General features: G+C 66.1%; 49 protein-coding genes and 1 pseudogene (1 of these 50 running past the window's edge). 30 read left to right on the plus strand and 20 right to left on the minus strand.

Going from position 1 to position 57671, the window contains the following annotated elements; all coding sequences use genetic code 11:
- Positions 1-466 precede the first annotated feature (466 nt).
- The 6 genes from HGI30_RS04260 to HGI30_RS04285 all read left to right on the plus strand — a co-directional run bounded on the left by HGI30_RS04260 (position 467) and on the right by HGI30_RS04285 (position 7394).
- Positions 467-1474, plus strand: a complete 1008-nt coding sequence (locus tag HGI30_RS04260) for an ABC transporter permease (protein WP_407945030.1) — start codon at positions 467-469, stop codon at positions 1472-1474.
- A 13-nt stretch (positions 1475-1487) separates the two neighbouring features.
- A complete protein-coding gene (locus tag HGI30_RS04265) occupies positions 1488-2369 on the plus strand; it encodes a carbohydrate ABC transporter permease (RefSeq protein WP_168906509.1) in 882 nt (293 codons plus the stop codon).
- Positions 2370-2406: 37 nt separating this feature from the next.
- Positions 2407-4071, plus strand: coding sequence for an extracellular solute-binding protein (locus HGI30_RS04270; protein WP_235680320.1), 1665 nt, complete (start codon positions 2407-2409; stop codon positions 4069-4071).
- Positions 4072-4122: 51 nt separating this feature from the next.
- Positions 4123-5409 carry a Gfo/Idh/MocA family protein gene (locus HGI30_RS04275; RefSeq protein WP_168906511.1) on the plus strand — a complete coding sequence of 429 codons (1287 nt, stop codon included), beginning with the start codon at positions 4123-4125 and terminating at the stop codon, positions 5407-5409.
- A 196-nt stretch (positions 5410-5605) separates the two neighbouring features.
- The gene (locus tag HGI30_RS04280) at positions 5606-6163 is read left to right on the plus strand and encodes a hypothetical protein (protein ID WP_235680321.1); all 558 of its coding nucleotides are present in this window, start codon (positions 5606-5608) and stop codon (positions 6161-6163) included.
- A 490-nt stretch (positions 6164-6653) separates the two neighbouring features.
- A complete protein-coding gene (locus HGI30_RS04285; protein ID WP_168906512.1) occupies positions 6654-7394 on the plus strand; it encodes an SDR family NAD(P)-dependent oxidoreductase in 741 nt (246 codons plus the stop codon).
- Positions 7395-7569: 175 nt separating this feature from the next.
- Here the strand turns inward: HGI30_RS04285 and HGI30_RS04290 are convergent, their stop codons facing one another.
- Entirely contained in the window at positions 7570-8208 is a 639-nt protein-coding gene (locus HGI30_RS04290) for a pyroglutamyl-peptidase I (protein ID WP_168906513.1), read from the minus strand.
- A gap of 192 nt (positions 8209-8400) precedes the next feature.
- On the opposite strand from HGI30_RS04290, the gene HGI30_RS04295 reads away from it, so the two are divergent.
- From HGI30_RS04295 to HGI30_RS23175, 4 genes are all read left to right on the plus strand, one after another.
- Positions 8401-9234 carry an alpha/beta hydrolase gene (locus HGI30_RS04295; RefSeq protein WP_168906514.1) on the plus strand — a complete coding sequence of 278 codons (834 nt, stop codon included), beginning with the start codon at positions 8401-8403 and terminating at the stop codon, positions 9232-9234.
- A gap of 61 nt (positions 9235-9295) precedes the next feature.
- Positions 9296-10132, plus strand: coding sequence for an alpha/beta fold hydrolase (locus HGI30_RS04300; protein WP_168906515.1), 837 nt, complete (start codon positions 9296-9298; stop codon positions 10130-10132).
- Positions 10133-10190: 58 nt separating this feature from the next.
- On the plus strand, positions 10191-11426 hold the full coding sequence (locus HGI30_RS04305) for a glycosyltransferase family 2 protein (protein WP_168906516.1): 1236 nt from the start codon (positions 10191-10193) through the stop codon (positions 11424-11426).
- A complete protein-coding gene (locus HGI30_RS23175; protein WP_235680322.1) occupies positions 11423-13111 on the plus strand; it encodes a glycosyltransferase in 1689 nt (562 codons plus the stop codon). Before HGI30_RS04305 ends, HGI30_RS23175 begins: the two co-directional genes overlap by 4 nt.
- Positions 13112-13137: 26 nt before the next feature.
- On the opposite strand, the gene HGI30_RS04315 is transcribed toward HGI30_RS23175, so the two are convergent.
- Positions 13138-13815, minus strand: coding sequence for a class I SAM-dependent methyltransferase (locus HGI30_RS04315; protein WP_168906517.1), 678 nt, complete (start codon positions 13813-13815; stop codon positions 13138-13140).
- A gap of 197 nt (positions 13816-14012) precedes the next feature.
- On the opposite strand from HGI30_RS04315, the gene gpmA reads away from it, so the two are divergent.
- The 6 genes from gpmA (at position 14013) to wsfD (ending at position 20710) form a co-directional block, all read left to right on the plus strand.
- Complete coding sequence (gene gpmA / locus HGI30_RS04320; protein WP_168906518.1) at positions 14013-14765, plus strand: 2,3-diphosphoglycerate-dependent phosphoglycerate mutase; 753 nt, start codon at positions 14013-14015, stop codon at positions 14763-14765.
- A 373-nt stretch (positions 14766-15138) separates the two neighbouring features.
- On the plus strand, positions 15139-16182 hold the full coding sequence (locus HGI30_RS04325) for an ABC transporter substrate-binding protein (RefSeq protein WP_168906519.1): 1044 nt from the start codon (positions 15139-15141) through the stop codon (positions 16180-16182).
- Positions 16183-16205: 23 nt separating this feature from the next.
- Complete coding sequence (locus HGI30_RS04330; protein WP_168909721.1) at positions 16206-17156, plus strand: ABC transporter permease; 951 nt, start codon at positions 16206-16208, stop codon at positions 17154-17156.
- Between the two features lies 1 nt (position 17157).
- Positions 17158-17952 carry an ABC transporter ATP-binding protein gene (locus HGI30_RS04335; RefSeq protein WP_168906520.1) on the plus strand — a complete coding sequence of 265 codons (795 nt, stop codon included), beginning with the start codon at positions 17158-17160 and terminating at the stop codon, positions 17950-17952.
- Between the two features lie 256 nt (positions 17953-18208).
- Complete coding sequence (locus HGI30_RS04340) at positions 18209-19249, plus strand: glycosyltransferase family 2 protein (RefSeq protein ID WP_168906521.1); 1041 nt, start codon at positions 18209-18211, stop codon at positions 19247-19249.
- A 12-nt stretch (positions 19250-19261) separates the two neighbouring features.
- Positions 19262-20710, plus strand: a complete 1449-nt coding sequence (gene wsfD / locus HGI30_RS04345; protein ID WP_168906522.1) for a glycan biosynthesis hexose transferase WsfD — start codon at positions 19262-19264, stop codon at positions 20708-20710.
- A 1121-nt stretch (positions 20711-21831) separates the two neighbouring features.
- Here the strand turns inward: wsfD and HGI30_RS04350 are convergent.
- Positions 21832-23511 (minus strand): PucR family transcriptional regulator, encoded by a 1680-nt coding sequence (locus HGI30_RS04350; RefSeq protein WP_168906523.1) that lies wholly within the window; start codon positions 23509-23511, stop codon positions 21832-21834.
- Positions 23512-23698: 187 nt separating this feature from the next.
- Here HGI30_RS04350 and ald point away from each other — a divergent pair, with 187 nt between their 5' ends.
- A complete protein-coding gene (gene ald / locus HGI30_RS04355; protein ID WP_168906524.1) occupies positions 23699-24811 on the plus strand; it encodes an alanine dehydrogenase in 1113 nt (370 codons plus the stop codon).
- A 342-nt stretch (positions 24812-25153) separates the two neighbouring features.
- Here the strand turns inward: ald and HGI30_RS04360 are convergent, their stop codons facing one another.
- The 4 genes from HGI30_RS04360 to HGI30_RS04375 all read right to left on the minus strand — a co-directional run bounded on the left by HGI30_RS04360 (position 25154) and on the right by HGI30_RS04375 (position 29482).
- Positions 25154-25576 (minus strand): DUF948 domain-containing protein, encoded by a 423-nt coding sequence (locus tag HGI30_RS04360; protein ID WP_168906525.1) that lies wholly within the window; start codon positions 25574-25576, stop codon positions 25154-25156.
- Positions 25577-25579: 3 nt separating this feature from the next.
- The gene (locus tag HGI30_RS04365) at positions 25580-26326 is read right to left on the minus strand and encodes a general stress protein (protein ID WP_168906526.1); all 747 of its coding nucleotides are present in this window, start codon (positions 26324-26326) and stop codon (positions 25580-25582) included.
- Between the two features lie 129 nt (positions 26327-26455).
- On the minus strand, positions 26456-27874 hold the full coding sequence (aspA, locus tag HGI30_RS04370) for an aspartate ammonia-lyase (protein ID WP_168906527.1): 1419 nt from the start codon (positions 27872-27874) through the stop codon (positions 26456-26458).
- Positions 27875-28081: 207 nt separating this feature from the next.
- A complete protein-coding gene (locus HGI30_RS04375) occupies positions 28082-29482 on the minus strand; it encodes a GNAT family N-acetyltransferase (protein WP_168906528.1) in 1401 nt (466 codons plus the stop codon).
- 126 nt (positions 29483-29608) lie between these two features.
- Between HGI30_RS04375 and HGI30_RS04380 the strand changes: the two genes are divergently transcribed.
- Positions 29609-30040, plus strand: coding sequence for a hypothetical protein (locus HGI30_RS04380; protein WP_168906529.1), 432 nt, complete (start codon positions 29609-29611; stop codon positions 30038-30040).
- 86 nt (positions 30041-30126) lie between these two features.
- On the opposite strand, the gene HGI30_RS04385 is transcribed toward HGI30_RS04380, so the two are convergent.
- The 4 genes from HGI30_RS04385 to HGI30_RS04400 form a co-directional block, all read right to left on the minus strand.
- Complete coding sequence (locus HGI30_RS04385) at positions 30127-31359, minus strand: cation:proton antiporter (protein WP_168909722.1); 1233 nt, start codon at positions 31357-31359, stop codon at positions 30127-30129.
- A gap of 2 nt (positions 31360-31361) precedes the next feature.
- Positions 31362-31856 carry a cation:proton antiporter regulatory subunit gene (locus HGI30_RS04390; protein ID WP_168906530.1) on the minus strand — a complete coding sequence of 165 codons (495 nt, stop codon included), beginning with the start codon at positions 31854-31856 and terminating at the stop codon, positions 31362-31364.
- A 143-nt stretch (positions 31857-31999) separates the two neighbouring features.
- Positions 32000-32401, minus strand: coding sequence for a hypothetical protein (locus HGI30_RS04395; protein WP_168906531.1), 402 nt, complete (start codon positions 32399-32401; stop codon positions 32000-32002).
- A gap of 117 nt (positions 32402-32518) precedes the next feature.
- Entirely contained in the window at positions 32519-34216 is a 1698-nt protein-coding gene (locus HGI30_RS04400; protein WP_407945009.1) for a M3 family oligoendopeptidase, read from the minus strand.
- A 210-nt stretch (positions 34217-34426) separates the two neighbouring features.
- Between HGI30_RS04400 and rbsK the strand changes: the two genes are divergently transcribed.
- A complete protein-coding gene (gene rbsK, locus HGI30_RS04405) occupies positions 34427-35449 on the plus strand; it encodes a ribokinase (protein ID WP_168906532.1) in 1023 nt (340 codons plus the stop codon).
- 233 nt (positions 35450-35682) lie between these two features.
- On the opposite strand, the gene HGI30_RS04410 is transcribed toward rbsK, so the two are convergent.
- Both HGI30_RS04410 and HGI30_RS04415 read right to left on the minus strand, forming a co-directional pair.
- Positions 35683-36141, minus strand: a complete 459-nt coding sequence (locus HGI30_RS04410) for a DoxX family protein (RefSeq protein WP_235680323.1) — start codon at positions 36139-36141, stop codon at positions 35683-35685.
- Positions 36142-36178: 37 nt separating this feature from the next.
- Entirely contained in the window at positions 36179-37150 is a 972-nt protein-coding gene (locus tag HGI30_RS04415) for an aldo/keto reductase (RefSeq protein ID WP_168909725.1), read from the minus strand.
- Positions 37151-37241: 91 nt separating this feature from the next.
- On the opposite strand from HGI30_RS04415, the gene HGI30_RS04420 reads away from it, so the two are divergent.
- Entirely contained in the window at positions 37242-37889 is a 648-nt protein-coding gene (locus HGI30_RS04420; protein WP_168906533.1) for a hypothetical protein, read from the plus strand.
- Positions 37890-37956: 67 nt separating this feature from the next.
- On the opposite strand, the gene HGI30_RS04425 is transcribed toward HGI30_RS04420, so the two are convergent.
- Positions 37957-39474 carry a hypothetical protein gene (locus HGI30_RS04425; RefSeq protein ID WP_168906534.1) on the minus strand — a complete coding sequence of 506 codons (1518 nt, stop codon included), beginning with the start codon at positions 39472-39474 and terminating at the stop codon, positions 37957-37959.
- Between the two features lie 832 nt (positions 39475-40306).
- A complete protein-coding gene (locus tag HGI30_RS04430; protein WP_168906535.1) occupies positions 40307-42058 on the minus strand; it encodes a C40 family peptidase in 1752 nt (583 codons plus the stop codon).
- 452 nt (positions 42059-42510) lie between these two features.
- Here HGI30_RS04430 and HGI30_RS04435 point away from each other — a divergent pair.
- The 4 genes and pseudogenes from HGI30_RS04435 to HGI30_RS04450 all read left to right on the plus strand — a co-directional run.
- Positions 42511-43605: pseudogene (locus HGI30_RS04435) on the plus strand (ABC transporter ATP-binding protein); the annotation flags it as partial.
- 281 nt (positions 43606-43886) lie between these two features.
- Complete coding sequence (locus HGI30_RS04440; RefSeq protein WP_168906536.1) at positions 43887-44690, plus strand: ABC transporter permease; 804 nt, start codon at positions 43887-43889, stop codon at positions 44688-44690.
- Positions 44687-45535 carry an ABC transporter permease gene (locus HGI30_RS04445; protein WP_168906537.1) on the plus strand — a complete coding sequence of 283 codons (849 nt, stop codon included), beginning with the start codon at positions 44687-44689 and terminating at the stop codon, positions 45533-45535. Before HGI30_RS04440 ends, HGI30_RS04445 begins: the two co-directional genes overlap by 4 nt.
- On the plus strand, positions 45532-46608 hold the full coding sequence (locus tag HGI30_RS04450) for an ABC transporter substrate-binding protein (protein WP_168906538.1): 1077 nt from the start codon (positions 45532-45534) through the stop codon (positions 46606-46608). The genes HGI30_RS04445 and HGI30_RS04450 overlap by 4 nt, the downstream gene beginning before the upstream one ends.
- 175 nt (positions 46609-46783) lie before the next feature.
- On the opposite strand, the gene HGI30_RS04455 is transcribed toward HGI30_RS04450, so the two are convergent.
- Together HGI30_RS04455 and HGI30_RS04460 are read right to left on the minus strand one after the other, a co-directional pair.
- Positions 46784-47503 carry a GH12 family glycosyl hydrolase domain-containing protein gene (locus HGI30_RS04455; protein WP_168906539.1) on the minus strand — a complete coding sequence of 240 codons (720 nt, stop codon included), beginning with the start codon at positions 47501-47503 and terminating at the stop codon, positions 46784-46786.
- A gap of 322 nt (positions 47504-47825) precedes the next feature.
- Complete coding sequence (locus HGI30_RS04460; protein ID WP_168906540.1) at positions 47826-48401, minus strand: GbsR/MarR family transcriptional regulator; 576 nt, start codon at positions 48399-48401, stop codon at positions 47826-47828.
- Positions 48402-48649: 248 nt separating this feature from the next.
- On the opposite strand from HGI30_RS04460, the gene HGI30_RS04465 reads away from it, so the two are divergent.
- From HGI30_RS04465 to HGI30_RS04475, 3 genes are read left to right on the plus strand one after another with little or no spacing between them, the layout of a single operon-like run.
- On the plus strand, positions 48650-49870 hold the full coding sequence (locus tag HGI30_RS04465; protein ID WP_168906541.1) for a quaternary amine ABC transporter ATP-binding protein: 1221 nt from the start codon (positions 48650-48652) through the stop codon (positions 49868-49870).
- Positions 49839-50690 (plus strand): ABC transporter permease, encoded by an 852-nt coding sequence (locus HGI30_RS04470; protein WP_168906542.1) that lies wholly within the window; start codon positions 49839-49841, stop codon positions 50688-50690. The genes HGI30_RS04465 and HGI30_RS04470 overlap by 32 nt, the downstream gene beginning before the upstream one ends.
- Before the next feature lie 18 nt (positions 50691-50708).
- Positions 50709-51608: a glycine betaine ABC transporter substrate-binding protein gene (locus HGI30_RS04475; protein ID WP_168909726.1), complete on the plus strand. Its 900-nt coding sequence runs from the start codon at positions 50709-50711 to the stop codon at positions 51606-51608.
- 114 nt (positions 51609-51722) lie between these two features.
- Here the strand turns inward: HGI30_RS04475 and HGI30_RS04480 are convergent, their stop codons facing one another.
- Positions 51723-52619, minus strand: coding sequence for a LysR family transcriptional regulator (locus tag HGI30_RS04480; protein WP_168906543.1), 897 nt, complete (start codon positions 52617-52619; stop codon positions 51723-51725).
- Positions 52620-52749: 130 nt separating this feature from the next.
- Between HGI30_RS04480 and HGI30_RS04485 the strand changes: the two genes are divergently transcribed.
- The gene (locus tag HGI30_RS04485) at positions 52750-53835 is read left to right on the plus strand and encodes a polysaccharide deacetylase family protein (protein WP_168906544.1); all 1086 of its coding nucleotides are present in this window, start codon (positions 52750-52752) and stop codon (positions 53833-53835) included.
- Positions 53832-55076, plus strand: a complete 1245-nt coding sequence (locus HGI30_RS04490; RefSeq protein ID WP_168906545.1) for a YbfB/YjiJ family MFS transporter — start codon at positions 53832-53834, stop codon at positions 55074-55076. Before HGI30_RS04485 ends, HGI30_RS04490 begins: the two co-directional genes overlap by 4 nt.
- Here the strand turns inward: HGI30_RS04490 and HGI30_RS04495 are convergent.
- Positions 55073-55777 (minus strand): hypothetical protein, encoded by a 705-nt coding sequence (locus HGI30_RS04495; RefSeq protein WP_168906546.1) that lies wholly within the window; start codon positions 55775-55777, stop codon positions 55073-55075. The genes HGI30_RS04490 and HGI30_RS04495 overlap by 4 nt on opposite strands.
- A gap of 181 nt (positions 55778-55958) precedes the next feature.
- Between HGI30_RS04495 and HGI30_RS04500 the strand changes: the two genes are divergently transcribed.
- Positions 55959-57284 carry an outer membrane protein assembly factor BamB family protein gene (locus tag HGI30_RS04500; RefSeq protein WP_168906547.1) on the plus strand — a complete coding sequence of 442 codons (1326 nt, stop codon included), beginning with the start codon at positions 55959-55961 and terminating at the stop codon, positions 57282-57284.
- 93 nt (positions 57285-57377) lie between these two features.
- Here the strand turns inward: HGI30_RS04500 and HGI30_RS04505 are convergent, their stop codons facing one another.
- On the minus strand, positions 57378-57671 hold the 3' end of the coding sequence (locus HGI30_RS04505; RefSeq protein ID WP_206110016.1) for a copper amine oxidase N-terminal domain-containing protein. Its footprint extends 855 nt past the window's final position; the window shows 294 of its 1149 coding nt (coding positions 856-1149); the start codon falls outside the window, past its right edge; it ends in the stop codon at positions 57378-57380.

The following is a 57671-nucleotide window of genomic DNA, read 5'->3' on the forward strand; positions in this document are numbered from 1 at the left end:
AATCTGCTAATCTAAGCTCCGAATCGATGAAAGCGTTATTTTTATCGCATAAATGAGATTTGCAAAACGAAAAGGGTGCTTCAGAGGGAGCGAACAGCTCGGATTTGATCCAAAATTGATTAGATATTTGGATTTTTGATTGACGTTTTGGATTGAGGCCTGCTAAGATCGAGCTGTGTTAGAAAAGCTGACAATTCCTTCGCCAAACCAATGTGCAAGGGGGAGAAGAGTCGTGCCCAAGCTTCAGAAGCAGAACAAAGTCGGCGCGAAGCCCGCATCGCCCGTCGGCGCCCCCGCCCTGCTCGCGGCGTCCGCCTCATCGCCCTCACCGACGCCGCCCGCAGGCGGCGGGGCGTCCGCATCGCCCGTCGGCGCCTCCGCCCTGCTCGCGGCGTCCGCCTCATCGCCCTCGCCGACGCCGCCCGCAGGCGGTGGGGCGCCCGCATCGCCCGTCGGCGCCCCCGCCCTGCTCGCGGAGTCCGCCTCATCGCCTTCGCCGACGCCGCCCGCAGGCGGCGGGGCGTCTGCGCCGCTCCGGCCTCTCGCCAAGCGAGGCCGCCCTGCCGGCGGATCGCCGCTCGCGCGCCGGATCGCCCGCAACTGGCAGCTGTACGCGATGATCGCGCCGGTCCTCGCCTATTACTTCGTGTTCCACTACGCCCCGATGTACGGCATCCAGATCGCGTTCAAGGACTTCCGCATCAACAAGGGCATCTGGGACAGCCCATGGGCCGGCTTCAAGCATTTCGAGCGCTTTTTCGACAGCTACTTCTTCGAGCGGCTGCTGACGAACACGCTCGAGCTCGGCGCCTATCTGCTGGCGGTCGGCTTTCCGATCCCGATCCTGCTCGCCCTGCTGCTGAACGAAGCCGGCTCCGAGAGGTTCAAGAAGTTCGTGCAGACGGTCACGTACGCGCCGCACTTCCTCTCGACGGTCGTCGTCGTCGGCATGCTCATGATCTTCCTCAACCCCCGCTACGGCCTCGTCAATACGATGCTCGTCTCGCTGGGAGGCGAAGCCGTCAACTTCATGGCCGACCCGGCCTGGTTCAAGACGCTGTACGTGCTCTCCGACGTCTGGCAGACGATGGGCTGGAGCTCGATCATCTACCTCGCCGCGCTCGGCGGCATCGATCCCGCGCTGCACGAAGCGGCCCGCGTCGACGGGGCGAGCCGGCTGCGGCGCATCTGGCACATCAACCTGCCGGGCATCCGCCCGACGATCCTCATCCTGCTCATCCTGAACGTCGGCAGCATCATGTCGATCGGCTTCGAAAAGGTGCTGCTCATGCAGAACAACCTGAACCTCGCCAGCTCGGACATCATCGACACCTACGTGTACCGCAGCGGCATCCTGGACGCGAACTACAGCTTCTCGGCGGCGATCGGTCTGTTCAGCGCCGTCATCAACTTCGTCCTGCTCGTGACGGTCAATTCCATCGCCCGCCGCGCCGGCGGCAGCAGCCTGTGGTAAGGAGGAGACGACCATGCCCGCTACCCGCGAAGACAAAGCGTTCGGAATCGCCGTTTATGCCGTGCTCGGCCTCGTGACGCTCGCCGTCCTGTACCCGTTGTACTACGTGCTCATCGCTTCGTTCAGCGATCCGCTCGCGATCATGAACGGCGAGGTCTGGCTCTGGCCCAAGGGCCTCACCGGCGATTCGTATCTGAACATTCTGGAGAACGACGCGATCCTGCGCGGCTTCCTCAACACGGTGCTCTACACCGTGGCCGGAACCGCCCTCAACCTGACGATGACGGTGCTCGGCGCCTATCCGCTGTCGCGCTCCGACTTCGTCGGCCGCAACCTGTTCATGGGCCTGATGGTGTTCACGATGTTTTTCGGCGGCGGCCTCATCCCGTCGTATCTGCTCATCAAGAACCTCGGCCTGCTCGACACGTTCTGGGTCATGATCCTGCCGGGAGCGGTGTCGATCTGGAACATCATCATCATGCGCACCTACTTCCAGCAGTCGATCCCGCCGGAGATGCAGGAGGCGGCCGTCATCGACGGCTGCTCGAACTTCGGCACGCTGCTGCGCGTCGTGCTGCCGCTGTCGCTGCCGATCCTCGCCGTGACCGTGCTGTTCTATGCGGTGGGCCACTGGAACGCGTTCTTCAACGCGCTGCTCTATCTGTCGGAGCGGCCGAAGTTCCCGCTGCAGCTCATCCTGCGCGAGATTCTGATCCAGGGCCAGACCGACGACATGGTGCGCGCCTCCACGGAGTCGGCGATCAAGGCGAGGCAGGCGGTCGAGGGCATCAAGTACGCCGTGCTGATCGTCGCCAACATTCCGATGCTGCTGCTCTATCCGTTCCTGCAGCGGTATTTCGTCAAGGGGATCCTGGTCGGCGCCATCAAGGGCTGATCCTTCCATATCGACCATACTCGGGAGGGGAATGAACATGGAGAGAAGCTATCGCAAGCGGACGAGGGGACTGCTGGGGCTGGCGCTCGCGGCGGCGATGCTGGCGGCGTGCAGCAACGGCAATGGAGACGGCGCGGGCGGAGGCAGCGGAGCCGCAGGCGGAGGAGGCGGGGCCAAGGCCGACGCCGCCGCTCCGGCCGGGCTCAGCGAGACCGGCTTTCCGATCGTGAGCGAGCCGATCACGGTCAGCGGCTTCGCGGGCAAGTTCATGGCGAACGTCGATTGGAGCACGCTCAAGCTGTGGACCGACTATGAAGCGCGCACGAACATCCATGTGGAATGGGAGACAGTGCAGAAGGACGTGCTCAAGGAGAAGCGCAACCTGCTGCTCGCCGGCGGCAATTACCCGGAGCTGTTTTTCGCCTCGGCCTTTCCGAAGACGGATGTGGCGAAGTACGGCGACCAGGGCGTCTTCCTGCCGCTGAACGATCTGATCGACCGCTACGCCCCGAACTTCAAGGCGCTCATGGAAAAGTACCCGGTCATCGAGCAAGGCATCACGATGCCGGACGGCAACATCTACTCGCTGCCGACGGTGTACGATCCGGAATTCCGCTCCGTCTTCTTCAACACGCCGTGGATCAAGAAGGAGTGGCTCGACAAGCTCGGCCTCTCCGAGCCGACGAACCTGGAGCAGTTCAAGACGATGCTGCAGGCGATCCAGACCGGCGATCCGAACGGCAACGGCAAGCCCGACGAGATCGCCTGGGGCGGCGTCGGCACGAACGGGCTGGTCAGCTACCTGAAGGGCGCCTACGGCCTGAACAATCACGGCACGGCCAATACGTACGTGGACGAGGATCCGGAGGCGGCGGGCAAGATCCGGTTCGTCCCGACGGACGAGCGCTACAAGGAACTGCTGGAATTCGTGCACGGCCTGTACAAGGACGGCCTGCTGGAGAAGGACATCGCTTCGGTCAAGGCAGAGGAGATCGACGCGAAAGGCGCGGAGGGGCTGCTCGGCGTCGTCGACAACGTCGACCCGGTGGCGATCTACAACCAGCAGGGCTACGTCGGCCTGCCCGTGCTGGAAGGCCCGCACGGCGACCGGATGTACACCTACCTCGGCGCCCCGCTCGGCAACATCGGCATGTTCGCCTTGACGGACAAGGCGAAGCATCCCGAGGCGATGGTCCGCTGGATGGACTATTTCTACGGGGACGAGGGCATCCGCAACTTCTTCATGGGCTGGAAGGACGAGACGTTCGTGGAGAACGCGGACGGCAGCGTCGACTACGTCGAAGACATCAAGAACAACAAGGATGGGCTCAGCCTCGACCAGGCGGTCAGCCAGTATCTGATCTGGCCGGGCGGCTACTATCCGGGCTTCGTCACGCAGAAGTATTTCAAAGGCGCCGAGGGGCTGCCGACCTCGGTCGAGAACTCGAAGAAGGCCGACCCGTACGCGCTGCAGGCGGACCAGGTCTGGCCGGGCTTCAACTTCGCCCAGGAGGAGCAGGAGGAGATGGGGACGCTCGGCACGGACATCCAGACGTACGTCGACGAGATGCGCGACAAGTTCATCCTGAACGGAACCGGAGAGTGGGAGGCCTATGTCTCGACGCTGGAGGGCATGGGACTGAAGCGGTACGTCGAAATCTACCAGTCCGCGCTCGACCGCACGCTCGGCTCGAACGGATAGCCGGTGAAGCGCTTGGAATCATCCCTATTAATAGAAGCAAGGAGAGACAACATGGCCCAACTAAAGGCTGTACTGATCGGAGCTGGAGCGCGCGGAGCCAAGGGCTACGCGCCTTACGCGCTCGATCATCCGCATGAGCTGAAGCTGACGGCGGTCGCCGAGGCCGACCCCGTGCGGCTGGAGCGGACCGCCGAGCAGCACGGCGTGCCGCCGGAGGAACGCTACGACAGCTGGGAGCCGCTGCTGGACGGACCGCGCAAGGCGGACATCGCCATCATCTGCACGCAGGACCGGATGCACTACGAGCCGACGATGCGGGCGCTCGCGGCAGGCTACCACGTGCTGCTCGAAAAGCCGATGTCGCCCGATCCGCTCGAATGCCTCGACATGGAGCAGGCGGCCCGCGACCACGGCCGGTTGCTCACGATCTGCCACGTGCTGCGCTATACGCCGTTCTGGGCGGCGATCAAGAAGCTGATCGCGGACGGGACGATCGGCGAGGTCGCGTCGGTCCAGCTCAACGAGAACGTCGGCTACTGGCATATCGCGCACAGCTTCGTCCGAGGCAACTGGAACCGCTCCGACAAGGCGAGTCCGATGATCCTCGCCAAGTCCTGCCACGACATGGACGTGCTGAGCTGGCTCATCGACAAGCCCTGCACGAGCGTCAGCTCGTTCGGCTCGCGGATGCATTTTCGCGAGGAGCAGGCGCCGCCGGGCTCGGCGGACCGCTGCCTCGACTGCGCGGTCGAGCCGGACTGCCCGTACTCGGCGACGCGCTTTTACTTGAGCAAGCCGTATATGGGCTGGGCCGGACATTTCTGCGACAACCTGGAGCGGGAGACGATCCTGCACGGGCTGCGCACGACCGACTACGGCCGCTGCGTCTACCGCAGCGACAACGACGTCGTCGACCATCAGGTCGTGGCGATGGAGTTCGACGGCGGCGCGACGGCGATGTTCAGCATGAGCGGCTTCACGCATGAGCAGGAGCGCCGCATCCAGATCATGGGCACGCGCGGCGAGATCCGGGGCGAGGACGACCTCATCACCGTGTACGACTTTCTGACCGGCCAAAAGACGATCATCCACCCGCCCGTCACCTGGTCCGGGCACGGCGGCGGCGACAGCGGCATCGTGCGCAGTTTCATTGAGGAGGTGCGGAACTACGGCGGGCAAGAGAGCCTGACGTCGGCGGCCGCTTCCGTGCGCAGCCATCTGATGGCGTTCGCGGCGGAGAAGTCCCGCCTCACCGGCGGCGCTCCCGTGCGGCTCGACGAGTACGCGCGGGAGCTGCGCGCGGGCGGAGCGGCCGGCTCGGACAGAGCCGAGGGGTAGCGGAGGCGGCAGGCGGACGGCCGGGGCGAAGGAGCAGCGGCGCAAGCAGGCGGAACGGCCGGGGCGAAGGCCGTGCATAGAGCCCGACATCGGGAGCGGCGCATGCGGCGCGGCGGCGGGACGTCCTAGGCGGGCGGACATCCCGGACGGGCATCCGGGGGCAGGCATAGGATGGGAGCAGCAAGCCATTTTGAGCATGGAGATGATTCCTCTGCCCCGTACGCCAGGTCACGTAACCGTCATCATCGAGAAGGACCGCCGCAGGATCGTCGCGAAAGCGCCGCTCGGCGGCATCGACCGCATCGTCTGCGTCATCAACCGTCAGTACACCAACGCTCCGAACACGACCCAGATCGCCAGCGGCGCCGGCCGCAGCAGCGCATCCGGCAGCAACGCGGCGATCGACTCGCCTTGGACGCGCCAGCAGGAGAGCGTCGGCGCCGGCGGCACCGCGCGCAACGTCGGGCTGAAGGGCGGCCGCGGCGGCAGCTCCCGTCCGCTGCTGCGCGTGCCGGGCGGCAAGGAGCTGGTCATCGTCATCAACGATCAGGTCGTCAAGCTGGCGAAAGGCACGCCGAGCTCCTCCGCCACGCAGATCGCCAGCGGAGCGGGCAGGAGCAGCACCGGCGGCACGAACTCCGCCATCGGCAGCCCCGGCACGTGGCAGCAGGATGCGGTCGGCGGCGGAGGCAAGGCCGTCAACCGACCGGGCAAGCCGAAGCCGGGCTGGCCGAAGCGCCGGCGTATACGCTGACGCGCGAGTCGGGGACATCGGCGAATCAGCGAGCCCAGGGCAGAAACCTGCCCTGGATTCGCAGTTCGGGCCTAATTCGGTGAGTCCAGGGCAGAAATCTGCCTTGGATTCGAGAGCTCGGGCCTGATTCGGCGAATCCAGAGCAGAAATGTGCCTTGGATTCGAGAGCTCGGGCCTGATTCGGCGAATCCAGGGCAGACATGTGCCTTGGATTCGAGAGTCCGGGCCTGATTCGGCCAATCCAGGGCAGAAACCTGCCCTGGATTCGAGAGTCCGGGCCATCTAGGGCCCGAAGATGCGAAGCCAAAGCCGACCGCCTTTGGCTCCGAGCAAGGAGCTGCCTCCACCTGAGGCAGCTCTTTTTCTTTTTCCGCTCATCGATTCGCCGGCCCGAAGCCATCGCTGCATAGGAAAAGGAAAACCGACCCAATCTAAGCCTTGGAACGGGAGCCGCAGCTCCCGCGATCCGATTCGGATGGGAGAGATGAGCATGAGATTCAAGGGCAAGGTCGCCGTCGTCACCGGCGGCGCCAGCGGCATCGGAGCCGCGACCGTGCAGAAGTTCGCGGAGGAGGGCGCCAAGGTCGTCATCGCGGACTTTTCCGATCAGGGACAGGCCGAGGCGGAGCGCCTCCAGGGACTCGGCTGCGAGGCGCTGTTCGTCAAGACGGACGTGACCCAGGAGGAGCAGGTGAAGCGCATGGTCGAGGAGACGGTGCGGGCGTTCGGCCGGCTGGACATCCTGTTCGCCAACGCGGGCATCGCCAACGACGCGCCGGTCGACCAGCTGAGCCATGAGGCTTGGACGCGGACGATCGACATCAACCTGACGGGCGTCTTCCTATGCGACAAGTACGCCGTGCAGCAGATGCTGGAGCAGGGCGGCGGCGTCATCGTCAACTGCGGCTCCATCCACAGCCATGTCGGCAAAGGCTCGGTCAGCGCCTACGCGGCCGCCAAGGGCGGCGTGAAGCTGCTGACGCAGACGATGGCGGCCGACTATGCGGCACGGGGCATCCGCGTCAACGCCGTCTGCCCGGGCTACATCGATACGCCGCTCATCGGCGGCCGCACGGAGGCGATCACGCAGCATCTTGTCTCGCTGCATCCGATGGCGCGGCTCGGCCGTCCGGAGGAGGTCGCGGCGGCGGTGCTGTTCCTCGCCAGCGACGACGCCTCCTTCGTCACCGGGGCGAGCCTGCTCGTGGACGGCGGGTACACGGCGGTGTAGCGAGGGCGGAGCTGCGGAAGCAGCGGCTTGGAAAAGGGGAGGTGCCGGAAGTTTCCGGAGCCTCCCCTTTGCGCGTCGGGCCAGGAGCGTTCGTCCAGCTGCCTATCGAGCTGGGCGGGGCCAGCCAGCCCGTCCAGCCCCTCGCCGCTAGCTCCGTCCGCTCAGCCTCTCTCGCCTACCTCCGCTCGTCCAGCTCCGCCAGCGTCTGCGAGATGGCGACGCGCAGCGCGTCATGCAGCATGGACTGGGGCAGCGAGGGCAGCCCCGGCTTGTCCAGCGCCAGCTCGGTCGAGGCGGGGAAGTGGATGAAGCCGGCGAGGGCGTGCGACCCGCTCTGACGGATGCGGTCCAGGGCGGCGTACATCGTATTGTTGCAAATGAACAAGCCCGCCGTGTCCGAGATGGCAGCGGGAATGCCCGCCGCGCGCAGCGCCTGCTCGATGCGGCGGATCGGCAGCGTGGCGAGCAGGCCGTCCGGCCCGCCGGCCCGGATCGGCTCGTCCTGCGGGCGATTGCCGGCGTTGTCGCCGTAGGCGGCGCCGGCGGGCACGTCCATCGCGTTGACGGCGATCCGCTCCGGCGTGACGGCTGTTCTCCCGGCCGCGAGGCCGCAGCAGAGGACGGCATCCGGCTGCAGGCGGTCGATCTCCTGCGTCAGCCGCTCGGCGCAGTCGCCGAAGACGACCGGCAGCAGCAGCGTATGGATGACGGCGCCGGGGAACGATTCCTCGCGGATGGACGCCATCAGCGCCTCGGTCGGGTTGATGCGGCTGCCCCCGAAGGGCTCGAAGCCGGTGACAAGCAGGTTTCGCATGGAGGGAAGGGCTCCTTTCGCTCGCGGCGGGTTTTCCAGCCGGACAGGGCTGGAGGCGACGATGGCTCTCTCGTCATTATTCCATGCCTGTCCGGTCCGGGCAAAGCCCTTTTTTGGGCGCACGGCAAGTGAACGTCCCGAATACAGGGTAATAGGAAGGAAAAAGAAAGGGAAACGGGAGGAGGAGGAGCGATGGGCTACGAGGAGCTGAGCTGGAACAGCCGCGACGGCGCAAGCATCCACGGCTGCCGCTGGATGCCGGAGGGCCCGCCGGTGGCGGCGGTCGGCATCGTGCACGGGCTGGGCGAGCATTGCGGCGCGTACGATCATGTCGCTGCGTTCTTCACGGAGAGGGGCTTTGCGGTGTTCGCCTTCGACCAGCGGGGACATGGCCGCACAGAGGGCCGCCGCGGCGACTGCCCAGGCTACGACGCGCTGCTGGAACCGGTGGAGCGGATCGTCCAGGAAATGGAGCGGTGCTGTCCGGGCCGGCCTCGCTTCCTGTTCAGCCACAGCATGGGCGGCAATGTGGCGCTCAACTACATGCTGCGCCGCCGTCCGCCGCTGGCGGGAGCCGTCGTGGCGGGACCGTGGCTGAAGCTGGCTCCGGCTCCGCCGCCGGCGAAGCTGCTGTGGGGCCGCCTCCGCGAGCGGGTGCAGCCGGGCTATCGCCTCGCCGGAGCGAACCGCCGGGGCACCTCCGACCCCGACATGCTGCGCCGCTACGACGAGGACCCGCTGCGGCACGGACGGATCACGCTGCGCACGTTCGCCGCGGTCAGCCAGGCGGGCCGCTGGGCGCTGAACCACGCGCCGGAGCTGAGCGTGCCGCTGCTGCTCATGCACGGCGGGGCCGACCGCATCACGTCGCACCGGGCGAGCCGGCGCTTCGCGCAGCGCGCCGGAGAGCGCTGCTCTTACCGGGAATGGCCGGGCTTCCGGCATGAGCTGCATGCCGAAGCGGGCCGGCAGGAGGTGCTGTCCTGCGCCGCCGAGTGGATGCTGGGACGCTGCGGCGAATGCTGACAGCCTTGTTGTCAGGGACGATCCGTTATGCTCTTCCTAGACGAAGAGGAGGCGGTTGGAGATGACGAAACGAATCGGCGAGCGAGTCGGCGAAGCGATCGAGCTTGAGCAGGGAGGCATCTGGACGGAGATGTCAGGCGAGGCGGAGCGCGGCACGATCGTGCTGCTGCATGCGGCGGCGGCGGACGCGAGCCTGTGGGACGGAGTGCTGCCGGCGCTGCATGGCGCCGGCTGGAGGACGGTCGCCCTGGATCTGCCGGGCATGGGGCGGTCGGATCTGCCGGAATCGGCTTACCATGTGTACGAGATCATCCGGGAGCTGCTGGACCGGCTCGGGATCGAGCGCGCGGCGCTGGCCGGCGTATCGGCCGGCGGCCACTGCGCGACCGAGTATGCGGTCTACGATCCGGCGCGGGTCGAGAAGCTGATCCTCGTCAATTCCGGCCTGTTCGGCGCACCGCTCGACTATTCCGAGGAATTGCAGCGGGACAACGCCGAATTCCAGCGCATCATCGGGTCCGGCGATCTGGCGCGGGCGGCGGAGATGTGGACGAAGATGTGGCTGGACGGCCCCGGCCAGCCGCCGGACCGGGTCGCCGCTCCCGTGCGGGAGGCGTTCGTCCGCTACATGGAGGAGCGGCTGCCGAGGCTGGCCGAGTTCCGCTACCCGGACATCATGCCGGATCTCGCCGACCGCCTGCATGAGCTCCAGATGCCGGTGCGAAGCATTTCCGGCGAGCTGGACTACCGCGATACGTTCCATCTGCTGCCGCTGCTGGAGGAGCGTCTGCCGGACTGGAGCGGCGTCGTGCTGGACGGCACGGCGCATTTCCCGATGGTCGACGCTTCGGAGCGGCTCGGCCGCGAGATGGCCGCTTTGCTGAACGAGCGGAGCTAGATCGTCATGCCGCCTTTCCAAGCCTCATATAGATGAGGCAGGGGAGGCGGCTTTTGCCATGAAGACAAGCATCGTCATACTGACGCACAACCAGCTCGACTACACGCTCCGCTGCCTGGAGAGCGTGCGGGCGCATACGGAGGATTATGAGCTGATCGCCGTGGACAACGGCTCGACCGACGGCACGGCGGAGCTGCTTCGGCAGAGCGGCTTCAAGACCGTGCTCAACCGCCGCAACGAAGGCTTCGCCAAAGGCTGCAACCAAGGGCTGGCGCTGGCCGAAGGGGACAACATCCTGTTCCTCAACAACGACACCGTCGTCACGGCGGGCTGGCTGGAGGCGATGGAAAGCCTGCTCGAACGGGAGCCGCTGTGCGGCATGGTAGGTCCGGTCTCGAACTACGTCAGCGGCCCGCAGCGGGTAGACGCGCCTTACGGCCCGGACCTCCAAGGCTTGGAGGCGTTCGCGGCCGAGCGCGCGGACGGCTGGCGCGGCCGCAGCTGGGAGCTGCCGAGGCTCGTCGGGTTCTGCCTGCTGCTGCGGCGCCCGCTGGCGCTGGCGATGGGCGGCTTCGACGAAAGCTACGGCCTCGGCAACTACGAGGACGACGACCTGTGCCTGCGGCTGCGCCGGGACGGCTGGCGGCTGCTCGTCGCCTGCGATTCGTTCGTGCATCACTACGGGCATGTCACGATGAACGCGCTGGAGGACCACGATCTGAGCCTCCTGCTGGAGCAGGGGCGGCAGGTGGCGCGCGCCAAGTGGGGCGATGACCCGGTCGAGCTGCTGTACCGGCGCGGGCCGGCCGTCAGCTGCTCGGTCGGCATCGCCGGCGAGGCCGACGAGGAGGCGCTCGACGCGACGCTCGCCTCCATCCGCGGGCTGGCGGACGAGATCCTGCTCGTCCACCACGGACGCGACGGCTGGGAGCGGACGGCGCGGCTCGGGCGCGAGCGCGACCTCAAGACGGTGCGCGCGGATGCCGGCGAGCCGGCCGGCGCGGCGGCCGCGCTGGAGGAGGCCGGACGCGAGCATGTGTTGTGGCTGCGCGCCGGCGAGGAGCTCGGGCCGGAGGAGGCGCGCCGGCTGCTGGCGCGGCTGCGCCGGCCGGAGGAGCCGCTGACGGCGGTGGAGCCGGTGCGGCTGCGGGTTCCGGCGGAGCTGCCGCCAGCGGCCGGGCGCGAGGGGCTGCGGGGAGCGCCGGCCCGCCGTCTTGTCCGCGCAGCGGCGCGGCCGGACTGGGACGCGGCCGCCGGCGGATATGCCGAGCCCGCGGACGGAGGCGCGCCATGACGCTGGCGAGGCCGACCGGAGGCGGCCCCGCTCCCGTGCTCCGGCCGGGAGTGACCTTCGAGACGAAGTGCTACGAGCGGGACTGGCGCGAGCTGCTGCTGACCGACCGCCTGAGCCGGGCGATCGAGCTTCATCGGTTTCCGTTCGCCGAGCGGATCCTGTACATCAACAACGTCGAGCGGCCCGAGCTCGTCCTTCGCCATGCGCGGCGGCTCGTCGACGAAGGCGTGCTGACGGACTGCGTGCTCGTCGACGAGCACAGCGAGGAGGCGCTGCGCTTTTTCGGCCTGACGGAGGAAGGCTTCCAGGGCGGCTACCGCTACTCGATCGCCGAGCTGGTCGCCATCTATCGGTGCCGTACGGACTATCTGCTTCATTATGCGGGCGACTGCATGCTGGAGGAGCCGACGGACTGGCTGCGGCCGTGCCTGGATCGGATGCGGCTGCAGCCGTCCGTCGTCGCGGCCAATCCGGTGCCCAACGGCCGGGCGGACGAAGCCGCGCGGGAAGCGCTGCTGACCGACGGGGACTTCCATCTCGGCTACGGCTTCTCGGATCAATGCTATCTCGTGCGGACGCTCGATTTTCGCGCGCGCATCTACGGCGAGAGCCATCCGGCGTCCGAGCGGTACCCGTCCTACGGCGGAGAGCTGTTCGAGAAAAGGGTGGACGCCTGGATGCGCCGCTCCGGCCTCATGCGGCTCACCTGGAGCAAAGGCAGCTACTGGCATCGGACGCTGCGCCGCTCCGATCCGGAGCTCGATCCGGAGGCCCCGGCGCAGGCCTGCTACCGGACCGGAGTGCAGGCGATGGAGAAGCTCGACTATGAGAACGCGTCGATCTGGCTAAGCCTGGCGGAGCTGGCCCGATCGGCCGAGCAGCGGCAGGGCAGGACGGCGGATGCGGCGCTGAGCTGGCTGCCGAGGCTGCAGCTGGCCGTCTGCGCCGATCGGCTCGGCCGGACGGCGCAGGCATGGCGCAGCAACGAGGCGGCCGCCGTCTACGCGCCTCCGGGGCAGTCGAGCATCGCCTTCAACCGCAGCTACCTGAAGCAGAGGCTAGAGGAGGAGCGGCCCGGCGCGGCAGGGGAGCAGGAGTCGGCGGAGCCGCTGCTGTCCGTGCTCATCCCGTCGCTGCCGGAGCGGATCTTCCTGCTCGCGCCGCTGCTGGAGGAGCTGCACGGGCAAGCGCTCGGCCGTCCGGTCGAGCTGCTCGTCCTGACCGACAACCGCCGGCGGTCGACCGGGGAGAAGCGCAACGCGCTGCTCGGGCAGGCGCGCGGACGGTTCGCGGCGTTCGTCGACGACGACGACCGGGTCGACGAGCGATATGTGGAGCAGCTGCTGAGAGCGATCCGCCTCGCTCCCGAGGCGGACTGCATCGTATTCGACGTGATCGTGCATGGACCGGACTCGCCCGCGCGGCTATGCCGCTACGGAACCGAGCTGGAGCACGGCATGGACGGGGAGGTGTACACGCGCAAGCCGAACCATCTGATGGCGTATCGCCGGGAGCTCGCGCTGCGGCATCGCTACCGGGATATCGGCTACGGCGAGGATGACGAATGGGCCGCTCGCGCGAGCGCCGACATCCGGATCCAGCATCGGATCGAGGCGGCGCTCTACGAGTACGACTGGGTGCCGAAGCCGCCGTCGTGGTACGGCTCCGGACGTTCCGAGGCCTGAACGCGGCGGCCGGAAGCGGGTCGCGCTCAGGCGGGGCCGGGGCGGCCGTAATGATGCCGGAGCTCGGCGAGACGTCCGCGCAGCAGGTCGATCGCAGGGTGGCTTCCTTTCGGAGCCGCGATGCCGAGCCCGGCCGAATGGCCGAAGGACGCGGAGGGGCAGGTCGCAGCCAGCTCCTCCCACCATTTCCAGACGCCGAAGTCGCCGAGCCTCACCTCGGTGTCGTGCAGCAGCAGCAGGCCGCCGGGAGCGAGCTTGGGCAGCCACGTCTCGCAGTCGTGGCGCACCGCTTCGTACGTATGAAGGCCGTCGATATGCAGGATGTCGATCGAGTCGTCCGCGAACTGCCCGGCCGCCTCGTCGAACGAGGAGCGGACGAGCTCAGCATGAGGGTACAGGGCGGCCGCCCGGCGGACGAGCTCGAAGACGCTTTCTCCGTAGCGCCCGGCATGGGCGTCGCCCTGCCACGTATCGACGGCGTACAGCCTGGCGTCCGGCAATCGCATGTCCTTGGCCGCCTGGCAGAGGCTGAAGAAGGAGGCTCCGTAATGCGTGCCCAGCTCGACGACGACCGTGGGGCGCCGATAGGCGATGAGATCATAGCCGAACTTCATATGTCCTCTCCAAGCCGATTCGCTTCGGAACAGCGGGGACAGGCGGTCGAATTCGAACTCCGGCTCGTGCAGCTTCCAGCTTCCGTTCATGGTCCAGCTCCTTTCCTTGAAAGGCCTCTCCTTCACCGTATGAGGCTGGCGCTCCGGTTAGACGGCTTGCGCGCGGACCTGGCCGCCGCTGATCCGTCCCACGGCTCCGGCTCCGCCCTGCCGGTCTCATCCGCGCGAGAAGCGGGTAAGCTTAACGGAGAAGCCGAACCCGGCGCAAGAAGGAGGCAGGACCGAACATGATCAAGATCGTGCTTGTCAGGCATGGGCAAAGCGAGTACAACGAGCAGAACCGGTTCACCGGCTGGACCGACGTCGACCTGACCGAGCGGGGCAAGGAAGAGGCGAGAAAAGCGGGAGCGATCCTGCGCCAGAACAAGTTCGTGTTCGACATCGCCTGCACCTCGGTGCTGAAGCGCGCGATCCGCACGCTATGGATCATGCAGGACGAGATGGGGCTGCTGTGGATTCCGACGGACAAGACGTGGAGGCTCAACGAGCGCCACTACGGCGCCCTGCAGGGTCTGAACAAGGAGGAGACGGCCCGCAAGTACGGGGAGGAGCAGGTGCATCTGTGGCGGCGCTCGGTGAGCGTGCGTCCGCCCGCGCTGGACAAGTCCGATCCGAGATACGAGGGAACGGATCCGAAATACAAGGCGATCGCGGACCGCGTGCCGGTGACGGAGAACCTCGACGACACGGAAGAGCGGGTGCTCGCCTACTGGCGGGAGAAGGTCGAGCCGTCGCTGCACGAGAACCGGCGGGTGCTGCTCGTCGCCCATGGCAATACGATCCGCGCGCTCGTCCGCTACCTGGACGACATCCCGGGCGACGGCATCGCCACGCTCAACATTCCGACGGGCACGCCGCTCGTCTACGAGCTGGACGACGACCTGAAGCCGATTCGGCATTATTACTTGGAGGAAGACGAGCGCAAGGTGCACAGCGACGCGGAGGCGGCCGCAGGCGCGCCGGACGTCCGCTCCGAATGACGTCGCCGTCCGGTGCGGCGGAAGGAAGCGCCGGCATGGCGCCGCGGCCTAGGCGCCGGAGCATGCAGGCGGCAAGGCTTGCCGGAGATGGCCGGAGCATGCAGGCGACAAGGCGCGCCGGAGGCGGCCGGAGGGCGCAGGCGCAAACGAGCAGGAGGGCCAGAGGCCGCTCCTGCTCTTGGTCTGCCCGTTTAGCCGGACAGGGCGCTGCCCCTGCTCCGGACCGACGCTTCGACCCGCTTGGGCAGTCATGCTTTAATTGACGAATGGATCAAAGGGACTTAAACTGATGGTACGCAGGTTTACATTTGGTAAAGTATTTGATGAAAAAATGCTTATTTTTTCCATTCCGTACACGAAAAGGGGATCTGAAATGAGCAAAAAAATGTGGGCAGCGGCGCTCGTGTCGCTCGCGCTCGTCGCCTCCGGCTGCGGCGCCAAATCGAACAGCGAAGGCGGCGCGGCGAGCCCGGCTCCGACGGCGGCGGCAAGCGCCGACGGCAAATCCTATACGATCGCGATCTCGCAGATCGTCGAGCATCCGTCGCTGGACGCGACGCGCCAGGGCTTCCTGGACGCGCTCAAGGAAGCGGGCATCGTCGAGGGAGAGAACCTGAAGGTCGACTTCGACACCGCGCAGGGCGATCAGAGCAACAACCTGTCGATCGCGCAGAAGATCGCCGGCAGCGACGCCGATCTGGCGCTCGGCATCGCGACGCCGTCGGCGCAGGCTCTCGTGGAGAACGTGACCGCGATCCCGGTGCTGTTCGCGGCAGTCACCGATCCGGTCGCCTCGAGCATCGTGCCGAGCCTGGACAAGCCGGGCGGCAACGTCACCGGCGCCTCCGATACGAATCCGGCGGCGGTCGTGCAGCTGATGGACTTCATCGCCTCCGACTTCCCGAACGTGAAGAACGTCGGCATGGTCATCAACGAGGGCGAGTCCAACGCCGTCATCATGGCCGACAACGCCGAGCAGGCGCTCGCCAAGCATGACATCAAGCTGGTCAAGGCCGCCGTCACGAACACCTCCGAGGTGAAGCAGGCGGCCGAATCGCTCGTCGGCAAGGTCGATGCGCTGTTCATCGCCCTCGACAACATGGTCGTCAGCGGCGTGGACTCCATCATCGAAGTCGCCAACGCGAACAAGCTTCCGTTCTTCTCCAGCGACCGCGACACGGTGGAAAAAGGCGCTTTCGCCACAGTGGGCTTCAAGTACTATGACCATGGCTACCAGGTCGGCGAAATGGCCGCCGAGGTGCTCAAGGACGGCAAGAATCCGGGCGACATGCCGGTCAAGATGCAAGAGAAGCTTGATCTGATCCTCAACCTCAAGGCTGCCGAAGCCCAAGGCATCACGGTGACGGATGCCATGAAGGGCCAAGTAGAGGATCAAGAAACCAATATCATCCAATAAGAGGTGTTCCTGCCGTGTCGATCATGTCCCTCGTCTCCTTCAACGGAGCGCTTGAGCTCGGACTCATCTATGCCTTGATGGCGCTCGGGGTCTACATCACGTACCGCATCCTGGACTTTCCCGACCTCACCGTAGACGGCAGCTTCACGACCGGAGCCGCCATCTCGGTGCTGATGATCAGCCATGGGCAGCCGGCGCTGCTCGCAACGCTCGCCGGCATGGCCGGGGGCATGCTGGCCGGCGCCTGTACGGGCCTGCTCCACACGAAGGGCAAGATCAACGGCCTGCTGGCCGGCATCCTGATGATGATCGCCCTGTACAGCATCAACCTGCGCATCATGGGCAAGCCGAACCTGCCGGTCAAGGTCCAGGACAGCCTGTTCGGCGGCTTCATCAAGTCCGACGCCTGGATGGCCGGCGGCATCTCGTGGCTTTACCTGGCGGTGCTGGCCGTCGTGGGGGCGATCGTCTGGCTGCTGCTGTTCGCCTTCCTCAAGACGGACCTGGGCCTGTCGCTGCGCGCGACCGGCGACAACAAGCGCATGATCCGCAGCTTCGGCGGCAACACCGACCGCACGACGATCATCGGCGTCAGCCTCTCCAACGGCCTCGTCGCCCTCTCCGGGGCGCTGATCGCCCAGGATGCCGGCTTCGCCGACATCAGCATGGGCATCGGCATGATCGTCATCGGCCTGGCGTCGGTCATCATCGGCGAGGCGATCTTCGGCGCTCGCGGCGTGCTCGGCACGACGCTCGCCGTCGTCGTCGGCGCGGTCGTCTACCGCGTCGTCATCGCGGCCGCGCTCAACGCGGACTGGCTCCATCTCAAGAGCTCCGACCTCAAGATCATCACGGCGGCGATCGTCATCGTGGCGCTCGTCGTGCCGACGGCCAACCGCGCGCTCAAGCAGCGGCGCCAGGCCCGGCGCCGCACGGCGGAGATCGCCTCCGCCTCGGCGAAGGGAGGGAACTGACATGCTGACGATCACATCCGCCTCCAAGCTGTTCAATCCCGGCACGGTCGACGAGAAGGTCGCCCTGATGGACGTCGGCCTGCATCTGGACCGGGGCGACTTCGTTACCGTCATCGGCAGCAACGGCGCCGGCAAGTCGACGCTCATGAACCTGATCTCCGGCGTCATGAAGCCGGACCTCGGCTCCGTGTCGATCGGAGGCACGGACATCACCGTCCGTACCGAGGCGCAGCGCAGCCGCTGGATCGGCCGCGTGTTCCAGGATCCGATGGCCGGCACCGCGCCGAACATGACGATCGAGGAGAACCTCGCGATGGCGTACAACCGGGGCCGCAAGCGCGGCCTCAGCTGGGCGGTGACGGGCCGCCGCCGCGCCGTGTTCCGCGAGCAGCTGGGCAAGCTCGGCATCGGCCTGGAGAACCGGCTCACCGCCAAGGTCGGCCTGCTGTCCGGGGGCGAGCGCCAGGCGCTCAGCCTGCTGATGGCGACGTTCACCGAGCCGGACATCCTGCTGCTCGACGAGCATACGGCGGCGCTCGACCCGGCCCGCGCCGAGCTGATTACGCGCCTTACCGAGACGCTCGTGCGCGAGATGAACCTGACGACGCTCATGGTCACCCACAACATGGAGCAGGCGATCCGCCTCGGCAACCGCCTCATCATGATGGACAAAGGCCGCATCATCCTCGACATTCCGGCCGGCCGCAAGGACGGCCTCACTGTCCAGCGGCTGCTCGGCGAGTTCGAGCAGATCAGCGGCCAAAAGCTGGCCGACGACCGGCTCGTGCTCGGCTGACGGGCCCCGCCCGGCAGCACGTCGCGCTCCTTTGAAAGCGTTCGGCTCCGTGGAACTACGGGCTGGACGCTTTTTTCGGTCGGATTGAAGCCGCGGAATTCAGGCAAGGCTGAGCGGAGAAGGGCGCGAGCGGGAGAGGGAGAAAAAGCAGGCATCCAGGGGGAAGTTTCCGTCCGTTCATGCAGAGTTAAGGATTTATGCCGTAAAATGAGGTATAATTAGGCATTATTTTGCCGCGGGCTTAGGAGTGAAAGCAATGTTCAAGCAGCAGCCGATACTCGGCATCGTCGTGCCGTGCTACAACGAGGAGGAAGTGCTGGAGCTTACCGTCGTCGAGCTGGACGCCGTCCTTGGCGGCCTGGAGAAGGAGGGGCTCGTGTCTCCCGAGAGCTTCATCCTGTTCGTCAATGACGGCAGCCGGGACCGCACCTGGCCGCTCATCGCCGACCTCAAGGAGCGCTACCGCCGCGTGTCCGGCCTCAATCTGGCCGGCAATGTCGGCCATCAGAACGCTTTGCTTGGCGGACTGATGACGGCCAAGCGCCATGCCGACTGCCTCGTCAGCATCGACGCCGACCTGCAGGACGACGTGCGCGTCATCCGCGACATGGTGCTGCGCTACCGCGAAGGCTGCGACATCGTCTACGGCGTGCGCAGCAGCCGGCAGCGCGATACCTGGTTCAAGCGCACGACGGCGGAGGGCTTCTACAAGGTGATGCAAGGCCTCGGCCTGCGCATCGTGAACAACCACGCCGACTACCGGCTCATGAGCCGCCGCGCGCTGGACGAGCTGGCCCGCTTCTCCGAGGTCAACATCTTCCTGCGCGGCATGGTGCCGCTGCTTGGCTTCGAGACCGGGGTCGTGTACTATGAGCGGTTGGAGCGGGCGGCGGGAGAGTCCAAATATCCGCTCAAAAAGATGATCAGCTTCGCGCTGGAGGGCATCACCTCGCTGTCGGTCAAGCCGATCCGGATGGTCACGGCGGCGGGCTTCGCCGTGTTCGCGGTCAGCATCGTCATGGGCATCTACGGCATCGTCTCCAATCTGATGGGACGAGCGGTCAGCGGCTGGTCGTCGCTCATCGTCTCGCTCTGGTTCATCGGCGGCGTGCAGCTGCTCTCGATCGGCCTGATCGGAGAGTATATCGGCAAGATTTACCGCGAGGTCAAGCGCCGCCCGCTCTATATCGTAGAGCGGGAGCTGCCTCCGGCCGTGCGCAGCGCCGAGGCCCGCGAGCATGAAGATCCAGCGGAGCGGGAAGGCGCGCCTGCCGCCCCTGCCCATGCTCTGTCCTAGGGGGGACTACGATTGAGAGAACGCATCAAGCTCGAATATGCCGCGGCCGCGGCCGCAATCGGCATTCTGATCGGACTGCTGTTCGCCTCGCCGTTCATCGGCATGGCGGACAGCGGCGATTTCCTGCGGGTGCTCATGACGACGGGGCTGGACTACAATCCGGCGGCCGTCAGCTACGAGGACCGGTTTTTCGGCTGGGCCAACGAGGTGTTCGCCTACGAGGGCATCCGCGGCGCCTACATCACCTCGCAGCTGATTCCGGTCTACATCGCCCGCTCGATCGGATGGCTGTACGACCAGACGCTGTTCAACGTGCGCTTCCTCGGCGCGGTCTACGGGGCGCTGCTCGTGTCCGCCGTGTTCCTGATCGTCCGTTCGGGCAGGCGGTACAGCCTGTCGGCGGCGGCCATGCTGGCGGCGGGGCTGCTGTTCGTCTTCCTCGACATCCGCTACGTCGCGTACTTCAACTCCTTCTTCGCCGAGCCGGTCTCGCTCGTGTTCCTGCTGCTGACCGTCGCTTCCGGCCTGCGGCTCGCCCACCAGGACAAGCCGACGACGGGAGCGGCGCTGTTCTTCTTCGCCTGCGTGTTCATGCTCGCTACGGCGAAGCTGCAGAATACGCCGATCGGCATCGTGCTCGCGCTGTACGGCCTGCGGCTGCTTCCGCTGCGATGGGACCGCGCCTGGAAGCGCTGCGTGCTGTGGGGCTGCTCGGCGCTGTTCCTGCTGTCCGCGCTGCTGTATGCGTTCGCGCCGGACGGGCTCAAGCACATCAACCTGTACCAGACCGTCTTCTTCGGCATCTTGAACGAATCGCCGGACGTGAAGGGCGACCTGCGCGATCTCGGCCTGCCGGAGAAGCTGGCGGTCAACGCCGGCACGAACTTCTTCCAGACGGATGCGGCCATTCCGCAGGAAGCGCCGGAGATGAAGGCGGATTTCTACGACCGGATGTCCCACGGCAAGGTGATGCTGTTCTACGTGACCCATCCGCAGCGGCTGGTCGGCCTGCTCGACCGGGCAGCGGAGCGCGGCGTGCATCTGAAGATCAGCTATCTCGGCAACTACGAAAAGAGCGAGGGCAAGCCGGCGCTCGCGCTCAGCGACCGCTACAGCGGATGGAGCCGGCTCAAGGCGGAGTATATGCCGCGTTCGCTTTGGTTCGTGGCGCTGTTCTACCTGCTCTACGCGGCCGGCTGCGCGGCCGAATGGCTGCGAGCCCGCAGCAGGTCGGGCCGCATGACGGCCGAGCTGATGCTGCTCGTCGCTTTTGTCGGCGCCTTCTCGTTCGTCATCCCCGTCGTCGGGGACGGGCTGGCCGACATCGAGAAGCATCTGTTCCTCTACAATGCGGCCTCCGACATGATGCTCGTCGCCGCAGCCGCATGGCTCGTCCATCGGATCGCCGGCCTGCTGCGCAGCCGGCGCGGCCGCAGCGGCTACGGGACGTACCGCTTCTAGGCTCGGATCGCCGCAGGGGCTGCGGGACGTGCCGCTGCTAGGGCGGATGGCAGCAGAGGCTGCGGGACGTGCCGCTGCTAGGGCGGATGGCAGCAGAGGCTGCGGGGCGTACCGCTGCTAGGGCAGATGGCCGCAGGGGCTGCGGGACGTGCCGCTGCGAGGGCGGATGGCCGCAGGGGCTGCGGGACGTGCCCGCTGCTAGGGCGGATGGCCTAAGGGGCTGCGGGACGTGCCGCTGCTAGGGCGGATGGCAGCAGAGGCTGCGGGGCGTACCGCTGCTAGGGCGGATGGCCGCAGGCTGCGGGACGTGCCCGCTGCTAGGACGGATGGCCGCAGGGGCTAATGGCGGTTGCTTTTAATGCCGATGGCGGGCAGCAAGGCAGCGACAGTAGCTGCGCCGAGCAGCGGCATTCTGATTGCCTCGCGTTGGATGTCTGGTTGCCCAGCATTCCACGCCAGTGCGCCGAGATTGTCTCGGTCTCCGATAGGCGCCGCCTCCAAACCAACCGCCATCGTCTAACGAAACTGACGAGTGTTATTTTGGTCATTTCCGCTTCTATCACCGGCTAACGAAACTCAGGAGCGTTATTTGGCCTAATTTGCCCTGAAATGACCCTAATGTAGCCCAATAGCGCTCCACAGTTTCGTTAGAATTATTAATCTCCTCATTTCGCGCGAATAGCGACTTATAGTTGCGTTAGCGCGGCAGATGCCCTCTTTTGACATCACCTTTGCCAACTGTTCGAAACACAAACGGGACGAAGCGGAGAAAGATTCCGCCTCGTCCCGTTTGTGTTTCGGCAAATTTGCGGAGACTGGCCTTGATGCTGGTGTCTATCCGATCTCGCCTGGTTCAGCTGCCTCACGGGCCCGTCCGCTGCCCTGCGGGGTCGGCTGCCTTGCAGGCTCGTCAGATGCCCTGCAGGCCCGTCCAGCTGCCCTTTCTCGGGCGCCCATCCGCGCTGTTCTGCAGGCCCGTCCAGCTGCCTCTCTCGGGCGCCCGTCCAGCTGCCTCACGGGCCCGTCCAGCTGCTTCACGGCCCATCCAGCTGCTTCTCCGCAGCTTCGTCGAGGCCTGCCTTGTCCGTTGACCCTGCCGTTTGGCAGGGTCCGCTCCGCCCTCAGCGGGCGGACGGACCGGCGCCGCTCCGAAGCTTGTACGCCATGAGCGCCATCTCCAGGCCGATCCGCTTGTGCGGCTCGCGGAACGGATCGCCGATCAGCTCGGTCAGCCGTTCCATCCGGTTGTAGAGCGTCTGGCGGTGGATGAACAGACGGCGCGCCGTCTCGTGCTTGGAGCCGAAGCATTTGAGGTACATGTCCAGCGTCTCCAGCAGCTGCCGGCGAGCTTCCTTCTCCAGCTGCAGGATCGGGCCGAGATGGTCCTGCACGTAGCCGCCCAGCAGCTGCGTGTCGGGAATCGCCTGCAGCAGCTGGTACGCGCCGAGCTCGTGGTAAAAGACAGCCGCGCCCAGCTCGGGAACGCGCCGGGCGATCTCCAGCGCCTCGCCGGCTTCGCGGAACGCGGCGGGAGCGTCGAGCAGCGCCGCGCGGGCTTTGCCGCCGGCGGCGCGCAGCCGCATGCCGCCGAGCTGCTCGCCGGCATAGCGCAGCGCGTCCTCGAGCACGCGGCGCGCGCCGCCGAGCAGCCGCTGCTCGGCGGCGGGGAAGCCCCCGCCGTCCGCCAGCAGCAGCAGCCGCGTCAGCGAGGCCGACTCCGCATGCAGGCTGCCGCGCAGGCCATGCTTGCGCAGCAGCGTGCGCAGCAGCACCGGCAGGTCGCGCGCCGCTCCCTCGAGCCGGTCGCCGCGATCCTCGCCGTCGTCCGCCTCGAGCTCAAGCAGCAGCGCGAGCGCGGCGCCGGCGCCTCCGGCCGCCAGTCCGGCGAGCGAGCGGGCCTGCTCCTCGCTGCGCGCCTTGCCCTCCATCAGCTCGGGGATGAGGCGGTCCTGGCGGCGAGCCTCATGCTCGCGGCCGAACTGCGTGCGCAGCGTCAGAGCGGCGGCGGCGGAGGCGGCGGCCTCCAGGTAGGGAGACCGCAGCTCGGCCTCCTCGCTATCCTCGACGACGAGCCCGACGGCGGCGAGCAGCTGGCCGTAGCCGAGCACCGGGCGCAGCAGCAGCTGCCCGCCGAGCTCCAGCGGCAGCAGCAGCGGGGCGCGGCCGTCGCCGAAGCGCCCGGCGAGCTCCAGCTCGCGCAGCTCGAGCCCAGCCAGCTCCCGCTGCCCCGGCTCGGCGGCGAGCGGCGGATGATGCCGGTCCGGCTCCAGCAGCGAGTAGAACACCGTCTGCCGGCCGGTGTCGGCATGCAGCAAGCGCAGCACGGCGGCGATGTCGCTGTGCTGCAGCGTCAGCTGCTGCAGCCGCCGCGCGAAGCGGTCGGCCTGGTCCTGACTCGCGCGCCGCCGGCCGAGGATGAGCCCGTGGATATCCTGGGTGATGTCCGAGAAACGGACCGGCCGGTCGAAGACGATGACGGGGAAGCCGTGCTCTTCGGCCAGGTCGAGCACCTCCACCGCCACCTCGTCGATGCTCGTGCCGAGCTCGAGGATGAGTCCGGCGGCTTCCTGCACGATCAGCTGGCGGACATAATCGAGCCGGTCCTGGACAGGCTGTTTGAGCCACAGCCCGGTGGTAAGAATAAGATCATGGGGGCGGACAAAAGGCGCGTTGCGCACGATCTCGATCACATGCACCCATCCGACCGGGCGGCCGATCCCTCGGCTGCCCGCCGCCAGCCTGGCGCCGGCGAACAGGGGACGCTGCAGGATGTCCCGTACTTGCAAGTCCGTCACGTTCATGGAGGGACAACACCTTTCCGCGGAGCATATATTGAAGCAAGATGATGCAGCACCGTCATGTCAGCTATCGGCAACACGTCGACCCGCGGCGGCGAAAGCTTCGACAACGTGTAAGATGCCGCCCGTCCCGAGCTGCCGTACCATAGAAAAAGGAAAACAACCCTATTATAGACGAGGTGCCTGTCCCATGAAAATCGGAATTCCAAAGGAAATCAAAAACAACGAGAACCGCGTCGCCCTCACCCCGATGGGAGCGGCCGAGCTGATCCGGGCCGGGCACAGCGTGCTGATCGAGCGCGGCGCAGGCGAGGAGAGCGGCTTTGCCGACGCGGCGTACGAGGCGGCAGGCGCGTCCATCGCGCCGGAGGCGGCGGACGTGTGGGGCAGGAGCGAGATGGTGATGAAGGTGAAGGAGCCGCTGCCCGTCGAATACGGCCACTTCCGCCCGGGCCTGCTGCTGTTCGCTTACCTGCATCTGGCCGCTGAGCCGGAGCTGGCCGAGGCGCTGCGAGCCGCGGGCGTGACGGCGGTCGCCTACGAGACGATCCGCGTGAACGGCGCGCTGCCGCTGCTCGCTCCGATGAGCGAGGTAGCCGGCCGCATGGCCGTGCAGGTCGGCGCCCAGATGCTGGAGAAGGCGTACGGCGGCAAGGGCAAGCTGCTGTCCGGCGTGACCGGCGTGAAGCGGGGCAAGGTGACAGTCATCGGCGCGGGCATCGCGGGCACGAGCTCGGTGCAGCTGGCGGTCGGGCTCGGAGCGGACGTGACCGTGCTCGATACGAACACGAACCGGCTGCGCGAGCTGGCGCTGCTGTTCGGCAGCCGCCTGCAGACGCTCCAGTCGACGACGCACAACCTGGCGGAGTCGGTGCGCGAGGCGGATCTCGTCATCTCGACGGTGCTCATCCCGGGCGGCAAGGCGCCGAAGCTCGTCACCGAGGAGATGGTGCGCTCGATGGAAAAGGGCTCCGTCATCGTCGACGTGGCGATCGACCAGGGCGGCAGCGTCGAGACGATCGACCGCATCACGACGCATGACGATCCGGTATTCGAAAAGCACGGCGTGCTGCACTATGCGGTCGCCAACATCCCCGGCGCCGTGCCGTACACGTCGACGATGGCGCTCACGAACGCGACGCTGCCGTTCGCGCTGCAGCTCGCCTCGCTCGGCGCGGCGGATGCGATCCGCGCTTCGCAGCCGCTCCGCGAGGGCGTCAATACGATGGGCGGCCATGTCACCTACGAAGCGGTCGCCCGCGACCTCGGCTACGCCTACAAGCCGGTGCTGGAGCTGGTGTAGCGGACTAGGTCGCATGGGCGAACCTATTGGTCCATAGGGAGAACGACGCGATGCGCCATTCGTTCGTTCCTCCGGACTGGGGCAGCGCCAGGAATTCGAAAGTGTATGGGCTTGAGCAAAGCGGCTCATTGGCATGACCAGCAAGCCGAAAGTGCCGTGGCTCGCAACCCGCTGGTTGCATGCACGCCCCATCCGCTCGAAAAGCCCCTCTCCATCGGGAGAGGGGCTTTTGCGGTGCAACGGAAGCGGCCGATCAGCGCGCTCGGCATTCGGCAGCGGTCGTACGGACGCCGCTCCGAAGCCGCCAGCGGCCAGAACCGCACGGACGCCGCTCCGAAGCCGCTAGCGGACGCGCGGGGTCGGGGCCGCCGATGGGCCGCCGATGCGGATCGAGACGGCTTCACCCTGCAGCGGGCGGCCCGCACGCGGGGCGGCGCTTGGGCGGGAGCCGCTGCTCTTCTCGGCCATCGCCTGCTTGAACGACTCGGCGACCTGATGGATGACGTCGCCCACGTCATGGGCGCTGTCCAGCAGCGGATCGACCGTCGTGATGCGGCCTTTGACCTCGCGGATCGTGCTGTTCGCCGTGCGGACGAGGGCGGTCGCTTCGCCGGCGATCGGGTCGATGCGGCCCCGCAGCTCGGCGACGGTCTGCTGCACCTCGTCGAGCGTCGAGCGGAGCTTGCGCAGCGACTGGATGCCGAACCAGGCGAGGGCGGCCAGGGAAAGGGAGGCGATCGCGGCGCTTGCTCCGGTGAGAGTCATCGCTTATTCCCCCGTCGGAGCGATCGGGACGATCAGCTCCTGCGCCGGAGCCGGCGCATCGACCGTGCTCTCGTCCGGACGAGGGCCGATGAGGACCCGCACGTCCTCGGCCGCAGCGCCGGATGCCGCGCCGGCGGCAGCGGCGGACTCCTCCCTCACCCGGTTCAGGCGAACGGCGCGGTCCGCCGAGCCGGGAGCCGCAGCTTCGCCGCGCAGTCCTGCCGTCGCGCTCGCCTCGGCAGCCGCCGCCGGTCCGGCGGCCGTCTCCTCCAGCGAGCCGCAGGCCGTCACGATCCGTTCCGCCAGCGCCTGGTTGCCCGTGTCTGCCGTGGCGATGACCAGCACATGGTCCTGCTCGACGAGCGTCCGGTACTGCTCCGCTTGATGATCCGGGATGCCGAGGCCGGCCAGGCCGCCGACAAGCGTGCCGGCGCTGCCGCCGAATGCCGCTCCCGCCAGCACGGTCGCGATCGGCCCCGCCGCGAGCAGCGGACCGATGCCGGGCACGAACAGCAAGCCCGCCGTCGCCAGCACGCCCGCCGCGCCGCCGAGCACGGCTCCGGCGAGTCCCCCGGATACCATGCCTTCCGGCGCGTTCGTACCGCTCTTGGATTCTACCCGGCATACCTCTTCGCGGGTCCGCCGGATGACCGACAGCTGCTCCTTGCTCCAGCCTGCCGCCTTGAGCTCCTCGACCGCGCGAAGCGCGTCCTTTTCCGTCCGGAATATCCCTACCACTGGTGCCGTCATGTCGATTCCTCCTCGGATGGTCGTATGTCCTCGCTGTCAGCTCGAGCTACTCTGAACATCACCACGGGGACAAGCGGCGCAAACAAGGCGGACAAACAGGGCGGCCACATTTATTTTTAGAACCGGAACTTACTTGGCGTCCTCCAGCAGATGCTCGCCGGCGATGCCGGGCGAGGTCATCGCATACGGATTGAGAATTTCGGTCATCTCCTCCGGCGTGAGCAGGCCGCGCTCGAGGATGAGCTCGCGGATCGTCAAGCCGGTCGCGAGCGCCTCCTTGACGAGCTGGGCCGCGACCTCGTAGCCGAGATGCGGGTTGAGCGCGGTCACGATGCCGAACGAGTTCGCCACATAGCTCTCGCAGCGCTCGCGGTTCGCCTGCATGCCCTCGACGGCATGGCGGAGGAACACGTCGACGCCGTTGCGCAGAATCTTGAGCGACTGCAGCAGGTTGAAGGCGATGACCGGCCCCATGACGTTGAGCTCGAACTGTCCGGCCTCGCACGCCATGCACAGCGTATGGTCGTTGCCCATCACCTGGAACGCGACCTGGTTGACGACCTCGGCCATGACGGGATTGACCTTGCCCGGCATGATCGACGAGCCCGGCTGGCGCGGCGGCAGCGACAGCTCGGCCAGTCCGACGCGCGGACCGGACGCCATCAGGCGGATGTCGTTGCAGATTTTGGACAGGTTGACCGCGCATACCTTGAGGGCGGCCGACAGCTCGGTGTAGGCGTCGCTGTTCTGCGTGGCGTCGACGAGATCGTCGGCGGCGCGGATCGGCAACCCCGTCTGCTCCTGCAGATGGGCGATGACGGCGGAAATGTACTCCGGCTTGGCGTTGAGCCCGGTGCCGACGGCCGTGGCGCCCATGTTGACGGTCAGCGCATGGATGGCCGCGCTGCGGATGCGGGCGATATCCCGGCCGAGCACGGCGGCGTAGGCGCCGAATTCCTGGCCGAGACGGATCGGCACGGCATCCTGCAGATGCGTGCGGCCCATCTTGATGACGTCGTCGAACTCGTCGCGCTTGGCGAGGAAGCCGTCCTGCAGCGCCTGCAGCGCTTCGAGCAGATGCTGGGTCAGCGTATGCGCGGCGATGCGCAGCGCGGTCGGGATCGCATCGTTCGTCGACTGCGACATATTGACGTGGTTGTTCGGGCTGCAATGGAAATAATCGCCTTTGTCCCGGCCGAGCAGCTCAAGCGCCCTGTTGGCCAGCACCTCGTTCATATTCATATTGATGGACGTTCCGGCGCCTCCCTGGATGCTGTCGACGATGAACTGGTCGAGCAGCTGCTGCTCGATCACCTCTTCGGACGCCTTCACGATCGCTTCGCCGATCGTCGTCTGGAGCAGATGGACGTCCATGTTGGCGCGGGCGGCGGCCTTTTTCACATGGGCCAGCGCGACGAGCAGCTCCGGATGGATCGGCACGCCGGTGATCGGGAAGTTTTCGACGGCACGGAGCGTCTGGATGCCGTAATAGGCGCTCTCCGGGACTTCTTTTTCTCCAAGAAAATCATGCTCGAGTCGATACGCCATCTTCACATTCATCCCTTCTGCAATTCCGTCTCTCGTACAAGCCGAGGGTGAAGCCGGGCCGATTCTACCATGCGCCGCAGCCATCCGTCAAAAACGCGCGCTAATGCTCTGCCGCGAAACAGAAAGCGTCCTTCGCGGGCAGGAGGCTGCCTCGCGCGAAGGACGCGCAAGCCGTCGGCCGCTCCCGCTCGGGCAGGCGGCCGTCAGTCAAATATAGCTGAGCCCGGCCGTATAGGGGAACGGGAGGGGGAAGTAGCTCCGCAGCAGTCCGGCCTCCGCATCGGTCAAAGGCAGGTGGCGGGCGGACCCGCTCTCGGAGCCGGCTTGGGCCGGTCGTCCGGCCTCGGCATCCCGAGGGCTGCCGGAGCTGTCGGGCCGAGCGGAGCCTGCGCCGCGAACCGCGCCGCCGGCCTCCCTCGCGGCGGCCGACTCCGCCTCCGCCGTCCCGCCCGCCGCCGCGACGGCAAGAGCGGGCAGCGGATCGGCGGAGTCGAGCCGGCGCTCCTCGGCCTGCTGCCGGACAAAGGCGTCCGGGCCGTCGTCCGGCTCGGCGTCGGGACCGTCGAACAGCAGCAGCGTCCAGTCGCGTGCGCTCAGCGGGATGAGGCGGCCGTCCAGCACGAGCGCATGCTCGTCCTCGGCCAGCCGCTCGACCGTCCAATCCGGAATCTCGCCCCCGGCTGCGGCCGCGATGGCGGCGAAATAAGGCTGCAGCTGGCTCCAGAGCAGCGGCAGGTTCATGATGCGGACGGTGCCCTGGTTATGGCTGCTGGTGTAAGGGTGCCCCTCCAGCAGGTCCATCATACGGCGCTCATGGGCGGAGGCGAACAGCAGCAGCGAGGAAAGTCCCAGCTGCCGCATCGCTTCGCGCGCCAAAGGCAGGACGCGGTCGGCCTTGCCCCCCCATTCGACGACGAACGGCTCCAGATCGGAGCCTGGGGGGATCGGTCCCGCCGCGATGACGACGTAGGCGAGCAGCTGCTCGCCGGCCTCGGCGACGTACACCTCGTGATGGAAGCCGTACATGGCGGCGACCGCCTCGCTCGCCAGCTCGGACGCGAAGTCGGGGATGCTCCGCAGGTAGCCGGCCGGCTTGGCGTCGGCAAGCGCCTTGAGCCGGAACCAGTCGTCGACGTCCATCGGACGGACGCGCAGATTCGGCGGGAGCGCCTGCGGCCGGCCCGGCGAGCCGTCGATGCGGTACCGGCGTACCGATCCGAACGCGTAGCAGCCGTTGCGCCGGTAGAGGGAGCGCGTGCCGGAGACGAGCATGAGCGCCGCCTCCATCCGCTCCGCTCGGTGGAAGGCCTCGTGAAGCAGCACGCTCGCGTGCCCCTGTCCCCGGTAGTCAGGATCGGTGCAGACGGAGCCGAGCGCGCAGGCGCTCAGCAGCGCGGGACCGATCCGGATCTGATGGGGGACGAACCCGATGAACGAGACGAGGCGCCCGTCCTCGACGATGCCGAGCGACAAGCCGATCGACGGATCGAAGATGCGGGGAAAGCTTGTCCCCATCGAAGGCTCGCCCTCCTCGCGGAAGATGCGATCCGCGAGGGCGGCGGCTTCTTCGAGCTCTTGGCGGCTCAGGCGGCGGCGCAGCTGCTTCATGACGGTCTCCAACTCCTTTGGCGGCAGGGTGTGGATAAGAAGGGCTCGCGCGGCGGGCATCCATCCACTCCAAATCTAGAAATCTATCATATGCTATCCTATCCTAGTTGGAAAGGAGGGGTTCCCATGTCCCGCTTCCTTGATCTCAAGACGAGCCAGAACGCCAGCTTCGCGAACTCGATCGCGATTCCCATCACGGTCATCAACACAAACCAGCTGATCGCCCAGCAGACGCTGGACCTGACGCTCGGCGTGGCCGGCCAGACGCGGGTCGACTTCGTCGGCATGATGGCCATCCAGCTCGGCTTGCTGCCGGTGGCCACGACGGTGACGATCAGCGTCGTGCGCGGCACGCTGCCGACCAGTCCGGTCATCTTCTCCGCCGCTCAGGTGCTTGACATCGCGCTTCTCGGACCTCAGACGATCAGCATCGCCGGCTCTGACTTCTTCGCTCCCAACACGGTTCAGACTTACACCGTATTCGTCTCCGTCACGGCGCTCGGCGCGACGCGCGTCGGCCCGGAAAGCTTCAACTTCATCGGCTCCTCCGACACGTAGGCCATACCGGAAAAAGAGAAAGCGGTCAGCAGCCCAGGGCTCTGACCGCTTTCTCATGGACCGGAGGGCGCCGGCCGGCGGATCCGTCAAGAGCTTGTTTCCGGAGCCTGCTCCTGCCGACGGTCGTAGCGGGCATTGAACTTGAAGATCGGATCGAGGATCCGGAACACGAGCTTGCTCTCCTTGGTCAGCAGCGGTCCGAGAATCGCCAGGATGAGCACGTACAGCGCGGCGAACGGCTGGATGATCGCGGCGAGGCCGCCGGCCAAGGCCAGATTGGCCATGATGATCGAGAACTCGCCGCGGGCGACGATCGTCAGGCCGATCTTGGCCGAGGCGTACGGCGGGATGCCCGCGCTGCGTCCGGCGAGCATGCCGGCGGCGAAGTTGCCGACCAGCGTGATCGCGACAGCGCCGAGCGCCATCCATACGGCTCCGCCAAGGGCGGTCGGATCGATCGTCAGGCCGAAGCTGAAGAAGAACATCGCGCCGAAGAAGTCGCGGAACGGCAGGATGAGCTTCTCGATGCGATGGGCGTGCTGCGTCTCGGCCAGGACAAGCCCGACGAGCAGCGCGCCGATCGCCTCGGCGACGTGGATCGTTTCGGCGAAGCCCGCGATCAGGAACAGGGAGCCGAACACGATGAGCAGGAACAGCTCGTTGGAGCGGATATCGAGCCAGCGATTGAGCTGCGGGACGAGCTTGCGGCCGACGATGAGCACGCCGAGCATGAACACGAGCGCGATCAGCGCCGACAGCAGCACGCCGCCGAGGCTGGAGGACGAGCTGAGCACGAGGCCGGATACGATCGAGATGTACAGGGCCAGGAAGACGTCCTCGAACATGATGATGCCGAGGATCATCTCGGTCTCCTGGTTGGCGGTGCGCTTCAGGTCGACGAGCACCTTGGCCACGATCGCGCTGGAGGAGATCGTCGTGATGCCGGCGATGATGAGCACCTCGGACAGCGGCAGGCCGGTCAGGAAGCCGTACACCAGGCCTAGGGTGAAGTTGATCCCGATGTAGATGCTTCCTCCGGCCACGATGGACTTGCCGGACTTGATGAGCCGGCCGACGGAGAATTCAAGGCCGAGGTACAGCAGCAGGAACAGGACGCCGATCCGGCCGAAGAAATGGATGAGCTCGGCGCTCTCGATGAAACGGAAGTCGAAGTATCCGATCTTGAAGGCATGCGGTCCGACGAGCATGCCGACGATGATGTAGAAGGGGATGACGGAGAACTTGAGCTTGGCGGACAAGATGCCGGCCAGAGCGACGAGGGCGACGGCGAGGCCGATCTCCATGACGAGTTGATCCATCGTCACTCACATCCGTTCTTCAGGATGTCGCGGAACGCCTTTTGCTGGCTGCGTTCGCCGGCTACGATCAGCAATGCCTCCTCGGTAAGGACCAGATCGGGTCCCGGGTTGATGTGCTTCGTGGCGCCGCCTCGTTCGACGACGGCCAGCACGCTGGCGCCGGAGCGGTTGCGGACGCCAAGCTGCCCGATCGTATGGCCTACGCTCTTGTACGCCGGCTCGACCCGGTACCACTCGATGATGAGGTCGTCCAGCACCATCTCGATGTTCTCCAGCGCGCGCGGCTTGTACTGCATGCCGCCGACGATGGAGGCGAGCATGCGCGCCTCGTCGTCGTCGAGCGAGAAGACCGGCTTGAAGTCGTTGTCCCGATCCGCCTCCATATAGCACTCGCGGCGGCCGTCGTCATGCACGACGACGATCAGCACGTCTCCCCCGCGCGACTTGATTTGGAATTTCTTGCCGATTCCCGGCAGATACGTCTCTCTGATGTCCATACATCTACCTCCTGTAGTGGGTTCTCTCCTCTAGTGCGTTAGCTTGCCGAAAAAAGCCGGATCCTATCGCATTCCGCTTGAAAAAGCAGAAAGCGTCCGCGCCGCGCGGCTTTAGCCGGGCGGGCGGGGATCAAGCCTTTGCGTCAGGCGGCATAAGAGGCGCTGCGTACAGGATCGAGCAGGCGGCGGACGAGGCGTCTGGCGATGGAAGGCGCGGTGCGCGCCCGGCGGGACCAGGGGGGAGCGGCGAAAAGAGCGGACAAAAGCAGGATCGCGGCCGCTGCGGGAGGCAGCGCGAGAGCCGATGGAGCCGGCGGCGCGTCAGGACGCTGGAGCGCGCTCGCATGCTCCCGTTCGGCAGCGAACGAGCGGGCTGTCACCGGCACGCCGGTATCGAACGAGCGGGACATGACGCTTGTCGCGGCCGTCTCGGCGACGGCCGCTTCCGGCAGCAGGACCGGAGGGGTAGGGGTGGAGCAGATCAGGATGAGGACGACCAGCAGCAGCGTAAACCAGCGTGCGGACGAGCCCGGACGCATCATCATGACCTTTCCCCCCTTTTTGTTCGTTAATTACCCTTATTATACGGAATAAAAGCGATTTGGTGGCAAAAAACAGCCCTGGTCCTTGAAAATCAAGGTCAGGGCCGGGGATGGAGGGGCTTAGAAGCTGCTGTCGTCGATGCTGTCCAACCAGCTGCCGATCTCGCCGATGACGCTCGTCACCGAGCCGTCCTCGAACGGAGAAAGCAGCCCTGCGCTGGCGGCCAGCGCGGTAAAGGACTTGCTGCCGCCGAGCCGGCAGAGCGCGAGATAGTCCTGCCAGGCGGAGTCGAAGTTTTCCCTCGAGCGCTTCCAGAACTGGAAGGCGCACAGCTGGGCCAGCGTATAGTCGATGTAGTAGAACGGCGCTTGGTAGATGTGGCTCTGGCGCTGCCAGCGGCCGCCGCCTTCGAGGTAGGCGTTGCCGTCGAAGCTGCGATGAGGCGTGTAGATGCGCTCGATTTCCCGCCACTTGGCCTTGCGCTCGGCCGGCGTCGCTTCGGGATGCTCGTAGACGAAGTGCTGGAACTCGTCCACGCTCACGCCATAGGGAATGAAGCTGAGCGAGGAGGCGAGATGGTCGAAGCGGTATTTGTCGGTATCTTCCTTGAAGAAGAGCTCCATCCACGGCCAGGCGAGGAACTCCATGCTCATGGAGTGGATCTCCGCGGCCTCCATCGTCGGCCACAGGTACTCCGGAACTTCGAAGCCGCGGCTCATGTACACCTGGAACGCGTGGCCCGCCTCGTGCGTCAGCACGTCGATGTCGCCGGAGGTGCCGTTGAAGTTGGCGAAGATGAACGGAGATTCGTAATCGTAGATGTACGTGCAGTAGCCGCCGCCTTCCTTGCCCTTCTTGCTCAGCAGGTCGAGCAGCTCGCGATCGGACATGAACGTGAAGAACTCGTCGAGCTCGGGGCTCATCTCGCGGTACATGCGGCGGCCCTGCTCCAGAATCCAGTCGGGATCGCCCTTGGGCGTCGCGTTGCCGCTCTTGAAGCTGAAGCTCTCGTCGTAATAATGGAGCTTGTCCACGCCGATGCGGACCTGCTGCCGCTCGGCCAGGCGTGTGGCGACCGGCACGATGTGCTCGCGCACCTGGCGGCGGAAGTTCGCGACCATCGAGGCGTCGTAGTCGGTGCGGCCGAGCCGGTCGTAGCCGAGCTGCACGTAGTTCTCGTAGCCCAGCTTGCGGGCGATGCGGGTGCGCACCTGGACCAGCTCGTCGTAGATGCGGTCGAGCTCGGCCTCATGGCCGGCGAGGAAGCCGAAGGCGGCCTCGCTGGCGTCTTTGCGGGTGGCGCGATCCGTCGATTGGGTGTAAGGGGTCAGCTGCGACAGCGTGCGCTCCTCGCCGTCGAACGGAATCTTGGCCGAGGCGATCAGCTGGCTGTACTCGGTGCGCAGCTTGTTCTCGAGCTGGAGGTCCTCGATGATCTCCGGCTTGAACGTCTTCAGCGCGAGCTCGGCCGAGCGCAGCAGCTGCGTGCCGTAGCGCTCCTCCAGTCCGGCGCGGAACTTGGACTCCGTCAAGGCGCGGTAGTAGTCGGTGACATGCTCCTGCAGGATCGGCGACGTCTCGTCGGAGTAGTCCTGCTCGGCTTTGTAGAAGGCATCCTCGGTGTCGATGGAGTGGCGGATGTACACGAGCTGGAACATCGTATCGATCTCGTTGCGCAGCTTGTTCACGGCGGAGATCGCCTCCAGCTGTTCCTCGAGGCTGCCGGCGGCGCGCATGGCGCCGATCTTTTCCTTGAAGGCGCCGGCAACCGCATCGCGGTCCGGCCTTTCGTAGCGGTATTCGCTGAATTTCAACACGAGAGACACCTCTTTCGAATTCAAATGGAAATCCATCTCAATTATAGCGAACGGGCGGTGCCAGGTGGAGGGGAAATTCGCTGAAGGTAATTTTGCCCGGAAGGGGTCGCCGTCCGGAGCGCGCATGCGGCATGCCGGTAGACGCGCAATCGGGCGGCGGATGCGCTAGAATAGGGAGGATGGCTGCTTAGGGAAAGGATGGCTTGCGATATGACGGGTACGAAGAGAACCGGGGAGGGCATCGGTCCGGAAAGCCGGGGACCGGCAGAGAGGCAGGAGCGGGCGGCGCGCGTCGCCGTCGCCGGCAGCCTCAACATGGATCTGGTCCTGCGCATGGACCGGATGCCCAAGGCCGGAGAGACGATCAGCGGCAGCGCGCTGCATACGCTGCCGGGTGGCAAGGGAGCGAACCAGGCGGCCGGCTGCGCTCGGCTCGGAGCGGAGACGGAGATGATCGGCCGCGTGGGGGCAGATGGATTCGGCGAGCAGCTGCTGGAGCAGATGCGGCGGATGGGCGTCGGAACCGCGGGCATCGGCGTCCATCCGGATGCGCCGACCGGCATCGCCTCGATCTATCACACGCCGGAGGACAACTGCATCGTCATCGTCGCCGGCGCCAACGGGGAATGCGGCGAGGCGTGGGTGGAGAGCCGGCGCGAGTCGATCGAGCGCGCCGAGGTGCTGCTCGCCCAGCTGGAGATTCCGCTGGACGGCGTGCGCGCCGCCTTGCGCATCGCCCGCGAGAAGGGCGTCCAGACGGTGCTCAATCCTGCGCCGGCGCGGGAGCTCCCGCAGGAGCTGCTGGAGCTGGCCGACTACATCACGCCGAACGAAACCGAGTTCGCCGCGCTGTCGGGGGCTTCTGCCGAGTCGGAGGACGAGCTCGCCGAGGCGATCGCCGCCTGGCAGGCCGGCATCGGCTGCCGCGTCATCGTGACGCGCGGCGCCGCCGGCTGCTCGTTCGTCGGCGAGGACGGACGGCTGGTGACGGTCCCGGCGCCGCGCGTCGAGGTCGTCGATACGACCGGAGCCGGCGATACGCTGAACGCGGCGCTCTGCGTCAAGCTGGCGGAGCTGGCCGCGCAGGGGCGGGCCGCCGGCGACGCCGAGCTGCTGGAGGCGCTGCGTTTCGCCGTGCAGGCGGCCTCGCTTGCAGTGACGCGCTTCGGCGCGCAGGACGGCTTGCCCTCCCGCGAGGAAGTCGAGGCGGCGCTCGGATCGCGGCGGACATAAGCCGTCGCGAATAGGAAAAAGGCGCTTCGAGTTCCAGGCGAAAGCCTGGGCTCGAAGCGCCTTTTTGGCGCGTCGACGCGTTCGGAAGCCGCGCTGGCGGACGGCTCGACGCGGCGTCAAGGAGCGCTTGCGCTCAAGCATCGCGCGGCGGCGGCGGTGATGAGCCGCTGACGGGAAGCACTGCCGTGCCCGCCGCGAGCGGCTCGCGGAAGCCGAGCGGGGACATGCTCCGTTCAGCTCCGCGCTTGTTTGCGCGGCGGTCCTTTGAGCGACGTGTCGCGGGACGGGTAGCGGGTGCACCACAGCGCCCACCAGACGAGCAGCGGCTGGGCGGCGACGCGCAGCCAAAGCGCGGTCTTGGAGGCGCTGTCGCTGCCCGGCGCCGGGATGCCCCGAGCTGCGGCATAGATGTTGGCGACGACGATCACGACCAAGTAGAGCGCGGCGAACAGGCCGGTCCAGCCGCGCGTCGCCGGAATCAGGACGAGCACGGCGATGGCCAGCTCGAGGACGGCGGTGGCGTACACGATCGGCAGCCGCAGCGGCACCCAGTCCGGGAGCATCGCCGCGAAGCCGTCCGGTTCGCGGAAGTGGTACAGGCAGGCCGCGACCATCAGCCCGGCGAACAGGATGAGGCCGATCAGCCGCGGCCAGGTCGTCTGGAAGTAGCGCAGGTCGGAAGCGGATGTCATCTCGATTCGGGTCCTCCTCTCAAGGGAACGGATCGCGTCAGATCCGGTAGCGGGCGAACGGCTCGCCGTAGCGGAACGGGCGGCTGATGCGCTCCAGCTCGTCCTGGATGGACGGCTCCGGCGCAAGCTCCAGGCTCCGCAGGTTGGCCGTCAGCTGGCGCACGCTCGTCGCGCCGGCGATGACGCTGGAGACGGCAGGCTTGTCCATCAGCCAGCGGATCGACAGCGCGGCCGGCTCGCAGCCCGCCTCCTCGGCAAGCTCGGCGACATCCTGGCCGAGGCCGATGGCGTCGCCTTTGAGGAAGCGGCCGAACGAGCCGTCCTTGTCGAGCCGCGATCCGGGAGGAGCGTCCGCGCCTGCGGCGTACTTGCCCGTAAGGATGCCCCCTGCGAGCGGAAAGTAAGGGATGAGTCCGACGCCCTGATCGAGGCAGAGCGGCACGAGCTCGAGCTCCGGCGTCCGGTCGGCGAGCGAGTAGCTCGTCTGGATGGAGACGTAGCGCTCCAGCTGCAGCCGATCGCTGATGCCGAGAGCTTTCATCAGCTCCCAAGCCTGATAGTTGGACGCGCCGATGTAGCGGACCTTGCCGGAGCGGACCATGTCCTCGAGCGTGCGCAGCGTCTCCTCCAGCGGCGTCTCGGGGTCGAACGTGTGGATCTGGTACAGATCGACGTAATCGGTGCCGAGCCGGCGCAGGCTGCCCTCGAGCTCGGCCATCAGATGCGCCCGCGACGCCCCGCGCCTGCCCGGCCCGTCGCCGCGCGGCAGGCCCGCCTTGGTCGTGAGCACCGCGTCGGAGCGGCGTCCCGCGAGCGCCTTGCCGATGATCGACTCGCTGAGCGTGCCCGCATAGATGTTGGCCGTATCGAGAAAGGTGATGCCGGCATCGAGCGCGGCGTGGACGATGCGGATGCTTTCGGCCTCGTCGGTCCGCTTGCCGAAAGCGTTCGTGCCGAGGCCGAGCGCGGAGACGGTCAATCCGCTCGCGCCGAGCTTGCGGTACGTCATGGTCATGGGAAAGGTCCTCCTCCTGAAAGTCGAGCCGATGGATGAATTCCGCGCCTCCTATGCATACTAGCGCTAGGAAACGACTGGAAGGGTGAAGCAAGCGATGTATTCCCGATTGAAGAAAAAGCTGCAGGAGCTGCTCCGGAACCGGGCTCCGGGAGGATTGCTGGCCTGTCGGCTGGCCGCGATGACGGCCTTTCTGGCCGTGGCGGCCGGCGCGCTGGCGATGCCTTCCGCTGCGCAGGCGGCTCCTTTTCGGCTGGAGCAGGATGTCGTGCCGAACGAGAGCCAGGCCAGCGCGCCGGAGCTTGTCCGCCGCGCGGACGGCATCGCCATAGGAAGCTTCGGCGAGAGCGACCGGATGGTGCAGACCGGCAAAAGCGCTCCGCAAGGGAAGCTGGTCAATTTCGTGCAGACGTTCACGGTCAAGCGCTGGATCAAGGGCGGGAGCGGCAGCGCGCTCACGGTCGTCACGACCGGAATCGAGCCGCTGCCGCCTCCGTCGCAGCTCGAGGCCAACGAACGCTATCCCGGCGCTTGGGCGACGGGGCCGGACTATCTGCTGTTCCTGCACAAGCTGGAGGGCACGGACAGCTACGTTCCGCTCGGCCTGCTGCAGGGCGTCTATCCGATCCAGGGCGGACGGACCGTCAGCCTGGAGGACAAAGGCTTTCCGCAGCTGAACGGCATCGCCGAAGCCGGCGTGCCGCAGGCGGTGGAGCGGCTGGCCGGCACCTGAAGGCGGTCGGACCGTTTCACCGATTATAGCATATCCTCGGGCCTGAGGGCTGCCGGACGGCAGCTGCTCAGGCCTTTGGCTTTGGATGGGGCGCGGGCCGACGCAGCTGCGCCAGCCGCGCCGACAAGGCGCCTTGGCTCGGGGAATGCGGCAGCGGAACGCCGGCCCCCGAGGCTGCGGGCAGCAGCAGCGAGACGCCTGCTCCCGGAGCGCCGTGCGACGCGCCGAGCGCGGCGTCCGCTTCGCAGCCCGGCGGTCCCGCGAGCAGCAGCAGCCGCTGGCCCGGACGGAGCCGCAGCAGGCCAAGCAGCTCGGGCAAGCCGGGCCAGCCGCGCCGGACCAGCAGCAGTGTGCCGGGAAGCGTGCAGCTCATCGCGGCATCGGCGACCGCAGCCGGCACGGGGACGGCGGCAGGGCGGTCCGATGGCGGAGCATGCAGGGAACCGTCCGCAGCCGGTGAGCCGGAGCCGGGGGAGACCGGGCCGGCGGGCCGGCATGCTGCAGCCGGGCGGTTCGAGGTGTCCGTCGACCCGACAGCTGGGCTGTCTGGAGCGTCCGTCGACCTAACTCCGGCAGCCGGCGCCGGGGGTGCGACAGCCGGCTCCTCGGCTTTTTCGAAGGCAGCCAGCGGCAGGAGCTCCCGCGCCAGCCAGCGCGCCGAGAGCGCGGTCAGAAACAGCCGGATGTCGCTCTGCACCGGCTCGAGCGCGGCCTCCTCCGGACGCTCGAGCGCAGCGGGGTCGATGTCGATCCGCGCTCCGGCCGAGGCCGGGGCCGGTTCGCCGCTGCCGAGCACGAGCGCATAGTCGGCCCGCCCCCGCAACTCGCGAATCGGCAGCGCGCTGGCGATCGCGCCGTCCCCGGTCAGGGCGCTCCAGCCGCCGGGGGTCGGCGCGGCGGGGATGCCGGTCAGGGCGAGGAACTGGCCCAGCTCCGCCGCCGCTCCGGCATGAAGCACGCCGCCGCCGACGACGATCAGAGGCCGCCGAGCGCCGGAGAGCCCGTCCGCGATCCGGTCCAGCTGCTCGTCTCGGATCGGCGGCTCGGAGACGAGCCGGTCCATATAGTCCCCGCTGTCCTCGTAGGCCGGCATGGAGGCGGGAAGGCGAAGCGAGCGTCCGCATGCAAAAGACGGTGCCAGCCGCACGAGCGCAGGCCCTTTCCTGCCGTGCCGCGCGGCGAGGAAATAAGCTTTCTCCAGCGGGCTCCGGCAGTTGTCGTGCTGCTGCAGCAGCGCGGTCGACTTGAAGCCGGAGCCGGCTCTCGAAGGCCTGCCGGCGCAGCCGGGCAGCAGCAGCAGCAGCGGCACGCTCGAGGCCGACAGCGCCCGGATCGTCGCCGCTTCGGCGCGGGACAGCTCTGCGCTTGTCCCGATCGCAGCCGCCGGCGAGCCGGAGGCGAGAGCGTAGCCCTCCGCCGCGCTCAGCGCGGCCGCCAGGCTGGCGCAGCCGCGCACGGACAAGCCGGCTCGCCGGGCAGCCTCGGCCAGCTCGCGCACGAAGGCAGAGTCCGACACGCGGTCGCAGTAGATTTGACGCAGCCCTTTTTCCGCCCATATGGTCATGACGACGTCCGATCCGTTCATGTGCCGAAATTCCACTCCTTCCGCTCTATCTCTTACCATATGAAAGGCTGCGGCAATTGGAATGGGACAACAGGCGGGGAGAGCGCGGAAAAGTGATTCGGCAAGCCGGGGGCATGGCGCGCAGAAACGTGGGGATAGGTGCCGGTGATGGGCGGCATATGTGGGTGAGGCTTGACGAAGCGGGCAGGCAACGCTAGGGAGGCCTATGCGGATGCGAGGGTAGCCTATGGGGATGCGAGGCATGGGTGATGCGAATGCGTGCGTGGCGCGAAGCGTGCCTGGGCGGCTGGGAACAGGACTTGTTCGCGAGGAGGGTGAAGCGCAATTGGGAGTGGCTGGAAGAGATCGTACGCGGCTAGGAACCGGAGGTTTATGCGAGGAGGGGGTGAAGTGAAGGTGAGAGCGGCGCGAATCGTGCGTGCATGGCGTGATTGCAAGTTAGAAAGGTAAAAGGCCGATGCCGGAACAGGCTCGGCATCGGCTATCGGGCTGCGCTGGGATTTTGATGCCGACATTCTTCAGGCAAACGGAGCGGCGGAAGCCGCACCATTTTGTCGCGCGAACCCGTAGGAGGGGGAGCCGGCTCACCGCGCCAACCAAGGCACAGATGTGCCTTGGATTCGCCTCAATCGCGGAATCCACGCCAACCAAGGCATAGATGTGCCTTGGATTCACCCCAATCGCGGAATTCGCGCCATCCAAGGCCCAAATGTGCCTTGAATTCGCCTCAATCGCGGAATCCGCGCCATCCAAGGCCCAGATGTGCCTTGGATTGGCCTCAATCGCGGAATCCGCGTCAACCAAGGCCCAAATGTGCCTTGGATTCGCGAAGCTACCAGGTGCGCGGACCGATCAGATCGGCGAAGGTCGTCGTTTTCGGATACGACTTGGAGAGGCCGACCCCGCTGCGGAACTGGTCGCGGACGGCGGTCAGCTCCGGCTTGGCGTAGAAGAACAGCATCTTCTCGTCGCGGCGGTCGGCCGGCTTGGCCGGCTTGTCGTACAGCAGGAACGCAGCCCAGGCGTCGGCGATGTCCTCCTGCGCCTGATAGGCGCTCGCGTCGCGGAAGAACAGCTTGGTGTAGAGCGTCGTCATCGGCTTGCCGGCGCGCGCCGCGGAGGCGACCTCGGTCGGCCAGAACTTGCCGTAGTAGGCGGTCAGGAGCGAGTCCTTGCGGGCATAGAGCCACTGGCTGCTGCCGGAAGCCGGACCGGCGAAGGCGCCGCCGAGCAGGCCGCCCGTGCCGGCCAGAGCGGACGAGGCGCCGCCGAAATGATCCAGCTGCGAGCCGCCGGGCCCTTGCTGCGTGACGAGCTTGCCGAGCTCGCGGGCCAGCGCCCAGCGCGTCTTCTGCAGCGCTCCCGGCGTCAGGTCCGACGGATCGAGCACGAGCCGCACGCTTCCTTTGGCGAGCGTCTCCACCCGGGACATGCCGCCGCGATGGACATCCAGGCGCAGCTCCTTGACGAGAGCGAGATACGCCTTCGGATAAGCGGCCCGAACCTGCTTCCACAGCTGCTCTGCGGCCGCCCGCTGGGAGAGCGTGACGGCGTAGCCGCTCTCTTTCTTCAAGCTCAGCTCGCCTTCCGTCGAGACCGAGTACAAGCCTGCAGGGATGGAGGAGCCGTACAGCTCGCTGCTCTTGATGCCGATCCGGCTGCGCGCGTCGGCAGGAAGCGCGTCGACCTCGTCGACGATTTCTTCCTGCGCGGCAAGCATCTCCAGGTACAGCCCCTGCTCGTAGTGCCGGAAGGCCAGCTCCGCCTTTTCCTCCAGCCGGTTGAAGAGGGAGGCGTCCAGCACCGGCTTGGCCTTGTCCAGGAAGCGGGATACGGAGGCGAAATAGGCGGTCTCCCGCATCGCATCGCGCGTCTGATCCGGTCCGGCCAGTCCGTTGCTGGAGCCGGAGCCCGATCCGGAGCTCGTCCCTGCGCCCGAGCTTGTCCCCGATCCGGAGCCCGTCCCCGAGCCCCCGCTTCCCGCAACAGGATGGCTTTCCGTCATCCGGCGCGCGCCGGCATACCGCTCCTGCCAGTAGGCCGAAGCGAGCGAGGAGCGCTTGACGCCGTCGACCGTGGCGGAGACGAATTCCTTGTTGCCGATGTAGATGCCGGCGAATGCGATCGAATCCCCGCTGCGGAAGAAGACGGCGTCTCCGGGCAGCAGCAGGCTTTGCCCGCCGACTGCGGCGCCGCTGCCGTATTGGGCGGCGATCGTGCGCGGGAGCTGGACTTCGGCGGCGGAGAAGCGATAGATGTACTGCAGGAATCCGGAAGCGTCGAAGCCGGCGGGCGAGGCGCCGCCGTACTGGTACGAGGCGCCGACGTAGTCGAGCGCGTAATCGGCGATCGCTCCGCCGAGCGCTGGAGGCGTTCCTCGTTCGGACAGGGGGGCATCGGCTTCGGCGGACAAAGGCGAGGGCGTGCCAGCGCCTGCCATGCCGGCTAGAACTCGCGCGGCGGCGGCATCGGCATAGAGGCTGTCGGATGAGGAGGGGAGGCTGGCTCCCGCGGGGGCTGCGGCTCCAGCTCCTGCTGCTGTGAACAAGGCAAGGGCGGTGCCGGTCTGGATCAAACGTCGCATGAATTCACTCCTGGTCTCGTCTTGGTGTAAGGGGGCCGAAAGGGCCGGAACAACGTGTATTATAACAGGATGTCGAATATCGTTAATCGGACTTGCGTCACTTGAATTTCGCGATTCCGATTTTCTTCTATCCCCAACGAAAGTCCCTCTCCGCTCCTTCTATCCCGATAAATCGGTACCGAGAGGCAGGCGCGGACAAAGGGCCGGCCGCCTCCGGCTGGGTCTTACGGCCCTCATCCTCCAAAGGCATCTGCGCCTGCAGGCGCACGCGACGGCACGGCGCGGCCGCGCCCCCTTGCGCGCTCCGGACCCTCTGGCGCACGGAATAATCGTTCCTGCACGCGCCGTTTGGGGTATAATGGGGGCATACATAGGCCTGTCCCGCGCCGCCCGATCGCACGGAGCCGTGAACGGACAGGCGGACAGACGCCGAACAGGAGGGAAGCTGCCGCATGGAGCAGGTACCGGTCATTTCGTTCCGGAGAGTAACCAAGCAGTACGAGGACGGAGTTCCCGTCCTGAACGACGTGTCCTTCGACATCGAGAGGGGCAAGTTCTACACCTTGCTCGGCCCGTCGGGCTGCGGCAAGACGACGATCCTCCGCCTCATCGCGGGCTTCATGGAGCCGACGAGCGGCGAGATCCGGATGGACGGCAAGCTCATCAACGACCTGCCCGCCAACAAGCGGCAGGTCAATACGGTCTTTCAGGACTACGCGCTGTTCCCCCATCTGAACGTGTTCGACAACGTCGCCTTCGGCCTGCGCATCCGCAAGCTCAAAAAGGACGAGATCGAGCGCAAGGTGGAGGAGGCGCTGCGCTTCGTCAACCTGGAGGGCTACGGCAAGCGGGAAATCCGCGAGATGTCCGGCGGCCAGCGCCAGCGCGTGGCGATCGCCCGCGCGATCGTCAACGAGCCGAAGCTGCTGCTGCTCGACGAGCCGCTGTCGGCGCTCGACCTCAAGCTGCGCACGGAGATGCAGTACGAGCTGCGCGAGCTGCAGCGCCGGCTCGGCATCACGTTCATCTTCGTCACGCATGACCAGGAGGAGGCGCTGGCGATGTCGGACGAGATTTTCGTGCTCAACAAAGGCATCATCGAGCAGAGCGGCACGCCGACCGACATCTACGACGAGCCGATCAACCGCTTCGTCGCGGACTTCATCGGCGAGTCGAACATCGTGCCGGGACGCATGCTCGACGACTACCGCGTCGAGTTCGCCGGCAAGGAGTTCGAATGCGTCGACCGCGGGCTGCGGCGCGGCGAGCCGGTCGAGATCGTCATCCGTCCGGAGGATCTGGAGATGACGGCGGCAGGAGCGGGCAAGCTGGCCGCGACCGTCGATACGCAGCTGTTCCGCGGCGTGCACTACGAGATCATCTGCATGGACGACTCCGGCAACGAGTGGATGGTCCACTCGACCCGCAAGGCGGTCGTCGGCGAGGCGATCGGGCTGGATTTCGACCCGGAGGCGATCCACGTCATGCGCTTCGGCGAGTCGGAAGAAGACTTCGACCGCCGCCTGGAAGGCTACGAGGACGCCGAGCCGGACGCGCCGCAGCAGGCGCTCGGCGCTAACGCCGGTGGCGCCGTGGGCGCGCAGCCGGGGCCTGCCGCCGGACAGGCGCAGGCCCGCATCGCCGGAGCGGTGCCGGCCGCCAATTCTCCGGCAGCAGCCGGGCCGGACGCCGAAGGTCCGGTCGGCGAGGGCGAGGCGAGCCGCGCCGAGGACGCCGCGCTGCGGCGCGGGGAGGCCGCGGAGGAGCGCCGCGAGCCGGGAGAAGGGCCGCCGATCGTCGAGACCGGCCGCCCGGGAGGAAACAGCTAGTGTCCGCCCGCAGCCGCAACTTTTTCCTCGTGCCGTACGCGCTGTGGATCGCGCTGTTCGTCGCGGCGCCGATCGCGCTCATCGCGTACCGCTCGCTGTTCGACGTGGAGGGCGCGCTGACGCTCGACAATTATGCGCGCTTCTTCACCCCGGTGTACCTGCGGATGACGCTCAGCTCGTTCTGGTACTCGCTGCTGATTACGCTGTTCTCGCTGCTCATCGCCTACCCGGCGGCTTGGGCGCTGACGCGCGCCAAGCACAAGCAGCTGTGGCTGCTGCTCATCATCCTGCCGACGTGGATCAACCTGCTGCTCAAGGTGTACGCGTTCCTCGGCATCTTCGGCACGTACGGCTCGGTCAACAAGCTGCTCGAGTTCATCGGTATCGGCACGCAGCAGATCCTGTTCACCGACTTCAGCTTCGTGTTCGTGTCGGTGTACATCTTCATCCCGTTCATGATCCTGCCGATCTTCAACGCGCTCGAGGAGCTCAATCCGTCGCTCGTATTCGCCGCGCGCGATCTCGGCGCCTCGGCGTGGACGACGTTCGCCAAGGTCGTCTTCCCGCTGACGATCGACGGCGTCAAGGCCGGCTGCCAGGCCGTCTTCATCCCGGCGCTGTCGCTGTTCATGATTACGCGCCTCGTCGCCGGCAACCGCGTCATCACGCTCGGCACGGCGATCGAGCAGCATTTCCTCGTCACCCAGGACTGGGGCATGGGCTCGACGATCGCGGTGTTCCTCATCCTCGTCATGGTCGCGATCATGTTCGCCGCCGGACAGCGCAAGGGGGTGACCCGATGAGCGAGAGCAAGCGCTGGCGCTGGTCCAACCTGTATCTGATCGCGGTGTTCGCGATCATGTACGCGCCGATCTTCTATCTGATGGCCTACTCGTTCAACAGCGGCGGCACGATGCACGGCTACGACGGCTTCACGCTCGACTGGTACCGCGAGGTGTTCGCCGATACGCGGCTGCTCATCATCGTGCTGAACACGCTCGTCATCGCGCTGCTGTCCGGCCTGCTGTCGACCGTGCTCGGCGTGCTCGGCGCGCTGGCGATCCACGAGGCGCGCCGCCGCCGGACCAAGAACACCTTGCTGAGCTTCAACAACGTGCTGATCGTCAGCCCCGACGTCATCATCGGCGCGTCGTTCCTGATCCTGTTCACGATGATCGGCATCCGCCTCGGCTTCGTGTCGGTGCTGCTCGCGCACATCGCCTTCAGCGTCCCGATCGTCGTGCTGATGGTGCTGCCCAAGCTGCAGGAGATGAGCCCGACGCTCATCGACGCGGCGCGCGATCTCGGCGCGAGCCGCTGGCAGGTGCTGACCGGCGTCGTGCTGCCGTTCATCAAGCCCGGCATCTTCGCCGGCTTTTTCATGGCGCTGACGTACTCGCTGGACGACTTCGCCGTCACGTTCTTCGTGACGGGCAACGGCTTCTCCACCCTGTCGGTCGAAATCTACTCGCGGGCGCGGCAGGGCATCTCGCTGTCGATCAACGCCTTGTCGACGCTCATCTTCCTGTTCACGATGCTGCTGGTGGCCGGGTACTACTTCATCACGCGGCGCAGCGGTCCCGGCACGCAGCCGGCCGCCGGACGCGGAGGAGCGGCGCGCGGGGCCGCCAAGGAGGAGACGCCATGAAAAGCCTGATCCGCTCGTTCGCGGCCATCCTCATCGCCGCGCTCGGCTGCCTGTACCTGGCGTCCTGGCTCAATTCCAGCCAGGGCTACTCGGGCTCCAATACGCTGACCATCTACAACTGGGGCGACTATATCGATCCCGAGCTGCTGGAGGAATTCCAGGAGGAGACGGGCATCACGGTCATCTACCAGACGTTCGACTCGAACGAGGCGATGATGACCAAGATCCAGCAGGGCGGCACGACGTACGACGTGGCGATGCCGTCGGAGTACGCGATCGACAAGATGAAGCAGGAGGACCTGCTGCTGCCGATCGACCATGCCAAGCTGCCGAACCTGAAGCATATCGACGAGCGCTTCCTCGACCTGCGCTTCGATCCGGGCAACGAGTACTCCGTCCCGTACTTCTGGGGCACGGTCGGCATCGTCTACAACCCGGAGCTCGCGCCGGAGGGGCTCGCGTTCGACAGCTGGGACGACCTGTGGGACCCGCGCCTCGGCAACGGCCTCATGCTCGTCGACGGCGCGCGCGAGGTGATCGGCTTCGGCCTGAACAGCCTCGGCTATTCGCTCAATGATACGAACGAGGCCCATCTGCAGGAAGCGCTGGCCAAGCTGCAGGCGCTCACGCCCAACGTCAAGGCGATCGTCGGCGACGAGATCAAGATGCTGCTGGCGAACGAGGAAGCGACCGCCGGCGTCGTCTGGTCCGGCGACGCCGCCGAGATCATGGACGAGAACGACAAGCTCGACTATGTGATTCCGAAGGAAGGCTCCAACGTCTGGTTCGACAACATGGTCATCCCGCGCACGGCCCGCAACCTGGACGGGGCGTACAAGTTCATGGACTTCATGCTCGAGCCGGAGCATGCGGCGCGCAACGCGGAGTACGTCGGCTACTCCACGCCGAACAAGGACGCGGTGCCGCTGCTGCCGGAGGAGGTCCGCTCCGACGAGCGCTTCTACCCGCCGCCGCAGCTGACGAGCCGGCTCGAGGTGTATGACAACCTCGGCAAGCGCATGCTGTCGCATTACAACGAGCTGTTCCTCGAGTTCAAGATGCATCGCAAGTGAACCGCCCAAAGCCGCCGTTTCCCCTGTCCGGGAGCGGCATGGAAAAAGGGGCTGTCCGCAAGGCCGAGTCGATTCGGCTTCGCGGGACAGCCCCTTTTTGGCATGGGAGCGGATGACGGCGCAGAGGTGGCGGCGCGGAGAGCGGCTCAGCTCCGCCGCGCTCGTCGGCTGCGATTTACGAGAAGCTGACGGAGTAGCTGTTCGTCGTGAACGTAGCGTTCGGCGCGGACGTGATCTCGTAGCCGAACTGCACGCTGTTCACGATCTCGCTGCCCATCCACCCCTTGGACTTGCACCAGTTCAGGATGGCGAGCACGTCGACCGTGCCGGAGCTCGTGTTGCTCGTGCGGACGAAGGAGAACACGTCGTTGGAGCCGTTGCTGCCCTTGTACACGTTCCATGTATGGCCGCCGACGCTCACGTTCGTGAAGTTCGCGACCGGGTTGCCGCTGGAGTCCCACGAGCCGGCGATCGGACCGACGGCGCCTTGCTTGTTCATCCACAGCATGATCTCATGCGCGTTGTTGCCGGTCCAGATGTCGTAGGCGGCGACGAAGCTCGAGCCGCTCGAGGGCACGGTGACGTTGAAGGAGCTCTTGAGGCTGCTCAGCGCCGACAGCTGCGTGTTGATCGGACGCGTGCTGTTCGGGTACGACTTGATGCCGCCCGTGTTCGGATGGTTGGCGGTCACGCCCCATTTGCTGTACGAGTCGGCCCAGATCGTCTGCGTGCCTGCCCCGCTGCCCCAGATGTTGTTGTAGACGGTATACCCGCCGTTCGACCAGTTGCCCCATTGGTCCGAGCTCGTCCAGACGGCGGCGAAGGCGGTGGCGGACAGCAGCAGCGAGCCGATCAGCAGGCTGAGGAAGGCGGTCAGGCGCGTTCTTTTTTTCATTACGTTCATCTCCTTGGCTAAATGGGATTCGAGCGGGCTTGCAAGGCCGAGTGCGGCGGGCTTCGGTCCTCCTTTCCATCGGGAACGGCGCATGCCGCCTCCTGATTGGAAGCGCTATCATAACGCCGCATCTGCATTTTAGCATAGCGGCAAACGCAGGAAATACCCGCAAAAATAGACGGAAAATCCCATCTCTATTAGAGGTGGAGCCGACTGAAAGCATGACGAAAAGCGGGGGCGAAAGACGTCCTCCGCACCCGCCCTTTGTCCGACAGCTTGTGTCCCATTTCGATTCCGTTTCCGTGGCCGGTCCCGCCGCCGTTCAGTCCGGCCGCGGCTCCTTGGGCACATGCTCGTAGATGCCGCCTGACTCCAGCAGATCGATGACCCGGTCCAGCCACAGGTAATAGGCGATCGCCTGGCCGATCTTGTCCAGATCGCCGTCCACGGCCGTCCGCAGCGGCTCCGACGTGTCCTCGGATGCTTCATCGAGGAGCTTGACGAGCTCGCTCCGCGAGCGCCTCAGCGCCGTCAGGTTCATCTCCACGGCTTTCCGCCATTTCAGCACGAAAAAGTCCGCGAACGTCTGGTGCCAGTCCCGCTCGACCTCGTACAGGTCCTTGCGAGAGCCCTTTTCCCATACCTTGTTGACCATATTCAAATCGACCAGCGTACGGATGCCCGTGCTCATGCTGGTCTTGCTCATCTCCATCGCCTGGCCCATCTCGTCGAGATTCATCGGCTTGTCCTGGAAAAACATGAGGCCGTACAGCAGCCCGGTCGATTGCGTGATCCCGTACAGATCCATGTTCTTGCCGATGGATTCGATCACCCGCTTGCGGGCTTTTTGGATCGCCTGCTCCTGACCTGGCTCCAGTCGGGCAAATTCGTCGTTCATCGGGTCCGCTCCTTCGTCGCCGTCTCGGCTGACAAAGTAATTGTAAGAGACATATTGCGCAATGTAAAGCGGTGAAAGGAAGAGGAATAATTAGCAAGCGGGAGCATTCAAGAGATCAATTATATTCAGAAAAAACCGTACATACAAAATATACGGAATTAACGGTTGACGGTTCCGAGTCGGATTCGCTAGACTTGTTCGAGTGAACGCCCGGCCGATGGGGCCGCGGCGCGAGGAGGTGCAGGCATTTGCCCATCATTGAAGTCAAGGACCTGACCAAGGTGTTCGGCGAGGATCCGAAACGGGTCTCCGCCCTATTGAGCCAGGGATGGTCGAAGGACCGCATTTTCAACGAGACGAAGCATACGGTAGGGGTCAATCAGGTGTCCTTTTCGGTAGAGCCCGGCGAAATCTTCGTCATCATGGGGCTGTCCGGGAGCGGCAAGTCGACGCTCGTCCGGCTGCTCAACCGGCTGATCGAGCCCACGTCGGGGACGATCGGAATCGACGGCCAGGAGATCACGCGTCTCGGCGCCGAGCAGCTGAGGACCGTGCGGCAGAAAAAGATCAGCATGGTGTTCCAGAAGTTCGCGCTGTTCCCGCACCGCACGCTGCTGGAGAACGTGGAGTACGGCCTGGAGGTGCAGAAGGTGGCCAAGCGCGACCGCGAGCCGAAAGCCCGCGAAGCGCTGAAGCTGGTCGGGCTGGACGCCCGGGCGGACAGCTATCCCGACGAGCTGAGCGGCGGCATGCAGCAGCGGGTCGGGCTGGCCCGCGCGCTGGCCAACGATCCCGACATCCTGCTCATGGACGAGGCGTTCAGCGCGCTCGATCCGCTGATCCGCAAGGACATGCAGGACGAGCTGCTCGATCTGCAGGAGACGATGAAGAAGACGATCGTCTTCATCACGCATGATCTCGACGAGGCGCTGCGCATCGGCGACCGGATCGCCCTCATGAAGGACGGCGCGATCGTGCAGATCGGCACGCCGGAGGAGATCATGGTGAATCCGGCGAGCGAGTACGTCGAGCGCTTCGTCGAGGATGTCGATCTGTCCAAGGTGCTGACGGCGGCGCATGTGATGCGCCGGCCGGAGACGATCGGCATCGACCGCGGCGCGCGGGTCGCGCTGCAGCTCATGCGGGAGAGCGGCATCTCCAACCTGTTCGTCACCGACCGCAGCCGCCGGCTGATCGGCGTGCTGACGGCGGAGGACGCCTCGGAGGCGGCGCGCCGCGGCCTGCCGCTGGAGGACATCGTCATCCGCGACGCGCCGACGGTCGCTCCCGACGTGCTGCTGAACGAGCTGTTCGAGCTCGTCGGCCGCAGCAAGGTGCCGGTCGCCGTCGTGAACGAGGCCGGCCGCATCGTCGGCGTCATCGTGCGCGGAGCGGTGCTCGGCGCGCTGGCCGGACATGTGCCGGGACGGGAGGTGGATGGACGTGCTTCCGAAACTACCGCTGGATAAATGGGTCGATGCGGCGGTCGACTGGATCGAGAGCAGCCTCGGCTTCCTGCTCGATCCGATCGCGGCCGGCATCGAGGGCGCGGTCGAGGGCATCTCCTACGTGCTGCATGTGCTGCCCGCGCTGGCGATGATCGTGCTGCTGGCCTTGATCGCGTGGCGGTTCATGCGCTGGAAGATGGCGCTGTTCACGCTCGTCGGCCTGTTCCTGATCGACAATCTCGGCTATTGGGACCATACGATGGATACGCTGGCGCTCGTGCTGACGTCGGCGATCGTGAGCATCGCCATCGGCGTCCCGATCGGCATCGCCTGCGCGCGCAGCCTCAGGACGCAGCAGATCGTGACGCCGATCCTCGACTTCATGCAGACGATGCCGGCGTTCGTCTACCTGATCCCGGCGGTGACGTTCTTCAACCTGGGCGTCGTGCCCGGCGTCATCGCCTCGGTCATCTTCGCCGTGCCGCCGACGATCCGGCTGACGAACCTCGGCATCCGGCAGGTGCCCGCCGATCTCGTGGAGGCGGCCGACTCGTTCGGCTCGACGCCGGCGCAGAAGCTGGTCAAGGTGCAGCTGCCGCTGGCCGTGCCGTCCATCATGGCCGGCATCAACCAGACGATCATGCTGGCGCTGTCGATGGTCGTCATCGCGTCGCTGATCGGCGCGCAGGGCATCGGAGCGGACGTCTACCGGGCGGTCAGCCAGATCAAGACCGGCAAAGGCTTCGAGGCGGGCCTCGCGATCGTCATCCTGGCGATCTTCCTCGATCGCCTGACGCAGCACTTGGTCAAAGGAAAACGACAAGCAGACAGGAGAGGGTAATTCTTGAACCGAAACTGGATGAAATCGATCGGAGCGGCCGCGATCGCGGCGACGCTCGTCGTGGCGGGATGCTCGTCGAACGGCAATGCAGATGCGGATGGGGCGTCCGGCAGCGGCGGCGGCTCCGTCGGCAAGGCGGTGAGCCACAAGATCGTCGGCATCGATCCCGGCGCCGGCCTGATGGCCGCGGCGGAACGCGCCGTCTCGGACTACGGCCTGTCGGACTGGACGCTCGTCGAGGGCTCCTCGGCGGCGATGGCCGTCGCGCTCGACAAGGCGGTCAAGAACGAGGACCCGATCATCGTGACCGGCTGGACGCCGCACTGGATGTTCGCCAAGTACGACCTCAAGTATCTGGACGATCCGAAAAAGTCGTTCGGCGAGGACGAGGAGATCCGCACGGTCGCCCGCCTCGGCTTGAAGGAGGACGCTCCGTCCGCCTATGCCTTCCTGGACAAGTTCGAGTGGACCGACGCCGACATGGCCAAGGTGATGGCGTCCGTGCAGGACGGCCAGGAGCCGGCCGAAGCGGCCGCCGCCTGGGCTCAGGACAACGCCGCCCTGATCGACGGCTGGGTGGACGGCATCGAGAAGGGCGACGGCAAGACGATCAAGCTCGCCTACGTCGCCTGGGATTCCGAGATCGCCAGCACGAACGTCGTCGCCTGGGTGCTGGAGAACCGACTGGGCTACAAGACCGAGCTGATGCAGGTCGAGGCCGGCCCGATGTGGGCGGGCGTAGCCGGCGGCGACGCCGACGCGATGGTCGCGGCCTGGCTGCCGATCACGCACAAGGACTATGCGGAGCAGTACGAGGGCAAGTACGAGGACCTCGGCGCGAACCTCAAGGGCACGAAGCTCGGCCTCGTCGTGCCGTCGTACATGGACGTCTCGTCCATCGAGGATTTGAAAGGCTGAGCAAAGCCAAGCCGAGCCCTAGGATCGATCAAAAGCCGTTCCGAGCCATGGAGACATGACTTGGAACGGCTTTTTTGGCCTAGGCAATGAAGCGGAGCCGGCATGCCGGATGGCTTACGTGGCCGCAGGCGCGGCGGTCCGCATGCCTCGTACGGCATCCATCAGCGACAAGGCCGCCTTGCCGAGAAAAGGCTTGGTCCGATAGGCGAGGCCGATCTCGATGACCGGATGCAGGTCGGCCAGCGGCCGCACGAGGAGGGCGCCGTCCCGTTCCAGTCCGGCATAGATGGGAGCGATGCCGATGCCGAAGCCGGCCTGGACCATCTGCTGGATGACGGAGAAGCTCCCGACTTCCATGCAGGCGAGGAGGCTCCGGCGGTCCGGTCCGATCGCCGCTTCCCAGAGCTGCCGATAGGCGCAGGCCGATTCCTTGACGAGCACGGCATGACCCGCGAGATCGCTCGCCGCGATGAAGTCCCGGCCGGCCAGCGGGTGGTCCGGGCTCAGCATGACCCCGAGCCGTTCCTCAATCAGCGGCTCGAATTCCAGCTGGAACGCGGGCGGCGGCTCCGAGCAGACGCCGAACTCCAGCTCGCCGTCCCGGACCTTCTCCGCGATCGCCCGGCTGCCGCTGACGTCCATGGACAGCTCCACCTTCGGCCAAGCGCTGCAAAAATCCGCGAGCACAGCCGCAAGCCGCTGGCTGGCGACAGGCTCGATCGCGGCGAAGCGCACCGAGCCGTTCTCTCCCGCAGCAATGTCGGATACGGTCTGCCTCAACGTCCCGACCGACTTCAGCAAGGTCGAGGCCTCCTGCTGCAGCCATCGGCCGGCCTCGCTCACGATCATGCGCTTGCCGTCCCGTACGAACAAGGCGACGCCGAGATCCGCTTCGAGACGCTGGATCTGCAAGGTCACCGTCGAGGGAGCGTATTGCAGCTCCTCGGCGGCTTTCAAAAAATGGCCGAGACGGGCGCAGGCCTCGAAGGTCTTTAGGGCACGAAGATCCATGGCTCTCTCCTTTGTTTGGATAAATCGAATGAATCGTTCAAATTATTCAATTTTACAAAACTTCCCGCTGTTTTTACAATAAGGCCAACGGCATCGGCTTGCAAGGGATGCTTCATAAGGGGGATGCAGGATGACAGCGACTAGAATCGTACGCGGCAATCCGGAGGCCGCTCATTGCGCCTTCACATTCGATGACGGGCCGATCCGGGTCTCGATCGACCCGTGGCTGGACGCGCTCGAGCAGGGAGGGGCGCGCGGGACGTTTTTCCTGACGGGCGAGTGGCTCGACCGCTACCCGGAGAAAGCGAGGGAGATGCTGGCTCGGGGCCATGAGATCGCCACGCATACGTACCATCACCGCCGCATGGGGGAAGTGAGCCGAGCCGTCTTTTTCGAAGAGATGATGCTGGCCGAGCTCGCCTATCAGGAGGCGACCGGCAGGCCGGTGCCGACGTTCATGCGGTTTCCCTACGCGTCGTTCCGGGAGGAGAATCTGGGCTGGCTCCGCGAATGGGACTACTACCTCGTGGAGGGCGAGGATACGGTCGATTGGGCGGGACCGCCGAGCGCGCAGCTCGTGGAGGATGCCGCCCCGCGGCTCGTCCGCGGCTCGATCCTGATCTTCCACGCCAATGAGAACGCGAAGGAGACGCCGCAGGCGGTGCGCGCGCTCGTGCGCCAGGCGCATGCGAAAGGGCTGGCCTCGGTGCCCGTATCCGAGCTGCTGCAGGCAAACGGCGTCCCCATCCGCGAGCGCAGCTGGCAGGTCCGCTTCAAGGCGGTCCCTCCGAGCGCGTTTCTTGGGGAGCAGTGGAAGCCGGTGGAGGAGGGCGAGGAGCTGCGCAAGCTGGCCGCCGATTCGCTGGCATGGGGAAATCCGAAAGCTCCGACGGGAGCCGGCGCTTATGTCGAATGGCTGAAGGCGCTCTCGGACGGAGCCCGAGCGGATGGCGCAGCGCGCTTCGCCGCCCGCAGCTTCGCCGGCCAGCACTGGGCCTACGCGCGCGCCTCGATCCAGGGCGACACGCTCGTGCTGGAGGACTTCGCGACGAAGGAGCCTCATGCCGATGCGCTGGTGTACGTGCTGCAGTGGGCGGCTCATGAGGCGGCAGCCGCCGGATGCGCGTGGATCTCGAGCGGGCAGGACATGCGCCGCATCCGCAAGCTGTGCGAGCAGCTGGACATCGAGGCGGAGATCGTCCCGCAAGAAGGATGACGTCGGCGACGGAGGAGACAGCCGACAAGGGAACCCGCTCGGCCTTCAATCCGATTACGCTCTGGGCGTCGCTGCTGTTCGCGGTCATCCTCGGCTTCTCCCGGCTCTCCTACGGCATGTTCCTCCCGGGCATCCAGAGGTCGATCGGGGGGAGCTACAGCCAGCTGGGCATGCTGGGCACCGTCAACTTCGTCGGGTATCTGGCCGGGACGCTGTGCCTGCCGCTGCTGATGGCGCGGCTGCCCGGCCGCAAGCTGGCGATAAACCGCTGGGCATGCCTGCTGCTCGGAGCGGCGCTGATCGGCTCGGCGTCCAGCGACCGGTTCCTTCCGCTCGGACTGTGGCGGCTGGCGATCGGCGCGCTGTCGGCTCTCGCCACCGTGCTCGTGCTGTCCCTCGCGCTGGACACCGTGCGGCCGGAGGAGCGGGGAACGGCATCGGGGCTCATCTGGCTGGGCGGCTGCGCCGGCATTCTCGTGACGGGCTTGTCCGCCGGCTTCACGATCGATCCCTCGCGCCTGCAAGGATGGCGCTTCGCCTGGGCGCTCATGGGCCTGTTCGGCATCGCGGCCGCATGCGGGTTCGAGCTTGCCGTCCGCAAAGCCGGAATCGCGACCTCGCCTGCGTCTGGAGCGGATGCGCAGGGAAGCCGCGAGGCGCTGCGGCTGCTGCTGCACCCGCAGAAGCAGCTGCTCCTCGTCGCTTCGTACTTCTTTTTCGGCTGGGGCTATATCATCTACTTCACGTACCTGATCCCCTATCTGACGAGCGCGGGCGTGCCGTCCCTCTATGCCGGACTGGTCTGGTCCGGGATCGGCTTCGCGGGCTTGTTCAAAGGATGGATCGGAGGCAAGGCGATCGACCGCTGGCCGAGCGGGCATACGCTGTCGGCGGGGCTGGCGCTGGGGACGATCGGCGTGAGCGGGGCCATCGCGGGCGAGATGTGGGTCACCGTGCTCGGAGCGGCGCTGGTCGGGCTCGTGTCGTTCATCACGCCGCCGCTCATGACGACGGCGCTGCTGCGCCGGCAAGTCCCGCCCCAGGCGTATGCGGCCTGCCTCAGCCTGGCGACGGCGTTCTTCGCGGCGGGCCAGATCATCGGCCCGGTCGTCGGCGGCGCGGCGGTCGAGCGGTTCGGGCTGCAGGCCGGCGTCGCCTCCAGCGCCATCTTCCTGGCGATCGCCGCTGCGCTGGCGGCGTGGTACGGACGGCAGCAGCGGCGGAACCGGGCGGAGGCTTAGCGGTCAGCGGGGGGCGGCGAGGCGCTGTCGGAGGCCTCGATTTCGCGGAACCAGAGCTCGGGGCGGTCCATCGGCTCGGTTCGGCCATGGGCGTAGAAGAGGCGTACCGCCTCGGGAGCGATGGATTCCGGCAGGCGGAAGGAGACGATCTCCGGCCGTGCCGGATTGACGGGAATCAGGTAGGCTGGAGCCGCAGGCGGATCGGGCAAGGAGCGGGCCCACGCGGCGAACTCGCTGCGCAGCAGACGAGTCTCCATGCTCTCCGATTGGAGAGCGGGAGAGGCATCGGCTGGAGCCGTGCCGTACGGGAGCACGAGCAGTACCGCATCACGGACGCGATCCGAGCTCTCGGGCGCACGCTGCCAGACCGGCTGGATCTCGTAGAGGCCCCGGTCGACGGCGAGACGGAAGGCGATGTCGCCTGGCTCGGTGCGCGGGCTGTCGAGGCTGCGGAGCAGGCTGAAGCCGATTGAGGCCAGGCCCAGCGCCAGCACGAGCAGCATACCGAGCAGGATCGGACCAGCGCTCCGCAGCATTCGGAGGAAGCTGAGATCGGCGGTTTCCTTGGCGGAGGTTGGAGCGGCGGCCGCGCCGCTGGGCCTGCGCCGCGTCGCCGCGAGCAGCCAGCCGAGAGTGGACAGCAGCACGAGGCAAGCGGCTGCAAAAGCGACCGATCCGGTCGACAGCAAGAGCGAATTCATTCGCGATCAGGCTCCTTCCACGGCGCAACCTTTTCCAGGCTGGCTCGTCTAAATGTGGGTGTAAATGGAAATTAGAGTCGCCTATTAGATCGATTCGGCCGTTCGCAAGGCTTCAAATCATCAGCCGGTCGTGGAGAGGAGTCATTTTTAAATGATTAATTTTGGCAGGAAGAAAGTGCCCTTGAAAGCTTCTCGTCGAGCCGGCTGCGCCATCCTCGGCGCCGCGCTGCTGCTCGGGTCCATCCTGTCTGCTGTGCCGGTGCAAGCGGAAACGCCGTCGCTGTCGGTTCCGGGATATGCCCCCGCGGAGCGGACCGCTCCATTGGTCAAGCCTCTATGGACGGCTTCCATCGATGTACCGGGAGCGGACGGCTTTTTCTATGAAGGCAACGCGGCGGCCCAGAATGGCATCGTGTATGCGATCTCCGGCTCGAAGCTCGTCGCTCGCAGCGCGGTTGACGGCAAAATTCTCTTCTCTTACGGAGAGGACTTGAGGCCTTTCGTCAAGCTTGCCTCGGATTTGGCGTTCGTCGTGCATAAGGACGGCCGCATCGCGGCGCTGTCGGCTTCCACTGGCAAGAGGAAATGGATTTCCCAGGCCGGCATGCAGGCGGACGGCGGAACGCCGTTCATCGGAAAGGACCGCATCTATGCGCTCAACGACAATGGCCTGACCGCGCTGCGCGCCTCCGATGGGAAGCGGTTGTGGACGGACGTCAAGGAACTGATGGGCACGGGACCGTACAGCTTGTCCGAGCATGACGGAGTGCTGCTTCTGACTTATGTCGTATCCGGAGCGATTACCTTTACTCAGCTGAATGCGGTCGACATGGCGACGGGCAAGCTGCTGTGGAAGGCCCATGGGACAGGCGCGCCTCTGCTCGTCCAAGACGGACTCGTGTATACGGTGAAAGAGATGTGGATGCTCGCGGACATGGATCGTACGCCCAAGCGCCAGGTGGAGATGCCCGTGCTGAATCTGCGGAGCGGAGCCGTCAAGGGAACCCGTCTTTACGACTATGAGATGGAAGGGGCGCTGCCATATCCGATCCGCAGCCCGATTCTGGCATTGGATAAAAACGTCCTGTACGTGGACGGGGGCGGGACGCAGCTGTTCAAGTTTGCTTTTGACGCTTATGAGGCCGGCGCCAAGCCCGTCCAGACCTACTTCAAGCGGAATGAGCGGATGCAGCTGGCCGGGCCGCCGCTCGTCGGACGCATCCTATTGGTCAGCCAGGACAACGGCGGCTTGTACGGCATCAAGACGGCCAACGGCCAACCGGTGACGTGGCTGGCCGACAACCCGGTCGTGCGCAGCGATATTTACGGGAACGGCATCTTCAGCGCCCAGTCGGACGGGTATCTGTACGAGTTTGACCTGCATACGACGGAGCCGCTGCTCAAGGTGGCGACAGGCTCGCGCGAGTACGGGCCGACGCTCAAGACAGGCCATATGCTGATCGTGCAGACGAAGGGCAAGCTTATTGCCGTGAAGCTGCCTCGCTAGCGCAGGAACATGCCGAACATTCGGCAATGCCGCTATTTGAAGCAAAAGGTTCGTTGGAATTCTCCCCAAGGAGAATTCCAACGAACCTTTTATTTATCGCGTCATACGCTCGTGGCGATGTCCCTTCAGATCGAGCTGATAAAATCCAAACGTATTTTTTCGTTCCTCCGAGCTTAGATTCCCGGAGCGTTGATAGCCGAAGGTAGAGACTCCGTCATCCGTGATCGGCCATTCATAAGCTTTGCCCAAGGTGTCGAAGCCATAATAATAGCCGGGCTCGCCTAAGAAGTCCGACTTCCATTTCCCGTCGTGGAACGAGGCCGATTTCAAGTTGGTCGTTTCGTCGGCATTGAGGATGCCGCGCTCATAGGCTGTCAGATAGTAGAC

Source organism: Paenibacillus albicereus (assembly GCF_012676905.1).
Taxonomy (GTDB): domain Bacteria; phylum Bacillota; class Bacilli; order Paenibacillales; family Paenibacillaceae; genus Paenibacillus_O; species Paenibacillus_O albicereus.

Bases quoted from the DNA above. Each gene is read 5' to 3' on its own strand.
- HGI30_RS04265 (WP_168906509.1), top strand. From the start codon at position 1,488: ATGCCCGCTACCCGCGAAGACAAAGCGTTCGGAATCGCCGTTTATGCC.
- HGI30_RS04270 (WP_235680320.1), top strand. From the start codon at position 2,407: ATGGAGAGAAGCTATCGCAAGCGGACGAGGGGACTGCTGGGGCTGGCG.
- HGI30_RS04275 (WP_168906511.1), top strand. From the start codon at position 4,123: ATGGCCCAACTAAAGGCTGTACTGATCGGAGCTGGAGCGCGCGGAGCC.
- HGI30_RS04280 (WP_235680321.1), top strand. From the start codon at position 5,606: ATGGAGATGATTCCTCTGCCCCGTACGCCAGGTCACGTAACCGTCATC.
- HGI30_RS04285 (WP_168906512.1), top strand. From the start codon at position 6,654: ATGAGATTCAAGGGCAAGGTCGCCGTCGTCACCGGCGGCGCCAGCGGC.
- HGI30_RS04290 (WP_168906513.1), bottom strand. From the start codon at position 8,208: ATGCGAAACCTGCTTGTCACCGGCTTCGAGCCCTTCGGGGGCAGCCGC.
- HGI30_RS04295 (WP_168906514.1), top strand. From the start codon at position 8,401: ATGGGCTACGAGGAGCTGAGCTGGAACAGCCGCGACGGCGCAAGCATC.
- HGI30_RS04300 (WP_168906515.1), top strand. From the start codon at position 9,296: ATGACGAAACGAATCGGCGAGCGAGTCGGCGAAGCGATCGAGCTTGAG.
- HGI30_RS04305 (WP_168906516.1), top strand. From the start codon at position 10,191: ATGAAGACAAGCATCGTCATACTGACGCACAACCAGCTCGACTACACG.
- HGI30_RS23175 (WP_235680322.1), top strand. From the start codon at position 11,423: ATGACGCTGGCGAGGCCGACCGGAGGCGGCCCCGCTCCCGTGCTCCGG.
- HGI30_RS04315 (WP_168906517.1), bottom strand. From the start codon at position 13,815: ATGAACGGAAGCTGGAAGCTGCACGAGCCGGAGTTCGAATTCGACCGC.
- gpmA (WP_168906518.1), top strand. From the start codon at position 14,013: ATGATCAAGATCGTGCTTGTCAGGCATGGGCAAAGCGAGTACAACGAG.
- HGI30_RS04325 (WP_168906519.1), top strand. From the start codon at position 15,139: ATGAGCAAAAAAATGTGGGCAGCGGCGCTCGTGTCGCTCGCGCTCGTC.
- HGI30_RS04330 (WP_168909721.1), top strand. From the start codon at position 16,206: ATGTCCCTCGTCTCCTTCAACGGAGCGCTTGAGCTCGGACTCATCTAT.
- HGI30_RS04335 (WP_168906520.1), top strand. From the start codon at position 17,158: ATGCTGACGATCACATCCGCCTCCAAGCTGTTCAATCCCGGCACGGTC.
- HGI30_RS04340 (WP_168906521.1), top strand. From the start codon at position 18,209: ATGTTCAAGCAGCAGCCGATACTCGGCATCGTCGTGCCGTGCTACAAC.
- HGI30_RS04350 (WP_168906523.1), bottom strand. From the start codon at position 23,511: ATGAACGTGACGGACTTGCAAGTACGGGACATCCTGCAGCGTCCCCTG.
- ald (WP_168906524.1), top strand. From the start codon at position 23,699: ATGAAAATCGGAATTCCAAAGGAAATCAAAAACAACGAGAACCGCGTC.
- HGI30_RS04360 (WP_168906525.1), bottom strand. From the start codon at position 25,576: ATGACTCTCACCGGAGCAAGCGCCGCGATCGCCTCCCTTTCCCTGGCC.
- HGI30_RS04365 (WP_168906526.1), bottom strand. From the start codon at position 26,326: ATGACGGCACCAGTGGTAGGGATATTCCGGACGGAAAAGGACGCGCTT.
- aspA (WP_168906527.1), bottom strand. From the start codon at position 27,874: ATGGCGTATCGACTCGAGCATGATTTTCTTGGAGAAAAAGAAGTCCCG.
- HGI30_RS04375 (WP_168906528.1), bottom strand. From the start codon at position 29,482: ATGAAGCAGCTGCGCCGCCGCCTGAGCCGCCAAGAGCTCGAAGAAGCC.
- HGI30_RS04380 (WP_168906529.1), top strand. From the start codon at position 29,609: ATGTCCCGCTTCCTTGATCTCAAGACGAGCCAGAACGCCAGCTTCGCG.
- HGI30_RS04385 (WP_168909722.1), bottom strand. From the start codon at position 31,359: ATGGATCAACTCGTCATGGAGATCGGCCTCGCCGTCGCCCTCGTCGCT.
- HGI30_RS04390 (WP_168906530.1), bottom strand. From the start codon at position 31,856: ATGGACATCAGAGAGACGTATCTGCCGGGAATCGGCAAGAAATTCCAA.
- HGI30_RS04395 (WP_168906531.1), bottom strand. From the start codon at position 32,401: ATGATGATGCGTCCGGGCTCGTCCGCACGCTGGTTTACGCTGCTGCTG.
- rbsK (WP_168906532.1), top strand. From the start codon at position 34,427: ATGACGGGTACGAAGAGAACCGGGGAGGGCATCGGTCCGGAAAGCCGG.
- HGI30_RS04410 (WP_235680323.1), bottom strand. From the start codon at position 36,141: ATGACATCCGCTTCCGACCTGCGCTACTTCCAGACGACCTGGCCGCGG.
- HGI30_RS04415 (WP_168909725.1), bottom strand. From the start codon at position 37,150: ATGACGTACCGCAAGCTCGGCGCGAGCGGATTGACCGTCTCCGCGCTC.
- HGI30_RS04425 (WP_168906534.1), bottom strand. From the start codon at position 39,474: ATGAACGGATCGGACGTCGTCATGACCATATGGGCGGAAAAAGGGCTG.
- HGI30_RS04430 (WP_168906535.1), bottom strand. From the start codon at position 42,058: ATGCGACGTTTGATCCAGACCGGCACCGCCCTTGCCTTGTTCACAGCA.
- HGI30_RS04445 (WP_168906537.1), top strand. From the start codon at position 44,687: ATGAGCGAGAGCAAGCGCTGGCGCTGGTCCAACCTGTATCTGATCGCG.
- HGI30_RS04450 (WP_168906538.1), top strand. From the start codon at position 45,532: ATGAAAAGCCTGATCCGCTCGTTCGCGGCCATCCTCATCGCCGCGCTC.
- HGI30_RS04455 (WP_168906539.1), bottom strand. From the start codon at position 47,503: ATGAAAAAAAGAACGCGCCTGACCGCCTTCCTCAGCCTGCTGATCGGC.
- HGI30_RS04460 (WP_168906540.1), bottom strand. From the start codon at position 48,401: ATGAACGACGAATTTGCCCGACTGGAGCCAGGTCAGGAGCAGGCGATC.
- HGI30_RS04470 (WP_168906542.1), top strand. From the start codon at position 49,839: ATGGACGTGCTTCCGAAACTACCGCTGGATAAATGGGTCGATGCGGCG.
- HGI30_RS04475 (WP_168909726.1), top strand. From the start codon at position 50,709: ATGAAATCGATCGGAGCGGCCGCGATCGCGGCGACGCTCGTCGTGGCG.
- HGI30_RS04480 (WP_168906543.1), bottom strand. From the start codon at position 52,619: ATGGATCTTCGTGCCCTAAAGACCTTCGAGGCCTGCGCCCGTCTCGGC.
- HGI30_RS04485 (WP_168906544.1), top strand. From the start codon at position 52,750: ATGACAGCGACTAGAATCGTACGCGGCAATCCGGAGGCCGCTCATTGC.
- HGI30_RS04490 (WP_168906545.1), top strand. From the start codon at position 53,832: ATGACGTCGGCGACGGAGGAGACAGCCGACAAGGGAACCCGCTCGGCC.
- HGI30_RS04495 (WP_168906546.1), bottom strand. From the start codon at position 55,777: ATGAATTCGCTCTTGCTGTCGACCGGATCGGTCGCTTTTGCAGCCGCT.